Origin of the sequence: Promicromonospora sp. NPDC023987 (assembly GCF_040639055.1) — a bacterium.
GTDB lineage: Bacteria > Actinomycetota > Actinomycetes > Actinomycetales > Cellulomonadaceae > Promicromonospora.
Map to the genome: position 1 here is coordinate 1 of NZ_JBEZZF010000023.1, position 57,671 is coordinate 57,671.

Annotated in this window: 48 protein-coding genes, 1 tRNA gene and 1 riboswitch (1 of these 50 running past the window's edge); of the genes, 20 read left to right on the plus strand and 29 right to left on the minus strand. The window is 69.8% G+C overall.

Going from position 1 to position 57,671, the window contains the following annotated elements:
• Positions 1-85: 85 nt before the first annotated feature.
• Complete coding sequence (locus AB0F40_RS12575; RefSeq protein WP_357467396.1) at positions 86-1,411, minus strand: helix-turn-helix domain-containing protein; 1,326 nt, start codon at positions 1,409-1,411, stop codon at positions 86-88.
• Positions 1,412-1,620: 209 nt separating this feature from the next.
• Between AB0F40_RS12575 and AB0F40_RS12580 the strand changes: the two genes are divergently transcribed.
• On the plus strand, positions 1,621-2,550 hold the full coding sequence (locus AB0F40_RS12580) for a L,D-transpeptidase (protein WP_357467399.1): 930 nt from the start codon (positions 1,621-1,623) through the stop codon (positions 2,548-2,550).
• Here AB0F40_RS12580 and AB0F40_RS12585 read toward each other — a convergent pair.
• The 5 genes from AB0F40_RS12585 to AB0F40_RS12605 form a co-directional block, all read right to left on the minus strand.
• Entirely contained in the window at positions 2,540-3,544 is a 1,005-nt protein-coding gene (locus AB0F40_RS12585; protein ID WP_357467402.1) for an ABC transporter ATP-binding protein, read from the minus strand. The genes AB0F40_RS12580 and AB0F40_RS12585 overlap by 11 nt on opposite strands.
• Positions 3,544-4,494: an ABC transporter ATP-binding protein gene (locus tag AB0F40_RS12590; RefSeq protein WP_357467406.1), complete on the minus strand. Its 951-nt coding sequence runs from the start codon at positions 4,492-4,494 to the stop codon at positions 3,544-3,546. Before AB0F40_RS12590 ends, AB0F40_RS12585 begins: the two co-directional genes overlap by 1 nt.
• Position 4,495: 1 nt before the next feature.
• Complete coding sequence (locus AB0F40_RS12595; protein ID WP_357467409.1) at positions 4,496-5,434, minus strand: ABC transporter permease; 939 nt, start codon at positions 5,432-5,434, stop codon at positions 4,496-4,498.
• A gap of 85 nt (positions 5,435-5,519) precedes the next feature.
• Positions 5,520-6,515: an ABC transporter permease gene (locus AB0F40_RS12600; RefSeq protein WP_357467412.1), complete on the minus strand. Its 996-nt coding sequence runs from the start codon at positions 6,513-6,515 to the stop codon at positions 5,520-5,522.
• Positions 6,516-6,518: 3 nt separating this feature from the next.
• Positions 6,519-8,291 carry an ABC transporter substrate-binding protein gene (locus tag AB0F40_RS12605; RefSeq protein ID WP_357467415.1) on the minus strand — a complete coding sequence of 591 codons (1,773 nt, stop codon included), beginning with the start codon at positions 8,289-8,291 and terminating at the stop codon, positions 6,519-6,521.
• Between the two features lie 244 nt (positions 8,292-8,535).
• Here AB0F40_RS12605 and AB0F40_RS12610 point away from each other — a divergent pair.
• Positions 8,536-8,608, plus strand: a tRNA-Arg gene (locus AB0F40_RS12610).
• 72 nt (positions 8,609-8,680) lie between these two features.
• Here the strand turns inward: AB0F40_RS12610 and ehuA are convergent.
• Genes ehuA through ehuB form a run of 4 tightly spaced genes read right to left on the minus strand, consistent with a single transcriptional unit; the run spans position 8,681 to position 11,840 of the window.
• Complete coding sequence (ehuA, locus tag AB0F40_RS12615) at positions 8,681-9,460, minus strand: ectoine/hydroxyectoine ABC transporter ATP-binding protein EhuA (RefSeq protein ID WP_357467417.1); 780 nt, start codon at positions 9,458-9,460, stop codon at positions 8,681-8,683.
• Positions 9,453-10,100: an ectoine/hydroxyectoine ABC transporter permease subunit EhuD gene (gene ehuD, locus AB0F40_RS12620; RefSeq protein ID WP_357467420.1), complete on the minus strand. Its 648-nt coding sequence runs from the start codon at positions 10,098-10,100 to the stop codon at positions 9,453-9,455. Before ehuD ends, ehuA begins: the two co-directional genes overlap by 8 nt.
• Entirely contained in the window at positions 10,093-10,890 is a 798-nt protein-coding gene (ehuC, locus tag AB0F40_RS12625; RefSeq protein ID WP_357467423.1) for an ectoine/hydroxyectoine ABC transporter permease subunit EhuC, read from the minus strand. The genes ehuD and ehuC overlap by 8 nt, the downstream gene beginning before the upstream one ends.
• 8 nt (positions 10,891-10,898) lie before the next feature.
• Positions 10,899-11,840, minus strand: coding sequence for an ectoine/hydroxyectoine ABC transporter substrate-binding protein EhuB (gene ehuB / locus AB0F40_RS12630; RefSeq protein WP_357467426.1), 942 nt, complete (start codon positions 11,838-11,840; stop codon positions 10,899-10,901).
• 236 nt (positions 11,841-12,076) lie between these two features.
• On the opposite strand from ehuB, the gene AB0F40_RS12635 reads away from it, so the two are divergent.
• Positions 12,077-12,853, plus strand: coding sequence for a GntR family transcriptional regulator (locus tag AB0F40_RS12635; RefSeq protein ID WP_357467429.1), 777 nt, complete (start codon positions 12,077-12,079; stop codon positions 12,851-12,853).
• Here AB0F40_RS12635 and AB0F40_RS12640 read toward each other — a convergent pair.
• On the minus strand, positions 12,807-14,486 hold the full coding sequence (locus AB0F40_RS12640) for a BCCT family transporter (RefSeq protein WP_357467431.1): 1,680 nt from the start codon (positions 14,484-14,486) through the stop codon (positions 12,807-12,809). The genes AB0F40_RS12635 and AB0F40_RS12640 overlap by 47 nt on opposite strands.
• 153 nt (positions 14,487-14,639) lie before the next feature.
• Positions 14,640-15,842 carry an ROK family transcriptional regulator gene (locus AB0F40_RS12645; protein ID WP_357467434.1) on the minus strand — a complete coding sequence of 401 codons (1,203 nt, stop codon included), beginning with the start codon at positions 15,840-15,842 and terminating at the stop codon, positions 14,640-14,642.
• A gap of 90 nt (positions 15,843-15,932) precedes the next feature.
• Between AB0F40_RS12645 and xylA the strand changes: the two genes are divergently transcribed.
• The 5 genes from xylA (at position 15,933) to AB0F40_RS12670 (ending at position 25,994) form a co-directional block, all read left to right on the plus strand.
• Positions 15,933-17,087: a xylose isomerase gene (gene xylA, locus AB0F40_RS12650; protein WP_357467436.1), complete on the plus strand. Its 1,155-nt coding sequence runs from the start codon at positions 15,933-15,935 to the stop codon at positions 17,085-17,087.
• A gap of 162 nt (positions 17,088-17,249) precedes the next feature.
• A complete protein-coding gene (xylB, locus tag AB0F40_RS12655; RefSeq protein ID WP_357467439.1) occupies positions 17,250-18,743 on the plus strand; it encodes a xylulokinase in 1,494 nt (497 codons plus the stop codon).
• A gap of 55 nt (positions 18,744-18,798) precedes the next feature.
• Positions 18,799-20,496: an ATP-binding protein gene (locus tag AB0F40_RS12660; protein WP_357467441.1), complete on the plus strand. Its 1,698-nt coding sequence runs from the start codon at positions 18,799-18,801 to the stop codon at positions 20,494-20,496.
• A gap of 47 nt (positions 20,497-20,543) precedes the next feature.
• Positions 20,544-22,043 (plus strand): serine hydrolase domain-containing protein, encoded by a 1,500-nt coding sequence (locus AB0F40_RS12665; RefSeq protein WP_357467444.1) that lies wholly within the window; start codon positions 20,544-20,546, stop codon positions 22,041-22,043.
• A gap of 153 nt (positions 22,044-22,196) precedes the next feature.
• Complete coding sequence (locus tag AB0F40_RS12670) at positions 22,197-25,994, plus strand: NACHT domain-containing protein (protein WP_357467446.1); 3,798 nt, start codon at positions 22,197-22,199, stop codon at positions 25,992-25,994.
• A 36-nt stretch (positions 25,995-26,030) separates the two neighbouring features.
• Here AB0F40_RS12670 and AB0F40_RS12675 read toward each other — a convergent pair whose 3' ends face one another.
• The 6 genes from AB0F40_RS12675 to AB0F40_RS12700 all read right to left on the minus strand — a co-directional run bounded on the left by AB0F40_RS12675 (position 26,031) and on the right by AB0F40_RS12700 (position 31,982).
• Positions 26,031-26,963, minus strand: a complete 933-nt coding sequence (locus tag AB0F40_RS12675) for a carbohydrate ABC transporter permease (RefSeq protein ID WP_357467449.1) — start codon at positions 26,961-26,963, stop codon at positions 26,031-26,033.
• Positions 26,960-27,430, minus strand: a complete 471-nt coding sequence (locus AB0F40_RS12680; protein WP_357467452.1) for a hypothetical protein — start codon at positions 27,428-27,430, stop codon at positions 26,960-26,962. Before AB0F40_RS12680 ends, AB0F40_RS12675 begins: the two co-directional genes overlap by 4 nt.
• Positions 27,408-28,691, minus strand: a complete 1,284-nt coding sequence (locus tag AB0F40_RS12685; RefSeq protein WP_357467455.1) for a glycoside hydrolase family 28 protein — start codon at positions 28,689-28,691, stop codon at positions 27,408-27,410. Before AB0F40_RS12685 ends, AB0F40_RS12680 begins: the two co-directional genes overlap by 23 nt.
• Before the next feature lie 65 nt (positions 28,692-28,756).
• Entirely contained in the window at positions 28,757-30,265 is a 1,509-nt protein-coding gene (locus AB0F40_RS12690) for an extracellular solute-binding protein (protein ID WP_357467458.1), read from the minus strand.
• A gap of 61 nt (positions 30,266-30,326) precedes the next feature.
• Positions 30,327-30,971, minus strand: coding sequence for a DUF624 domain-containing protein (locus tag AB0F40_RS12695; RefSeq protein ID WP_357467461.1), 645 nt, complete (start codon positions 30,969-30,971; stop codon positions 30,327-30,329).
• Positions 30,972-31,004: 33 nt separating this feature from the next.
• A complete protein-coding gene (locus AB0F40_RS12700) occupies positions 31,005-31,982 on the minus strand; it encodes a sugar ABC transporter permease (RefSeq protein WP_357467464.1) in 978 nt (325 codons plus the stop codon).
• A 260-nt stretch (positions 31,983-32,242) separates the two neighbouring features.
• Here AB0F40_RS12700 and AB0F40_RS12705 point away from each other — a divergent pair, with 260 nt between their 5' ends.
• Both AB0F40_RS12705 and AB0F40_RS12710 read left to right on the plus strand, forming a co-directional pair.
• The gene (locus AB0F40_RS12705) at positions 32,243-33,787 is read left to right on the plus strand and encodes a family 43 glycosylhydrolase (protein ID WP_357467467.1); all 1,545 of its coding nucleotides are present in this window, start codon (positions 32,243-32,245) and stop codon (positions 33,785-33,787) included.
• A complete protein-coding gene (locus AB0F40_RS12710) occupies positions 33,787-35,835 on the plus strand; it encodes a DUF6807 family protein (RefSeq protein WP_357467470.1) in 2,049 nt (682 codons plus the stop codon). The genes AB0F40_RS12705 and AB0F40_RS12710 overlap by 1 nt, the downstream gene beginning before the upstream one ends.
• Here AB0F40_RS12710 and AB0F40_RS12715 read toward each other — a convergent pair.
• Genes AB0F40_RS12715 through AB0F40_RS12725 form a run of 3 tightly spaced genes read right to left on the minus strand, consistent with a single transcriptional unit; the run spans position 35,759 to position 37,730 of the window.
• A complete protein-coding gene (locus tag AB0F40_RS12715; RefSeq protein WP_357467473.1) occupies positions 35,759-36,274 on the minus strand; it encodes a dihydrofolate reductase in 516 nt (171 codons plus the stop codon). The two genes, AB0F40_RS12710 and AB0F40_RS12715, sit on opposite strands and share 77 nt — an antisense overlap.
• Positions 36,274-37,077 (minus strand): thymidylate synthase, encoded by an 804-nt coding sequence (locus tag AB0F40_RS12720; protein ID WP_357467476.1) that lies wholly within the window; start codon positions 37,075-37,077, stop codon positions 36,274-36,276. The genes AB0F40_RS12715 and AB0F40_RS12720 overlap by 1 nt, the downstream gene beginning before the upstream one ends.
• A 50-nt stretch (positions 37,078-37,127) precedes the next feature.
• The gene (locus AB0F40_RS12725; RefSeq protein ID WP_357467479.1) at positions 37,128-37,730 is read right to left on the minus strand and encodes a hypothetical protein; all 603 of its coding nucleotides are present in this window, start codon (positions 37,728-37,730) and stop codon (positions 37,128-37,130) included.
• Between the two features lie 159 nt (positions 37,731-37,889).
• Here AB0F40_RS12725 and AB0F40_RS12730 point away from each other — a divergent pair, with 159 nt between their 5' ends.
• The 4 genes from AB0F40_RS12730 to AB0F40_RS12745 all read left to right on the plus strand — a co-directional run bounded on the left by AB0F40_RS12730 (position 37,890) and on the right by AB0F40_RS12745 (position 41,965).
• A complete protein-coding gene (locus tag AB0F40_RS12730) occupies positions 37,890-38,372 on the plus strand; it encodes an OsmC family protein (RefSeq protein WP_357467481.1) in 483 nt (160 codons plus the stop codon).
• A 1-nt stretch (position 38,373) separates the two neighbouring features.
• Positions 38,374-39,219 (plus strand): hypothetical protein, encoded by an 846-nt coding sequence (locus tag AB0F40_RS12735; RefSeq protein ID WP_357467483.1) that lies wholly within the window; start codon positions 38,374-38,376, stop codon positions 39,217-39,219.
• A 75-nt stretch (positions 39,220-39,294) separates the two neighbouring features.
• Positions 39,295-40,671, plus strand: coding sequence for an ornithine--oxo-acid transaminase (gene rocD, locus AB0F40_RS12740; protein ID WP_357467486.1), 1,377 nt, complete (start codon positions 39,295-39,297; stop codon positions 40,669-40,671).
• 16 nt (positions 40,672-40,687) lie between these two features.
• Positions 40,688-41,965, plus strand: coding sequence for an aminotransferase class I/II-fold pyridoxal phosphate-dependent enzyme (locus AB0F40_RS12745; RefSeq protein ID WP_357467489.1), 1,278 nt, complete (start codon positions 40,688-40,690; stop codon positions 41,963-41,965).
• A 110-nt stretch (positions 41,966-42,075) separates the two neighbouring features.
• Here AB0F40_RS12745 and AB0F40_RS12750 read toward each other — a convergent pair whose 3' ends face one another.
• From AB0F40_RS12750 to AB0F40_RS12760, 3 genes are all read right to left on the minus strand, one after another.
• Positions 42,076-43,056, minus strand: coding sequence for a universal stress protein (locus tag AB0F40_RS12750; protein WP_357467492.1), 981 nt, complete (start codon positions 43,054-43,056; stop codon positions 42,076-42,078).
• A 190-nt stretch (positions 43,057-43,246) separates the two neighbouring features.
• Positions 43,247-43,888: an NlpC/P60 family protein gene (locus AB0F40_RS12755; RefSeq protein ID WP_357467495.1), complete on the minus strand. Its 642-nt coding sequence runs from the start codon at positions 43,886-43,888 to the stop codon at positions 43,247-43,249.
• Positions 43,889-44,040: 152 nt separating this feature from the next.
• Positions 44,041-44,231: riboswitch (cyclic di-AMP (ydaO/yuaA leader) on the minus strand.
• A 127-nt stretch (positions 44,232-44,358) separates the two neighbouring features.
• On the minus strand, positions 44,359-45,075 hold the full coding sequence (locus AB0F40_RS12760; RefSeq protein WP_357467498.1) for an iron dependent repressor, metal binding and dimerization domain protein: 717 nt from the start codon (positions 45,073-45,075) through the stop codon (positions 44,359-44,361).
• 83 nt (positions 45,076-45,158) lie between these two features.
• Here AB0F40_RS12760 and serC point away from each other — a divergent pair, with 83 nt between their 5' ends.
• The 5 genes from serC to AB0F40_RS12785 all read left to right on the plus strand — a co-directional run bounded on the left by serC (position 45,159) and on the right by AB0F40_RS12785 (position 50,309).
• Positions 45,159-46,268 carry a phosphoserine transaminase gene (gene serC / locus AB0F40_RS12765; RefSeq protein WP_357467501.1) on the plus strand — a complete coding sequence of 370 codons (1,110 nt, stop codon included), beginning with the start codon at positions 45,159-45,161 and terminating at the stop codon, positions 46,266-46,268.
• Between the two features lie 119 nt (positions 46,269-46,387).
• Positions 46,388-47,239: an MHYT domain-containing protein gene (locus AB0F40_RS12770; protein WP_357467504.1), complete on the plus strand. Its 852-nt coding sequence runs from the start codon at positions 46,388-46,390 to the stop codon at positions 47,237-47,239.
• A gap of 112 nt (positions 47,240-47,351) precedes the next feature.
• The gene (locus AB0F40_RS12775; protein WP_357467506.1) at positions 47,352-47,795 is read left to right on the plus strand and encodes a MarR family transcriptional regulator; all 444 of its coding nucleotides are present in this window, start codon (positions 47,352-47,354) and stop codon (positions 47,793-47,795) included.
• Entirely contained in the window at positions 47,792-49,096 is a 1,305-nt protein-coding gene (locus tag AB0F40_RS12780) for an MFS transporter (protein ID WP_357467509.1), read from the plus strand. The genes AB0F40_RS12775 and AB0F40_RS12780 overlap by 4 nt, the downstream gene beginning before the upstream one ends.
• Before the next feature lie 193 nt (positions 49,097-49,289).
• Complete coding sequence (locus tag AB0F40_RS12785; RefSeq protein ID WP_357467512.1) at positions 49,290-50,309, plus strand: hypothetical protein; 1,020 nt, start codon at positions 49,290-49,292, stop codon at positions 50,307-50,309.
• 102 nt (positions 50,310-50,411) lie between these two features.
• Here the strand turns inward: AB0F40_RS12785 and AB0F40_RS12790 are convergent, their stop codons facing one another.
• The 4 genes from AB0F40_RS12790 to AB0F40_RS12805 form a co-directional block, all read right to left on the minus strand.
• Positions 50,412-51,875, minus strand: a complete 1,464-nt coding sequence (locus tag AB0F40_RS12790) for an NCS2 family permease (protein WP_357467515.1) — start codon at positions 51,873-51,875, stop codon at positions 50,412-50,414.
• A gap of 19 nt (positions 51,876-51,894) precedes the next feature.
• A complete protein-coding gene (locus AB0F40_RS12795) occupies positions 51,895-53,982 on the minus strand; it encodes an acyltransferase family protein (protein WP_357467518.1) in 2,088 nt (695 codons plus the stop codon).
• A 102-nt stretch (positions 53,983-54,084) separates the two neighbouring features.
• The gene (locus AB0F40_RS12800) at positions 54,085-54,591 is read right to left on the minus strand and encodes a CAP domain-containing protein (RefSeq protein WP_357467520.1); all 507 of its coding nucleotides are present in this window, start codon (positions 54,589-54,591) and stop codon (positions 54,085-54,087) included.
• An 84-nt stretch (positions 54,592-54,675) separates the two neighbouring features.
• Positions 54,676-55,515 carry a CAP domain-containing protein gene (locus tag AB0F40_RS12805; protein ID WP_357467523.1) on the minus strand — a complete coding sequence of 280 codons (840 nt, stop codon included), beginning with the start codon at positions 55,513-55,515 and terminating at the stop codon, positions 54,676-54,678.
• Between the two features lie 212 nt (positions 55,516-55,727).
• On the opposite strand from AB0F40_RS12805, the gene AB0F40_RS12810 reads away from it, so the two are divergent.
• Complete coding sequence (locus AB0F40_RS12810) at positions 55,728-56,684, plus strand: sulfotransferase (RefSeq protein WP_357467526.1); 957 nt, start codon at positions 55,728-55,730, stop codon at positions 56,682-56,684.
• 56 nt (positions 56,685-56,740) lie between these two features.
• On the opposite strand, the gene AB0F40_RS12815 is transcribed toward AB0F40_RS12810, so the two are convergent.
• Positions 56,741-57,671, minus strand: the 3' portion of a protein-coding gene (locus AB0F40_RS12815) for a PH domain-containing protein (protein WP_357467529.1). Its footprint extends 614 nt past the window's final position; only the last 931 of its 1,545 coding nucleotides appear in the window; its start codon lies beyond the right edge, outside the window; its stop codon occupies positions 56,741-56,743.

Consider the following 57,671-nt stretch of genomic DNA (forward strand, 5'->3'; position numbering starts at 1 on the left):
GTGAGATCGGTCGCATGGGATGAGATCGGTCGGTTGACTGACCGATCTCATCCCAACCGACCGAACTCAGCTGACAACAGAGCGATCAGCGGGCCGTGACGATCGGGATCGAGCCCGTCGCCGTGTACTCACGCAGCCGCTTGCGCACCGTCGACTCGCTGACGCCGACCACTTCCGCGACCTCCCGTACCGTGCGGCCCTTGGCGCGCAGGTCGATCATGCGTTCTGCGTCCTGCGTGCCGAGCTGCGTGTTCCGGCGCGGCGGGCGACGACGCGGCATCGCTTCCCGGACGTTCGCCGTGGCCCGGTCGGCGGCCTCCGCCGGCTCGGCCGGGACCGGCTCAGGCCCCGGCGCTCGCTCGCTCACGCTCTGCCGGCGCATGTCGAGAGCGGCGCTACGCCGTGCGGGCCTACGCCCCCTGTCCCTGTCGGCTGCTTCTCCGTCGAACACGCCCCCGTCGAGCCCGTCCCTGTCGAAGCCGTCCCCGTCGAACCCGGCCCCGTCGAGCCCAGCCCTGCCGACCGCGTCCCTCTCGTCCACCCCCGCGTCGCGCCCCGCCACGGTCCGGCCCTCGCCGAACTCCGCCGCGATGGCGTCGGCGGCCCGGCCCTCGTACCTGGGCGCCCCCACGTCGGCCCCGGACCCCAGCTCGCTGGACACCCGCCCGTCCATGGGCTCGGCGTCGACGAGGATGCCGGTCAGCCGCTGCCGGTCGGCGAGGTGCAGGCGGGCGACGTCGGCCGTGCCGTCGCCGACGGCGGCGAGCGCCTCGCACCACGCGGCGACCTGGGCGCGCATCTCCATCGGCGGGACGGTGCGTAGCGCCACGGAGCGTGCCCGACGACGGCCGGCCTCGGCGCGGGCGAGCCGACGGCGGGCTGCCCTGGACCCGTCGCTCAGGCTCTGCGCCCGGAACAGGTCCTCCGTGGAGAGGAAGAGGGCGTGCATGCGCGCCGACTGCCGCATCGCGGACCAGGAGGTGCCGGTGGCGAGGTGCCGGTCACCGATCAGCGCGAGGTGCCACATGAGGGCGGCGAGCAGCGGCACGATGAACCGGAACACGACAGCACCGACCGGGTGGCCGATGTACGCCTCGTGCCACGCGGCGAACACGCCGGACGCCGAGGAGAGGGCCCAGGTCAGGGCGAGCAGGGTGCCGCCGGGCCGGTTGTCCCGGGCGGCCTCGCGGGCCAGGAGCGCGACGGTGACGAGGGACAGCTCGAAGACACCGGCGGTCGCGTACGCGGTGCCCTGGTTCATGGCGAGGACGTCGATGCCGAACTGGACCATCGCCAGGTACGCGGACCCGGTCGAGATGAGGGCGACGGAGATCGCGCCGGTGAGGACCAGTCTGCGGGAACGGCGCGTCGGGACGGTCGATACGGGGAACGTCCGGTCGGCGGGGGCCACGGGTTGACTCCTAGGTCGAGGGCTGGCGGGGCGTCTGCAACAGTTTCTGCAACAGTTCAGGTACCCAGAGATTCGGGCGGACACGAAGATATCGGACAAGAGTGACAACCCGGTATCGTCGGTTGCTCGGCTGCGCCGGGCGGACGACCAGGGCACCATGGACACGCACGGCCACCTGCGCGGGCAGCGCAGGCTCACGGAGGGACACCATGACGGAGCAGCACAGCGAGCCGACGGCGGGGCCGGGGACACGCCGCTCCCCCGCCCGGCACACCTGGGCATGGGTGGGTGGCATCCTCGCCGTCGCGCTCCTCGGGACCGCGCTCTGGGCCGGCACGCGGCCGGCCGACAACGCTGACGCCGCGGCGGTGGTGGTCACGTCGGCGAGCCCGTCGCCGTCGGCCAGCCCTGCCCCGTCGAAGCCGGAGCCGACTCCCGCGACCTACTCCCTGCGGTCCCTCCCCGCGCCGGACATCGACGGGATCCTGCCCCGCGAGCTGCCGCGGGCCGAGGTGAACACGCTGACGGGCCTGCCGGGCTCGGTGGCGGAGCCGAAGGACGCGCGGATCCCGGTCTGGACGGAACCCGACGTGACCACGGCACCGGTCCTCGCCCTCGAGTCCAGCTACTACGACGCCGACGCCCGCTGGCTCGTCCTCGAGCGCCGGTCGGGGTGGGTCAAGGTGCTCGTCCCGTACGGACGCGGCGCCCTACCCTCCGACGATCCCGAGAAGGTCAACGGAACAGCAGGCTGGCTCCGTGCGAGCGACGTGGACCTGAAGCGGGAGAAGCGGTCCGTGGTGGTCGACCTGTCGGACCGCACCGTGACGGTCGAGCACGCCGACGGCACCAGCGACCAGCTCGCTGCCGCCATCGGCGCGTCCGAGACGCCGACGCCGCAGGGGCTCACCCAGGTCTTCACGGTGACGGAGGCGGTGAACACCGGCCTGTCCGTGTTCCTGTCGATGCAGAGCGAGGCCCTGGACGGGTTCTTCGGCAACGACTACGCCGCCACCGCGCTCCACGTGGGCGTCGGCCAGGGCCAGGCGGTGAGCAACGGCTGCGTCCGGCTCACAGCTAAGGACTTCGAGGTGCTCACCGACCTGGATCCTGGCGTCCCGGTGCTGGTCAAGGCTTGACGGCCGGCCCGGCCGGGCAGTCCTCCTCCGCCGCCTTGCGGAAGCACCCCACGAAGTGGCCGGGCGCGTGCTCGACCAGCCCCAGGCCGTTGGGCACGCCGTCCACGGACTCGGCCTCGTCGCCCAGCGACCGGCCCTGCGCCGTGATGTCCTCGTGGTACAGGCACCGCCCCGCGAGGCGACGGGTGCGCTCCGCCTCCTCCGCCTCGACCTCCTCCCACGTCCGGTCCAGGTGCGGCACCGAGGCCAGCAGGTCGCGCGTGTAGGGGTGCAGCGGGTCGTCGAAGACGGCGGTGGTATCGCCCCGTTCCACCACGCGCCCCTTGTAGAGGATGACCACCCGGTCGGAGACGTAGTTGCCGAGCGAGAGGTCGTGCGTGACGAACAGGATGCCCAGGCCGCGCCCCTTGAGCTCGCCCAGCAGGTTGAGCACGTCGATGCGGGTCGAGGCGTCGAGCATGGAGATGATCTCGTCGGCGACCAGCAGCTCGATGTCGAGCAGCAGGGCGCGCGCGATGAGCAGACGCTGGAGCTGCCCGCCCGAGAGCTGGTGGGGGTACTTGCCGAGGATGTCGTCGGGCTCCAGCGTGACCGCGGCGAGCGCGCCGTCCAGCTTCTCCCGCCACTCCCCCGACGCGACCCGCGGAAAGTAGGAGCGCCGCAGGGTCTCGAAGGTCCGGTCCACCTTGTAGATGGGGTTGAACGAGCTGAACGGGTCCTGGAACACGCCCTGGACCTTGCGGTAGTAGTCGCGGCGCGCGCGGAACCCCAGCTTGGTGACGTCGCGCCCGTCGAACGTGATGGTGCCACCCGTCGAGCTGAGCAGGTGGAGCACCATCTTGCCGATGGTCGACTTGCCGCTGCCGGACTCGCCGATGAGCGACACGACCTCGCCGCGCCGCACGTCGAGGCTGACCTGCCGTACGGCGTGCAGGTCGGAGGTGCCGAAGGTGCCGGTCCGGTAGACCTTGTCGAGCTCGTGGAGCGTGAGCATCAGCTCACCGCCCAGCACGCGACGTGATGTCCCTCGGCCACTTCGCGGAAGGGCGGCGCCTCGGCGCACTTGTCGTGCACCAGGGGGCAGCGGTCGCGGAACCGGCAGCCTGCGGGCGGTTCCAGGAGCGACGGCGGCCGCCCCTCGATCCCCTCGAGCTGCTGCTCCTCGTACCGGTCGCCGACCTTGGGCAGCGCCCCGATGAGCATCTTGGTGTACGGGTGCAGCGGAGCGTTGATGATCGTCTTGGCCGGCGCCTTCTCGGCAAGATGCCCCGCGTACATGACGAGGATGGTGTCGGCGACCTGGAACAGCACGGAGATGTCGTGCGTGATGACGATCATCGACTTCACGAAGCCGTGGTCACGGAACTCGACGAGCGCCCGGGCGACGGCCTTCTGGGACGACACGTCGAGCGCGGAGGTCACCTCGTCGCCGATCAGCAGCGACGGGTTCAGGAGCGTCGAAAGCACGAGCACCACGCGCTGCTTCATGCCGCCGGAGAGCTCGATCGGGTAGCGCTTCAGCACGTCGGTCTCCAGCCCGACGAGCTTGAGCCGCCGCTCGAGCTCCGGCAGCACCTCGGCGTACCGGACGTTGTGCGCCGCGAGCAGGTCGCGGATCATCCGGCCGATCTTGCGGGTCGGGTTCATCGCCGACATCGCGTACTGCGGGATGAGCGACACCTCGCGGTAGCGGTAGCGGCGCATGGCGGCGTCGTCGGCCAGCGGCAGCTCGTCGTCGTCCAGGACGACGGTGCCGCCCACGTGCTTCATGCGGGTGTCGAGGCGGATCAGGGCCTTGCCGAGCGTCGTCTTGCCGCAGCCGGACTCGCCGGCGATGCCCATGATCTCTCCGTCGGCCACCTCGAAGGTGACGCCGTCGAGGGCTTTGACGTCGCCACGCAGCGTGCGGTACCAGACCTTGAGGTCGTTCACAGCCAGGGCCATGTCACATCTCCCGCAGCTTGGGGTTGAAGACCTCGTCGAGGCCGACGTTCATGATGTAGAGCGAGCCCACGATGAGCGTGATGCCCAGCCCCGGCGGGATGAACCACCACCACAGCCCCAGATGGAGCGCACTCCACTGCACCGCCTGGTTCATCATCAGACCGAGCGACATCGCGTTGGTGGGGCCGAGCCCGATGAAGTCGAGCGACGCCGCCGTGAGGATGGACCCGCCGAACAGCAGCACGAACGTCATGAAGAGGTAGGAGTACATGTTGGGCGCCACCTCGCGCCGCAGGATCGTGCCCACCCCCACGCCGGACAGCCGCGCCAGGTCGATGAAGTCGCGCGAGCGCAGCGACAGCGTCTGCGAGCGCACCGCGCGCGCCACCCAGGGCCAGCTGAAGATGCCGATGTAGAGCGCCTGCATCGGGACGCTCCGCACGCCCAGGTAGGCGTTGATGATGATGAGCACCACGAAGCCGGGGATCACGAGCACGACGTTGGTGAGCATGTTCAGCAGCTCGTCGATCAGGCCGCCGCGGTAGCCCGCGACGAACCCGATCGTCATGCCGATCACGGCGGCCACCCCACCGCCGAGGAGGCCCACGAGGAACGTGGACCGCAGGCCGGCGACGAACTGCGCGAACACGTCCTGGCCGAACGTCGTGGTGCCGAACGGGAAGTCCGCGGACGGCGGCGCCATGGGCGGCCCCGCGTAGTCCATCGGTGCGTACTTCAGGAACGCGGGCCCGATCAGCCCGAGCAGCAGGAAGGCGACCACCACGACGGCGCCGATCAGCACCTTGGGGTTGCGGAGCGCGAAGTACAGCGTCTCGCGGGTGTCTCCCCCTGCCTTGCGGCCGCCCTTCGGCGACCCGGCCACACCGGGCTGCTCGCTCGCCTCGGCCCCGGGTCCGGCGGTCGGTTGTGTCGCCGTCATACCGTTCTCCTTCCGCATGAGTCTGCGGCTCCGCTACGGGCGCGTGCCTCGTACCTCGGCCCCCACCCTCCACTGCGCCTCCGGCTCATGCGGTGGCCCCCGTCAGTCCGGTCCGCGTGCGGGGATCGACCAGCACGTAGACGATGTCGATCACGAAGTTGGCCACGAGCACGCCGATCACCACGAACAGCAGGGTGCCCTGCAGCAGGAAGAAGTCCTGGTTCTGGATGGCCGAGAGCACGAGCTTGCCCAGCCCCGGGTACGCGAACACGATCTCGGTCACCAGGGCACCGCCCAGGATCGTGCCCAGCTGCAGCGCCAGGCCCGTGATCTGCGGCAGCATCGCGTTGCGGAACGCGTACTGCCGGATGAGCCGTTTCGGGGCACCGAGGGCGGCGAGGTAGTTCGAGTAGTCCGACTCGAGCTCGTAGATGATCAGGTTCCGCATGCCGATCGCCCAGCCGCCGAGCGCGACGAGGAAGAGCGACAGGAACGGCAGCACCCAGTGCTGCAGCAGGTCGAGCGCGAACGACCACGTCCACTGCGGCACCAGGCCGAAGTCGTAGCCGCCCGCCACGGGGAACCAGCCGAGCGCCACGCCGAAGCCCCACGCGAGCAGGATCGCCAGCCACATGTACGGCATCGCCGTGATCAGGTAGCCGACGGGCAGGGCGACGTTGTCGAGCCAGCGGCTGCGCGCCGCCATCGCGCCCACGCTGTTCCCGACCACGAAGCTCAGCAGGATGGCGGGGATCATGATGCCGAGCGTGTACGGGACGGCGGCGAGCACGACCTCGCTCACCGGCGCGGGGAACAGCCACACGCTGGTGCCCAGGTCCCCGCGGAACAGCGCGGCCCAGTAGTTCAGGTACTGCTGCCAGATCGGCAGGTCCAGACCGAACGTCCGCTCGTAGTAGTCGGTCATCGACGCGATCGTCTCGGGGTGCTGGACGGCGGCGCGCGCCACCATCCGCTGGACCGGATCCCCCGGCATGAGCCGGGGGATCAGCCAGTTCAGCGTGACCGCTACGACGAACGTCAGGCCGTAGACCAGCGTCTTGCGGGCGAGATAGCCGCGCATACGTCAGGAGGCCGGCTCGAGGGCGAGCAGCGTGTTGAGACCGCCCATCTGCACGTAGTTGTTCCACATCACGGGGAAGTACGCGTCCTCACGGCCTTCCTTGGGCCAGTTGGTCCACTGCGACTCGTTGTACTGGGCCCATGCGCCGTTGTACCAGAGCGGGATCACCGGCAGCTCGGTCATGAACTGCTCCTGGACCTGGGACAGCGTCTCGGAGAACTCCGGCGTGCCGGTCTCGGTGCGCGAGAGGTCCTCCACCAGGTTCCAGGCCTCCTCGTTCTCGTAGCGACCGAAGTTGCCCGCCAGCATCTGCTCCTGGATGGGCTGGTAGAACGCGTAGTTGTAGTAGGTCCACGGGGTGTTGCTGATGCCGGCGTTGCCGTTGATCAGCAGGTCGAAGTCGCCGGTGGCCCGAGCGTCGTCCACGGCGCCCGCGTCGGGGAAGTCGGCGGTGACCTTGATGCCTGCCGCCGAGGCGTCCTCGGCGATCACGCGCGCCGCCTCCATCCAGTCGGTCCAGCCCGCGGGGACGATCAGCTTGAGGTCGATCGGCTCACCGTCCGGCGTCTCGACGAACCCGTCGCCGTCGGTGTCCTCGTAGCCTGCGTCGGCCAGGATCGACTTGGCCTCCTCCGCGTCGAAGGTGAAGCCGTGCTCCGCGGCGACGTCCTCGTCGTAGTACTCCTCGAACGCCGGCACCAGACCCGAGGGGTGGGCCTTCGACACGAGGCCGCCGTACGCGTTGGTGACGATCTTGTCGACGTCGATCGACCGCGCCAGCGCCTGCCGGAAGTCGACGTCGTCCATCGGCGCCCGCGTCTGGTTCGGGATCAGGTTCGCCGACGCCGCAGCCAGCATGTACGGCTCGCCGTCGTAATAGGTGCTGACCTGGCCGGAGTCGACGAGCGTGTTGACGCCGGGCAGGAAGTTGTTGCTCAGGTCGAGGCTGCCGGACAGCATCAGGCCGAGCGCCACCTCGTTGGAGGTGTTCACGACGTCGACGATGTACTTCATCGGCATCTCGAGACCGAGCTCGCTCTTGGCCCACCAGTCGTCGTTGCGCTCCCAGACCATCCGGTCCTGGCCGACGGCGGAGAACTTGAAGGCGCCCGACCCGATCGGGTCCTCGTTCGGGTTGGACAGCAGCTCCTCCTCGGACCACTCGCCCATGATGTGCTCCGGGAGCACCATGTTGCTGTAGAGCCAGTTGTCCCACTCCTGGTAGCGGGGGTCGGAGAAGGTGAACTCGACAGTCGTGTCGCCGGTGGCCTCGACCTTGTCGAGCCAGGTCCACAGGTTGCTCCACGGCACGGCGTCGACCTTGCCGAGCTCTGCGGTGAAGACCACGTCGTCGGCGTCGAGCGTCTCGCCGTCCTGCCAGGTGAGGCCCTCGCGCAGCGTGAGCTCGTACGTCTTGTCGTCGGTCCACTCCCCGCCCTCGGCGAGCCACGGCGTCAGCTCGAGGGTGATCGGGTCGAACTGGAACAGCGGCTCGTAGAGCAGGCCGCGCGCGCCAGTGGCGTGCCCCGCGCCGGAGATCGGGTTCCAGGACGACGGCGGCCCCCACTGGGTACCACTCGTGAAGAGCGTCTCCTCGCGGGGGTACTCACCCACGAGCTCGGTCGCCGCGTCCATTCCCTCGGCGGACGCGTACGGGTTGGCGGCGGGCGTGGGCGCGCTCCCACCACCGCCGGAGCAGCCGGCGAGCAACAAGCCCGCCACAGCGGCCGTCGCCAGGGCCACTGTGCCCCGGGACCTGGTCTGTCGAAGGAACATCATTGATCCTCTCGTCCACCCCGCACGGCCGTCGTGCGGACCCGGTGCGGCGTCGCGCCAGGTTGCTGAGCATCGTTCTGCCCTTCCACCGGACACGTCAAGGTTTGGGAGGGATGTTGCCAAAACGTGACGTGCTCCTGGCCCAGCACTTCGCGCACCGAGCCGGGCGGACGTTAGGCTGTGTGCGCCGGTCCCGGGTGCTGCCCGGGAGCGGACGCGTCGCTCCCCGCCAGGAGAGGCGTGAGCGCCTGTAGCTCAGTGGATAGAGCACCGCTCTCCTAAAGCGGGTGTCGGCAGTTCGAGTCTGCCCAGGCGCACACCGAGAAACGTGTCAGACCCTCAGACCACGGGTGGCCTGAGGGTCTGACACGTTGTGGAGCAGCTGGACGTCAGAGGATCGCGCGGAGGAACTCCTGGGTCCGCTCGTTCTTCGGAGACGTGAAGATCTCGTCAGGGTGTGCTTCCTCGATGATCTTTCCGCCGTCGAACATCAGCACCCGGTTGGAGACCTCCCGGGCGAACTGCATCTCGTGGGTGACGATCAGCATCGTGATGTCCGTGGTCTCCGCGATGTTGCGGAGCACACCGAGCACGTCGGCCACGAGCTCCGGGTCCAGCGCCGACGTCACCTCGTCGAGCAGCAGGATCTCCGGCTCCATGGCCAGCGCCCGCGCGATCGCGACGCGCTGCTGCTGCCCACCGGACAGCTGCATGGTGCGGGCGTCCCGCTTGTCGGCCAGGCCCACCTTCTCGAGGAGCGCCTCGGCACTGGCGACCGCCTCTGCCTTGGGCTTCCCGAGCACGTGGATGGGCGCCTCGGTGATGTTCTCCAGCACCGTCATGTTGGGGAACAGGTTGAACTGCTGGAACACCATCCCGACCCGGCGCCGCACCAGGCTGCGCCGCTTCTCCGGGATGGCCACGCGCTTGTCGCCACGCATCTCGTGCGTGTAGCAGTCGCCGTCGACGTAGATGAGGCCGTCGTTCGCCTCCTCCAGCGTCATGAGCAGGCGCAGGATGGTCGTCTTGCCGGAGCCGGACGGACCGATCAGGGTGACCCGGTCGCCCTTGGCGACCGCGAAGTCCAGCCCGTCGAGAACGACGTTGTCGCCGAAGCGCTTGCCGACTCCCTGGAACTGGATGGCAGGGGTGGAGTCATTCTCAGGCAAGGCGGTTCTCCAATCGGCGGACGAGCAGCGAGGTCGGGTAGCTCACCAGCAGGAAGAGCAGGCCGGCCATCGTGATCGCCTCCATGTAGCGGAAGGTGTCTGCGCCGTACTGCTGCGCGGCCGTGTACATCTCGACGACGAAGATGGCGAACAGGAACGGCGTCTCCTTGAACATGGAGATCGCATAGTTCCCCAGGCCCGGCAGCGTGTTCCGGATCGCCTGCGGCAGCACGACGGCGCCCCAGGTGCGCGAGCGCGGCAGGTCCAGGGCGATGGCCGCCTCCCACTGCCCCTTCGGCACCGCGTCGATGCCGGCGCGGTACACCTCGGACATGTACGTCGCGTAGTGGATGCCGAGCACCACACAGCCGATGGCCAGCGACGGGAACTGCGCAAACAGCAGGTTCGCGAAGACGAGCTGCACCAGCAGCGGCGTAGACCGGATGAACTCGACCAGGAAGCCGACCGGGAAGGTGACGACGCGCAGCTTCGACCGGCGCACGATGGCGACGAGCAGCCCGAGGACGGACGCGATGACCATGCCGACCACCGTCGCGAGGACGGTGATCTGCAGGCCTTCGAGCAATTGGGGAAGTACAGCCGCGGCATGTTCCCAGTTCCATACGACGTTCTCATTCATGCTGGCCACCCCCCTTCGGCGTCGGCGGCAGTTGGCTGGTCACCATCGGAGCCGGGGTCGCGGCACCGACGTCGGCCTTCGTCTGCACGGGCGCGAGGCGCAGGACCTCGCGCAGCGACGGCCCCGCGCCCAGCCGGCTCTTCGCCCGCACCTCGAAGGCGTTCATCACGAGGGTGAGCAGGTAGGCGAACACGAAGTAGCAGAGCAGCCCGACCGTGTAGGAGAACACCGTGTCCGACGTCCGGTCGCGCAGCTCGTTGGTGAAGAAGTTGAGGTCGTGCAGAGAGATGTACGCCGCCAGGGCGGACCCCTTGACCAGCTGGATCAGCAGGTTGGTGAACATCGGGATCATCAGCGGCCACGCCTGGGGCATGATCACCCGGCGCATGCGGTGCACGGGGCCGAGGTCGAGCGCGATGGCCGCCTCCCACTGCCCTTTGGCGACCGAGTTGATCGAACCGCGCACCACCTCAGCGGCATAGGCTCCGTAATTGAGCCCCAGCGCGAGGATGCCGCACGCCAGCGGGTCGAGCTCGACGTAGAACGGCGGGAGCGGCAGCACGTAGTACAGCCAGAAGATCTGCACCACGAGAGACGTGCCGCGGAAGAACTCCACCACCACCCGGGACGGCACGCGCGCCCACTTCGTGTGGGCGCGCGAGCCGAAGCCCAGCGTGAAAGCGACGAGCAGTGCGAGCACCGCGCCGCCGGCGGTCAGCTGGAGCGTGACAAGTATTCCTTCACCGAGCTGCGGGAGCAGATCGACGAGATGTTGAAGGTTTTCCGACACGTGCCCGCTCAGCCGTCCAGGCCGAGCTCCGGAGCCAGCTCCTTGGCCACCTCGTCGAGGTTACCCTCGCAGAGCTGCTCGGTGGTCAGGCCCTCGACGGGGTACTCAGCCTCCGTGAAGCCGAACGGCTCCACGATCTCCAGCCAGCGCTCCTTGTCGGCGGTGATCTTCGCGAGCTCCTCGTTGTAGGCGTCGCGCAGCTCCTCCTCGCCCTTCGGGAAGACCTCGGCACCCGCGCCGATCTGCGGCACGCCGTCGATCTCCGCGACGAACGCGTCGGTGACCTCGACCGGGGCGTCGCTCTTCTCCGCGAGCGTCCGCAGCGAGATGCCCGTCAGGGCCAGCGCGTCGGCGCGGCCCGAGGTGACGGCGTCCAGCCCGTCCTGAGCGTCGCCGACCTCGATCTTCTCGATCTCGAGGTCGTCGGCGTAGCCGGACTCGATGGCGCCGCTGAGGACGGCGAGCTTGACGCCGGCATCCTTCGCGGACTGCATGTCCGACAGGTTGTCCGGGTTGCCCTCCGGCACCATGAACGCGGTGGTGTACATGATCTCGGGCTCGGAGAACAGAGCCTGCTCGCAGCGCTCGGGCAGGATGGACATCCCCGCGCTGACGGTGTCGTAGCGACCAGCGGTCAGGCCAGGGATGAGCGAGTTCCACTCGGTCTGAGTGCCCTCGATGTTGTCGATGCCGAGCGCACCGAAGATCTCCCGGTCCAGGGCGATGGTGGCGCCGGTGAGATCGCCGCCTTCCTCGTAGCTGTAAGGCTCCTCGCCGTTGAACGCGACGGTGACGGTGCCCTCTTCCTGAAGCTGTTCGAGCGTGCTGGCGGCATCCTCGCCGCCTTCGTTAGGAGCCGTCGACGAGCACGCGGCCAGCGCGACCAGGGTGAGTGCTGACCCTGCCGCGAAGACGGCCCGGCGGAGCGGTCGGACGCTTGATGTAGACATGGTTCCCTTCACGCCACCCGGCGGTCTTGGCAAAGCCTGGGTGGGCTGGAGTTCACGGACGATTTGCAACGGTAGCGCGGTGCTGACGTTCAGACAATCTAGCGTTCGACATTATGATTGTCTACAATCTACAAGTTCACCCGACCGGCGCCGCCCTGGACACCGCCGTCGTCACACAGCTGTCTGCGCACCGGGGATGATGTCGTCATCGACGTGCGCTCACGGAAGGAGCACCGATGTCCCACCCGTCGCGGGCCACGCTGACGACCGCCCCGTCCTTCTCCAGGGTCACGCGCCCGTCGACCGTCGACCTGATCCAGACGGAGCTGCGCAACGCCGTCTACGCGGGGGTGCTCGCCGTCGGCTCGCCGATCCGGGAGGTCGACGTCGCCGCCCAGCTCGGCGTGAGCCGGGGCCCGCTGCGCGAGGCCGCCCAGCGACTGGTCCAGGAGGGCCTGCTCGTCGCGACGCCGGGGCGCGGGATGCGGGTGGCGACGATCAGCCGGGAGCGGCTCCCTGATCTCTACGAGGCGCGCAAGTCGGTGGAGATCTCCGCGGCCCGGCTGCTCGTCCGGTCCGGTGACGACGCGGCGCTCGCCGGTGTGCGGCGCGCGCACGACGAGCTCGTCGCCGCGAACGGCACCGGGGACGCCCGCCGGGTCGGCGGCGCCGACCTCAACCTGCACTGGACCCTCGTCGCCGCGGCGGGCAACCCCTGGCTCACGCGCTGGATGACGACGCTCATCGTGGAGGTGCGGATGGCCACGTTCACGGTGAGCGACGAGTACGTGGTACGCAAGGACACGGCGGACGCGCACGCGCTGATCGTCGAGCGCCTGGAGGCACGGGACGAGGCCGGCCTGGTGGCGGCCATCACCCGGATGCTCGAGGGCGCCGTCGCCCGCCTGCTGGGGCAGGAGGACGAGGGCGTCGAGACGTTCGAGGAGCCGGCAGACGCCCCAGAGATCACTCTTGGCCCGATCGACGCACCGGACGGGGTGTCGATCGGCTGATCCTGGTGCGCACACCTTCGGCCTCCGGCTGCAAGGTCTCCACCTTCGAGCCGGACAGCGGCATGCGGATGGTCACGAACTTCTCCGTGGCGAGCCCTCGCCAGAGCGCGAACATCGCCAGGAACATCAGGATGAAGATCGGTAGGCCGACCACCGTGATCACCTGTTGCAGCGCGACCAGCCCGGTCTCCCCGGCCAGCACGATCAGCGCGATGGCGACGGCGCCCTCGGAGACGCCCCAGAACACGCGCTGACGGACCGGGCCGGAGTCCTCGGTACCGGTGCAGAGCATGTCCACGACCAGCGAGGCTGAGTCGGACGAGGTGGCGAAGAAGATCGCCACGATCACGACGACCAGCCCCGAGATGAACGTGGCCAGGCCACCCGCGCCGAGCAGCTCCTCGAAGAAGGTGAACATCGCCGTCGCCGGGTTCTCCAGCACCGCCGTCGTGATGGGGTGCGGGTCATCCGGGGACGAGCCGATACCGTCCAGCTGCATCGCCGACCAGCCGAAGACGGCGAACCAGACCAGGGTGAAGAGCGAGGGCGCGACCAGCACGCCGCCGACGAACTCACGAATGGTGCGGCCCCGGGAGATGCGCGCCAGGAAGATGCCCATGAACGGCGCCCAGGTGACGGTCCACGCCCAGTAGAAGACCGTCCAGCCGCCCTGCCAGCCCCAGCCCTCGGGTGTCGTGAAGGCCAGCGCGTCGTTCCAGAAGGCGAGCGGCACGATGTTCTGCGCGTAGAGCCCGATGGTCTCGATGATCTCGCGCAGCAGGAAGACGGTGGAGCCGGCGAACAGCACGAAGAGCATCAGCGCGACGGCCATGCCGATATTGATGTTCGACAGGTTCTTCACGCCCTTGTCGAGGCCGGCGACGATCGAGGTCACCGCGACGGCGGTGAGGATGCAGATGATGATCACCTTGGGCAGCAGCGCGTCCGGGATCGCGGTCAGGTCAGCCAGCCCGGTGTTGATCTGCTGCGTGCCCAGCCCGATCGACACGGCGAGGCCGAACAGCGTGCCCAGGATCGCGAAGATGTCGATCGCCTTGCCGATCGGTCCGTGGATGCGGTCCTTCAGGAATGGGTAGAAGACCGAGCTGACCCGGAGCGGCAGCTTGTGCCGGTAGACGAAGTAGCCGAAGGCGAGCCCCGGCAAGGTGAAGATCGCCCAGGTGTGCAGGCCGAGGTGATAGATGGCGATGCTCATCGCGTCGTTCGCGGCCTCGGCGGAGAACGGCACCGCGCCACGTGGCGCGGACGCGAAGTGGTTGATCGGCTCGGCGACTCCCCAGTACATCAGGACCGTGCCGATACCACCGGCGAAAAGCATGGTGAACCACGAGATGTTGGAGTACTTGGGCCGTTCGTGGTCGCCACCGAGTCGCACGTTCCCGTACTTGCTGATGGCCAGGTACACCAGGAACAGCACCCAGACGGAGACGCCAAGGATGAAGAACCATCCGAGCCTGGTCACCACCCAGGTACGGCCCGCGGTGAACAGCTCCCCGATGGGTGTCGGGAAGATGACGAGCAGCAGCAGGATGGTGACCATCAGACCGGCCGCGACGAAGAAGATCACCGGGTCCGTCCTGAGCCCTAGCCGCCGGGCGAGTGAATTCAGCACAGAGAACGCCTCCTCGCGGGGAACTGGCGGATTCCCATTGACCCGGTATCCCCTTTGCACCGAACCAATGGGCAGGCATGCTGCCAACAATTCGGGAGGACGTCTATCCCAGGGGATTATCTTCTCGCGCGGACCGGCAATGTGCGATCCGGTTCAGACCCAGGCGGCAGGGGCCGCCAGCACCGCCCGCAGCACCTCGCGCGCCCCGCCCGTCAGCGCGGCGTGCGGCCCGGCCTGCGCGGCCCGGACGTCCAGGTCGACGAACGGTGCGGCCAGCACGCGGTCGGCCAGCACTGCCTCGACGTCGGCCCGGAGCCACGGCAGCAGCTCGGTGTACGCACCACCGAGCACGATCGTGCCGACGTCGAGCAGGTTCACGAAGTCCGCGAGCGCCGAGCCGAGGGCTCGGCCTGCCGGGAGCAGGACGTCGGCCTGTGCCTGCCGGGTGACGAGTGCGGCCAGCGGGGAGTCCGGCGGCAGTCCCGCCGTGCGCATCATCGCCTCCTTGCCCGCGTACTGCTCCAGGCAGCCGAACGCGCCGCACGAGCAGCGCGGCCCGGCGGGGTCGACCACCACGTGGCCGATCTCGCCGTTCCACCCGCGCTCCCCCAGGAACAGCTCGCGGTCGACGACGACGGCGCCGCCGATGCCGACGTCGCCCGACACGAAGATGAAGGAGTCGGGTGCCGCGACGTCGGAGCCGCCGGCCAGCTCGGCGAGCGCCGCGAGCTTGGCCTCGTTGGCGATGCGCACCGCTACGTCGCCGAGCCCCAGGAGCGGGACCGGGTCGAGCGACGACCAGCCGAGGTTGGGCGCCACCTCGAGGAGGCCCGTACGGGGGTCGACCAGGCCCGGCAGTGCCAGCCGCGCGCCGGCGACCGTCATGCCGGACGCCACGACGCCGTCGGACACCTCGCGGGCGAGCCGCCCGAGCCGACCGAGCACGACCGCCGGATCGCTGTCGTGGAGCGCGCCGGGCACCACCTGCTCCGACACGACGTCGCCGGTCAGGTCGAGCACCCGCACGCCCAGGTAGTCCACGTTCACCTCGAGCCCGAGGCCGACGACGGAGCGTGGCGCGGGGACCAGCGGGACCGCCGGCCGGCCGGCGCGCCCGCCGGTCACGGCGGGCAGCTCGCGAACGAGCCCTGCGGCCACGAGCTGGTCCACCAGCGTCGACACCGTCGCCCTGGCGAGACCGGTCGCAGCGGCCACACCGGCGCGCGAGAGTGGTTCTGGCACCTCGAACACCGCCCGCGCGACCAGCTCGAGGTTGCGTTCGCGCAGGGTGTGCTGGCGGGCCGCACCTGGGCTCGTCCGCGTAGTGGTGTCGCGTGCGGTCCCGGCGGTGGTCACGCCTTGACTGTAGCCGAGACCCGGGCAATAGTTCATCCATACAACAAATGCGGCGCCGGATGCCGGGGCCGCCTCGATGAGGAGACCCCCGTGAGCGACATCAAGTACTCGTTCGGCCTGTGGACCATCGGCTGGAACGCCGTCGACCCGTTCGGCACGGCATCGCGCCCCGAGCTCGACCCGGCGGAGTCCATCCGCAAGCTTGCAGACCTGGGCGCCTGGGGCTTCACGTTCCACGACAACGACGTCTTCCCGTTCGGCTCGGACGACGCCGAGCGCCAGAAGCACATCGACTCCGTCAAGCAGGCCGCCTCGGACACGGGCATGGTCTGCGAGATGGTCACGACCAACACGTTCACGCACCCGGTCTTCAAGGACGGCGCGTTCACCTCCAACAACCGCGACGTGCGCCGTTTCGGCCTGCGCAAGGTGCTGCGCAACGTGGACCTCGCCGCTGACATGGGCGCCGAGACCTTCGTCATGTGGGGCGGCCGCGAGGGCACCGAGTACGACAACTCGAAGGACCTCAACGCCGCGCACGCGCGCTACGCCGAGGGCATCGACACCGTCGCCTCGTACATCAAGGAGAAGGGCTACGGGCTCAAGATCGCCCTGGAGCCCAAGCCGAACGAGCCGCGCGGCGACATCTTCCTGCCGACGATCGGTCACGCCATCGCGCTGATCGACTCGCTCGACAACGCCGAGATGGTGGGCCTCAACCCGGAGACGGGCCACGAGCAGATGGCCGGCCTCAACTACACGCACGGCATCGCGCTCGCCCTGCACGTCGGAAAGCTCTTCCACATCGACCTGAACGGCCAGCACGGCCCGAAGTACGACCAGGATCTCGTGTTCGGTCACGGTGACCTGCTGTCGGCGTTCTTCACCGTCGACCTGCTGGAGAACGGCTTCCCGAACGGCGGCCCGCGCTACGAGGGCCCGCGCCACTTCGACTACAAGCCCTCGCGCACCGAGTACCTCGACGGCGTGTGGGAGTCGGCCAAGGCGAACATGACGACCTACGACATGCTCGCGGCCAAGGCCGCGGCGTACCGGGCCGACCCCGAGGTCCAGGCGGCCTTCGAGCACGCGGGCATCTTCGAGCTGGGGCAGTCGACCCTCGCCGAGGGCGAGACGTTCGACTCGTTCCTAGCCGAGCAGGACCCGGACGTGGACGCCCTGGCCGAGCGGGACTACGGCCTGGTCCGCCTCCACCAGCTGGCCCTGAACCACCTGATCGGCTGACAGCCGCCCTCGTCTCGTCATCCCCCTCTTCGAGGTCTAAGTTTCTTCGCTTTGAGCCCGCTGAAAGCGAAGAAACTTAGGCCTCGAAGAGAGATGCTCGGCCCCGCGACAGTCACGCGGTAGCGTTCGTCGTCTCGTTCCCTTCCCGTCACCGGAGCACCGATGCCCCTCGTCGCCGGCGTGGACACATCCACGCAGTCCTGCAAGATCGTCGTCCGCGACGCCGAGACCGGTGCGCTGGTCCGGACCGGTTCCGCCAAGCACCCGGACGGCACGGAGGTCGATCCGCGGCACTGGTGGGACGCCTTCCAGGAGGCGGCCGCGGCGGCGGGCGGCCTGGCCGACGTCACCGCGCTGGCCGTGGGCGGTCAGCAGCACGGCATGGTCACGCTCGACGCCGACGGCAACGTCATCCGGCCCGCGCTGCTGTGGAACGACAACCGTTCCGCGCCGTCGGCGGAGACCCTGATCACCGAGCTGGGCGACGGCGACCGCGAAGCGGGCGCCCAGGCCTGGGCCGACGCCGTCGGCTCCGTGCTCGTCGCGTCCCTGACGATCACCAAGCTGCGCTGGCTGCGCGACAACGAGCCCGAGAACGCCGCCAAGGTCGCCGCCGTCGCCCTGCCGCACGACTGGCTCTCCTGGCGCATCGCGGGCTACGGCCCCGCAGGCGACCCGACGGCGCCCCTCGGCCCGCAGCTGGACAAGCTCTTCACCGACCGTTCCGACGCGTCCGGCACCGGCTACTACGACGCCTCCGTCGGTGAGTACCGACCGGACCTGCTGGAACGGGCCCTGGGGCGCGCCGACGTCGTGCTGCCGCGCGTGGTCGGCGTGGCCGAGACGGGCGCCGTCGCGCACCCGAGCGTCGCGGGTGGCGCGACCGCCACCTCGATCGCGTCGAACGGATGCCTCATCGGGCCGGGCGCCGGTGACAACGCGGGTGCCTCCCTCGGGCTCGGCATGACGCCGGGCGACATCGCCATCTCGATCGGTACCTCCGGGGTGGTCTCCGCCGTCGCGCCGCAGCGCACCGCGGACGGCTCCGGCGCGATCAACGGCTTCGCCGACGCGACAGGCAACGCCCTCATGCTCGCCGTGACGCTGAACGCGGCACGGGTCCTGGACGCCGCGCGCGAGGTGCTCGACGTCGACTTCGACGGGCTGGCCGAGCTCGCGCTACAGGCCCCGCCCGGCTCCGACGGCCTCGTGCTCGTGCCCTACCTGGAGGGCGAGCGCACACCCAACCGGCCCGACGCCACCGGCACCCTGCACGGCATCCGCCTCGCGACGTCGACCCGCCCCCACCTGGCTCGCGCCTACATCGAGGGCATGCTGTGCGGTCTCGCGGACGGTCTCGACGCCCTGCGCGCGCAGGGTGTCGCCGTGGAGCGCGTGCTGCTGATCGGCGGTGCGGCACAGTCGTCGGCGGTGCAGCAGATCGCCCCGCAGATCTTCGGGCTGCCGATCAGCATCCCCGAGCCCGGCGAGTACGTGGCCGACGGCGCCGCGCGCCAGGCCGCCTGGGCGCTGGCCCGTGCGGCCGACCCCGCCGCCGAGGCACCTGCGTGGTCCACGACGATCGCCACCACGCTGGACGCCGACGCGAAGCCAGTGATCCGCGAGCAGTATGCCCGGGTCAGGGACCTGGCCTGACTGAAATTGACAAACCTACACTCGCCCACACTCGCGAGTGTTGTATATTTGCACTGTGGAAAGTGTCGATTTGAGTGTCGAGGACATCGTCGATCTACTTTGCGCCGAGGGGAGCGACGTCAGCGGGATCGAGGCCAAAGCGGCGCACCAAGGCTATCCACAGGATCTCGCGCCGACGCTCTCGGCATTTGCCAATATGCCCGGTGGCGGTGTCATCGTCCTCGGCTTGAACGAGCGATCGGGCTTCGAAGCGGTCGGCGTCTACGATGTCGCGGATGCACAAGCTCGCCTCGCGTCCCAAGCACGCAAGGCTGTTGCTCCCCCACTTCAGGTGTCGTTCACGACGGGAGACATCGAGGGCAGCACGATCGTTCTGGCTCGGGTGCGCGAGCTGCCCGCCACCGACAAGCCCTGCGAGGTCAGAGCCACCGGGCACGCCTACCTACGCTCGTACGACGGTGACTACACCCTCTCGGAACTTGAGCGACAGGGGTTCGTGGCGAACCGTGGGGTAGCACGCCACGACCAGGCCCCTGCCCAAGGTGCCATGCGTGACGATCTCGACGACGGTCTGGTGGCGACCTACGTCGCGAACTGCCGAGCACGGTCCCCACGGCTTGCCTCGATGCCCGACGACGACGTCCTGCGCGCCACCCGAGTCGTCACCCGAGAAGGCGTCCCGACTCTCGCGGGGATCTACACGCTCGGCAGGTACCCACAGATGCACTTCCCGACGCTCTCGATCACCGCGAACGTTGCCGCTCGTCCGGGAGACCCCATCGGGACACGTAGCGCTGACATCGCCCACTTCGACGGGCCGTTGCCGGAACTCCTCGATCAGGCTGTCGCTTGGGTGCGGCGCAACACCGCGACGCGCGTGCGATTCGGCACCGACGGGCATGGGCGGGACGAACCGGAGTACCCGACCGAGGCAGTGCGCGAGCTTGTCGCCAACGCGCTTGTGCATCGCGACCTGGGTCCGCATGCACTGAGCGCGCGAGTAACCATGACGTTGCGGGACGATCGGCTCGTGATCACGAACCCGGGCGGCTTGCACGGACTCACACTCGAACAGCTCGGCACCGGTACCGGCGGCAGCGCTCGCAATCAAAGCCTCTACGACATCAGCAAGGACGTCCGGACCGTCGATGGACGCCGCGTGATCGAAGGTATCGGATCTGGGATCGCCACCGTTCGACAGGCACTGAGGGAAGCGGGGATGACGCCTCCCCGCTTCATCGATGCCGGCATCCGGTTCACCGCGATCGTGCCAGAGCATGCCTTGCTCGACCCGGACGACCTCGAGTGGCTCGCGACTCTCAGCGCCGCCCGCGGTCTGACCGACACCCAGCGGCATGTTCTCGCGGCGATGCGGCACGGTGAGTCATGGACGAACCGCTCCCTTCGCGACAGGTTCCCGATGGACTCCACCGAGGCGCGCGCGCTCCTGACCGATCTCGTGGAGCGCAAGCTCGCCGTGGCGCTGGGTGACGGGCGAGGACGCGCCTACCGGCTCGGGCCTGCCGCTGGGCCCACGTTCAGTCTCGTGCCGATACCTGAGAAGCGCCCCAAACACAGCGACCTCATCCTGAGTATCCTGACCGACGGCCCACGTTCGATGAGAGACCTCATCGACGCCACCGGGCTAACAGAACGTCAGGTGAGCTACACCCTCAAGCGGCTCCGTGAGATCGGCGATATCGACCTGCTCGGTGGAGCCGGGCAGCGGGGGACGGTCTACCGCCGGACGTGATCACCAACCGGGTGATTCCGCGGCTCGATCCGGTATGGTCGCGGTCCATGGATCGACGGGCCAGCCCGACAGCACCTGCCGACGTCGCCACGGCGGCCATCGGCGCGCTCGCCCGCCGGGCAGTCACGCACGACATCGCCCTGCACACGATCCAGGTGAGCATCCACGGCGAGACCGTCACGCACGCCGTGAGCGACCCGTTCGACCTGGACACGCCGCAGCGGATGTACTCGGTGTCCAAGACCATCACCGGTCTCGCGATCGGGCTGCTCGCGGACGAGGGCAGGCTGAGCCTCGACGACCCCATCGTGAAGCACTTCCCGGAGATGGGCCCGGTGCACCCGTGGCTCGAGGCGACGACGCTCCGGCACATGCTCGCCATGCGCGGACCGCATCGGTCCACCACGTACAAGCGCACCGCCGGGGGCTGGCTGGAGTCGTACTTCCGGGTGCCGCCGACGCATCCGCCGGGCACGGTCTTCACCTACGACACCAGCGCCTCTTACGTGCTCGCCGCCCTCGTGGAACGTCTGTCGGGCACGTCGCTCCCGGACTTCCTGCGTCCGCGCCTGCTCGACCCGCTGGGCGTCAGCCCCGGCCTGCGGTTCCTCACCGGGCCGGAGGGCATCAGCCACGGCGGCTCGGGGCTGATCTGCACCCCGTGCGACCTGCTGCGCCTGGCGCACCTGCTGCTCGACGACGGCGTGCACGACGGCGCCCGGCTGCTGCCTGCCGACTACCTGCGCGACGCCACGAGCCCGCAGGCCGACACCGCACTGCAGACCGAGGCCGCTGCGCTGCGCCGCGGCTACGGCTACCAGCTCTGGCTCCCCCGACCGGGAAGCTGGCTGCTGTTCGGCCTTGGCGGCCAGCTCGTGTACGGCGACCCCGCCCGCGGGCTCGCGGTCGTGGTCACCGCGGACGCCCAGGCATGCGGGAGCGGGGACCGCCTCATCGACGACATGCTCGACCTGCTGGTCGATCCGCTCGTCGAGCGGCTCAGCGCCGACCAGGCTCGCACGGATCAGGAACCCACTGGTCAGGGGCCCGCCCACGCGAGCGGAGACAGCTCAGGCCCGAAGCCCGTCACCGCTCCGGCACCATGCGCGCCCTACGCCGTCGTCGGCCTCGACTGGCCCGCGCCACGGCACGACACCTCAACCGTCCCGGTGTCCGGCGGGACTTACCGGAACGTCGCGGACGGCCCGAGAGTGTCAGAGCTCGTCCTGTCGCTCCGCGACGACGGCGGTCGCCTGCGCGCCGCGTCGGATCGAGCCGGCGACTGGGACATCGAGTTCCGCTTCGACCGCGCCGTTCGGACCTGGATCGCTGGGCAGCCCGCCATCGTCACCGCCGGCCGCTCCGGACCCGACACGGTGGACGTCCGCTGCGCGCTGCACGGCGACGACCTGACCACGTGGCGGATACGGCTCGCGTGGGCGCCGGACGGCTCGCTCGCCGTCCAGTCCCAGGCGTTCGGCGAGTCCGCCGACCCGGCGTGGACGTTCCACTCGCACCTTGACCGACCCGATCGGTGCGCCCCTTGACGAAGAACCGCTGGATGAACAGGCTGGCGATCAGCACCGGCAGGGCCGCCGCAGTCGTCGCCACCCACACCGACTGCGCGGGAGTGACGCAGATCCGGACCTGAGACGGGCGCGTCGCCGAGATGCCCGAATCTCAGGGTGAGCTGCCGACTCTTGGGTACGCTGCTCACGCGTTCGATCAACGGAGTTCGTGTCGGTCCTGATGGAGGCACCGTGGTGGGTTCGAGTGGTCGTCCGTTCCTCGCGCAGTCGTTGAGTGCGGTCGCTATCGCAGCCCTGGACGGCGTCACCCCGGCTCTGGGGACGGCTACCGGCGAGATGGTTCGCCACCTCGTCGCCAGGTACAACACCACCCCGGAGCTACGTGGACTGCACCGCAGGACCACGGACGCCGTGCTCCAGTGGGCCCGGACCGAAGGGCTTCTCGAGGTCGACCAGGGCCTAAGCCTGGCCGCTCGCACGGTCGGGAGGTACGGACTGGCCCACGAGCAGATCGCGCAGGAGAAGTTCGATCCCGAACGTGTGGCAGCGCGGGTCCTGACTGCCGCGCGGAAGACCGACCCGGACTGGGGACGGCGCGGATTCTGGCGTCAGCGTGTACAAGAGGACCGGCAGATCGTCGCCGAACGCGCCATCCAGGAGACCTACGGAGCGCTGATCGGCGATATCAAGGCGAGCGAGCCCGTCGTGCTGCCAGCGCTGACGACGGTGCTCGACGATGTCGGCAGGCTCTGCCTCGACCTGGGCGACGTCGCGCAGGACCTCACCGAGCTTCGGGCCGCCCTGGTGCGTGGCGCGACGGCCGGCGAGGTCATGGCCTACCTGCGCACGCGCATCACCGACTGGGACAGCCCGGTCTGGTCCGGCGTCGTGCCGTCATCGATCGAGCGTCGGTTGACCGTCGGCACCCCCGACGACCGCTCCGGAGCGGAATCGGAGCAGTTCACCGAGCAGGAAGCGCTGGAGCGCCAGGAGATGCTCGTGGTTCTCGGCGGTCCGGGCTCCGGGAAGACCTGGCTGGCACGGCGGTACGCGCGCGACACCGCTCGCGCCGCACTAGACCGGCTCGAAGCCGGCGCGAACCTCGACGAGGTGGAGATCCCACTGTTCACCACCTGGGATCGGTGGGCACAGACGTCCGGACCGGGTACCCGCGAAACGTTGGTGGCGTCCTCCTTCGACCCTGTCCTGGGACACAGCGACATCGCGGGAAGCGACCTTTCCGGTCAGCTTCAGCGGACGCTCATGCTGGCTGAGACACGAGTGCTGCTGATCGTCGACTCACTCGACGAGGCCGCGAGCCGTGAGAACCAGAACGACCAGGGCAACCGCCTGCACACCCTGACCGTCCTCAGCGGTGAACGATGCCGGGTAGTGATGACCAGCCGCCCCTCCGCCTGGGACAGCGTGCGCGGCCGTGCGCCGGGCTCGGGCGGCTCGTTACGGGTGGTCAGCCTCCATGAGCTGCGCACCGATGACGTCGAAGACTTCGTCGAGGCATGGTTCGCGACCGATGCGGGACGTGCCCAAGCCCTGATCGAGCAACTACGGAACCGCCCCGACCTGGTGCGTGCGGTCGTAGTGCCCCTGATCCTGACGTTCTACTGCACCATCGCAGGTGAGGGGCCATCGGCCGACGTGCAGAAGCTACCGGTGCGCAGGCATGCACTCTACGCGCGGATCGTGCGCCGTACGTTCCACCACGTGGATACCGCCAAAGGACCCGGTGCGGCCACACGCGATCCGGCCGAGCGGCAGAAGACCCTTGCTGCATGGGCCTGGCACGCCGTCGGCAACGCCAACACCCCGACCGGGCTCGGCAACTGGGGCGAGACCTTCGCGCAGCCACCCGGCACCTACGACGACCCCGCGCTCGACGCGATCGCACCCAAGGTCCGGGTCGACGGCGAAGGGGTGGTGACACGACGCTTTCAGCACCGCACCCTGCTCGAGCACTTCGTCGCCGAGTACGTCGCCGACCTGCCTACCGACGAGGCCGCCGAGATCCTGCTCCCGCACCTCTGGTACGACTCGGACTGGGCTGTCGCTGCACCAGCAGCCATCGCTGCACACAACCGCCGGCGGCCGGGAGAGCTGCTGGGGCGTATCTGCGACGACTTCGCTGCGAACCATATGCCCCAGGACACTGCGCGGAACCAGATTTCGCGAGAGTTCGACCGTCAGCTCGTTGAGATCGCTGCTGAATCCGATCCTGGCGAATGGGTCGATGGAGATCAGAGTCTGCTGAACGCCGGCCGCGTACGGCACGCGACCACGACGACAGACTCGGGTCCTGCCTGGAAGCCTCGTCTCATCAGTCGTTCGGCGCACTGGGAACGATCGAACAGCGATGTCGTTGCCAAGGTACTAGAACAGCTATCTGACGGGGGCCTCGTGACGACCTTGGCCGCCGCGTTGGTTCTCACGGAGCTAGGTCCCGGCCTCGATGCGCGAACGCAGGCGCGTGTGAGGACTGTTGTGCTAAACCTGCTCCCCGCCGGGACTGCCAACATCGTGTGGGGCCGGGTAGAGGTCTTGGTGTCGATGGGACCGAGCGCCGAGGAGCGAACGCGGGCGCGAGCCGCGCTGTTGTCGACATTGCATGATGCGGACCCCTTCTCCTTACCAAATTTGGTGCAGGCGCTGTCGTTGTTGGGGCTGAGCGCCGAAGAGCAGGCACGTGCGCGGAGCATCGTGCTGGAAGCGCTGATTACGGCGCCTTTGTCCGAGTTGAGCCGGCCTCGGCTGGCGGAAGCACTGTTGCTGTTGACGCCGAGCCGTCAGGATCTGGCGCATGCGCGGGACGCAATGCTGCTGGCGTTGCCCCACGCTGACATCAGGGCGGACCACCTGGCAGAGGCACTGCTGTCGCTTGGACCCAGTGATGAGGAACGCGCACAAGCGTGGGCGGCGATGGCGGAAACGCTCGGCGGCGTGAGCACGAACTCGGCAGATGACCTGGCGGCGGCCCTGTTGTCGCTGACGCCAAGCAGCCAGGAGCTGGCGGATGTGCGGTCCGCCGTCCTGGAGGCTTTGCCCGACGCGGACGCCTATCGCGGCGCGGGTCTGGTGAGGCTGCTGCTGTCGCTGGGACCGAGCAGGGAGGAACGGGCTCGAGCACGGGACGCGGTGCTGCTGACGTTGCCTCACGCTGGCAGCTGGGCGGAGTACACGGCGGAGGCGTTGCTGTCTCTGGGACCGACTGACCATGAGCGCGCGCGGACACGGGCACGGATCGCAGTTCTGTCGGCATTGGGCGACAAGGACACCAGGATTACGGGCGAACCGAGGAGCCTGATGAAGCTGTTGCTGTCGTTGAGGCCGACCAGCGAAGAGCGAGCGCGTATGCGGGCCGTGTTCTTGGCGGAGATCTGTGCAGGTCCGTATGTGGCCGACCAGGTGGGGGCGTTGCTATCGCTAGGACCGCGTGACGAGGAGCGCGCGCAGGCGCGGGCAGCGGTTCTGTCGGCCTTGGCTGACACCGAGGACACCCGGGGAAGGGCCACACTAGTAAAGGACCTAGTGGGGGCGTTGCTATCGCTAGGACCGCGTGACGAGGAGCGCGCGCAGGCGCGGGCAGCGGTTCTGTCGGCCTTGGCTGACACCGAGGACACCCGGGGAAGGGCCACACTAGTAAAGGACCTAGTGGGGGCGTTGGTGTCGTTAAGGCCGACGACCGACGAGTGTGGTCAGGCCTGGACCGCTGTGCTGGAAGCACTACCCGGTGCTGCCGCGTATGAGGACGGCCTGGTGGATGCGCTGCTGTCCTTGAAGTTGGCCGATCCGGACCGGGCCCGAGCCCGTGCACAGACGGTGGAGGCGCTTTCGACAGGAAGCGACGCGTGCGTCGCGACCCTCATAGTCGGCCTCCGCAGGAGCTACCCCCTGCAGGAGTGGCTAGATCTCATCGAAGACGGGCCCGCCCGTCGCCCTCAGCGACCCACCACGTAACTGCATCCGGAATGACTGCCCGGAAGGCGCCCCCACTCACCCCTTGACCGAACCGATGAGCGCCCCCTTCACGAAGTACCGCTGGATGAACGGGTACACGAGCAGCATCGGCAGCGTGGCAACGACGATCACGGCCATCTTGACCGACTGGGCCGGCGGGACGACGTCGACCACCGAGGCGTCGGCGTTCATACCGCTCGCTACGATGACGATCTGCCGCAGCAGCACCTGGATCGGCCACTTCGTGGAGTCGTTGATGTACAGGATCGCGTGCTGGTAGGTGTTCCAGTAGCCGACGGCGTAGAACAGGCCGATGGTCGCGATCGAGGCGAGCGACAGCGGCAGCACGATCCGCAGGAACACCCCGAGGTCGGAGCACCCGTCGATGCGGGCCGCCTCCTCGAGGCTGTCGGGGATCGCCTGGAAGAAGCTGCGCATGATCACGAAGTTGAACGCGTTGATCGCGACCGGCAGGATCAGCGCCCACAGCGAGTCGATGAGGCCGAGCTGCTGGACCACGATGAACGTCGGGATCATCCCGCCGCTGAACAGCATCGTGAAGATCACGAGGAAGTTGATCACCCGGCGTCCGCGCAGGTAGGGCTTCGACAGCGCGTACGCCATGAACGACGTGAGCAGCAGGCTCACGAACGTCCCCATGGCCGTCACGAACACCGAGACCCCGAGCGCCCGGAAGATCGTCGACGTCGACAGGATGTAGCGATACGCGTCGAGCGTGAACGTCTCGGGGATGACTACGAAGCTGCGCGTCGCGAGCTCGCCCGGCGTCGCGAACGAGCTGCCCAGCACGTTGAGGAACGGCAGCACGCAGATCAGCGCGAACCCGCCGAGCACCAGGACGTTGACGACGCGGAAGATCCGCATCCCGGTGGTGGGCCGCCGGTGGCCGCTCGTGCGCTTCGCCAGCCGGTCCAGGGGCACCCGGGGCGCGGCGTCGGTCGTATTCATCGTGTGCTCCCAAGGTCGGGCCGCAGTTCGGGCCGGCGCAGCGCGAACATCCCCGCGCTGACGAAGAACAGAAAGGCAACCGGATAGAGGATCAGCTGGCTGCCCACCAGGCAGACCAGGCCGGTGGTGGCGAAGTACCATCCGGTCGTGCGCCGCCCGGGCCGCCGTCTGGCCACGTAGATCCCCGAGATCCCGAGCAGCAGCACGACCATGAGGGTGAAGCCGAACCAGGCGGCGAGCGTCCGTGCCGCGTCGTACGCGTCAGTCGCGACACCACCGGCCGTCAGGTCCAGGCCGATGCGCTGCATCTCGGGGTACAGCGTGCTGGTGAACTCGGCCTCGTCGAGCCGGTTCAGCACCAGCGTGAACGCGCCGAGGAACAGCGTGGACAGCGCCATGCCCGCCCCGGCCGTCCAGACCTCCGCGGTACGCCGCAGCGCGGGCTCAGTCGCCGTCGTCGATACCATCGCCCCTCACCTCCGCCCGGCGCAGCGTCGGGCTGTTCTCCACGTGGAGCACGGGACCCTCGCCACCGTCGACCCGGACCCGAGCGAGGTCGGAGTCCGCGACGTTGCCGAGGTAGAAGCCCTGCCGCGCCATGAGGTCCACCCCGTCAGCCATGGCCGGTCGCCCCGGGACGGCGTCGGCGGCGAACGAGACCTTGACGTCGTCGAGCGTGAGCTCGGCCAGAGGCCGCTCGGGCAACCCGTAGAGGTGCCCCGCCGCCGCGTGCACCCCGCGGGCGGTGATGTGCGCGAGGTGGATGCGGCGAAAGTCCGGCGTGGCGTCATCGACGGGGTGCGGGCTCCGGTCACCGACATGCGGCTCCTTGCCGTCCGGGCCACAGAAGTAGTGTGGGTTGATCACGATCGGGCACATCACGTCGGTCATCACGACGTTCGTCACCCGGATGTCCTCGACCACTCCCCCACGGCCGCGGCGCGACTTGATGCGGATGCCACGGTCGGTGCCTTGGAACACACAGCCCGTGATGACGACGTTGCGCACCCCGCCGCTCATCTCGCTGCCGATGACCACGCCGCCGTGGCCGTGCACCATCGTGCAGCCCGTGATCGTGACGTTCTCGCACGGGACCCGCTCCGGCGAGGCCTCGGTGCCCGCCTTGATGGCGATGCAGTCATCGCCGACGTCGATGTGACAGTCGCTGATCCGGACGTTCCGGCACGACTCCGGGTTGATGCCGTCGGTGTTGGGCGAGTCGGGCGGGTTCGTGATCCGCACCCCTGAGACGCTGACGTCCTGGCAGAGCAGCGGGTGCACCGTCCAGGCCGGGGAGTCGCGCAGCGACACGTCGCGGATCGTCACCCGCTCGCAGCCGTGCAGCCCGATCAGGGTGGGCCGTGGATGTGCCAGGGCCTCCCTGTCGTCGCGGAACGTGTCCCACCAGCGCCGGCCCTGGCCGTCGATCGTGCCGAGCCCGGTGATCGCGACGTCGGTCTCGCCGCTCGCGTACAGGCACGGGGAGTGCACCAGGCCCGGTGCGCCCTCCCAGCGCGCCTCGACCGGCGGGTACAGGTCCGGGTCCGGGACGAACTCCAGCCGGGCACCTGCCTCGAGGTGCAGCTCGACGTGGCTGCGCAGGCGCAGCGCTCCGGTGCGGTGCACGCCGGACCGGACCACCACGGTGCCGCCACCCGCCTGCGCGGCCGCGTCGATCTCGGCCTGGAACGCTGCCGTCTCCAAGACGTCTGTGTCGCTCGTCTGCATGTGTTGCCTCTCGCCTCGCCGAAGGGCGCCGGCCGGCCGTCTCGGACCAGCCGGCGCCCGGGTGGTCAGCCGTTCACCTTGGCGTACGCCGCGCTGAACTCCTCGATGATCTGGTCGAGGCCCTCGCCGCGGAGGCCCTCGATCGTCGCCTCGAAGTCGGACATCTCGATGGCCCCGGTGATGTACTGGTTGTAGGCGTCGTTGACCTGCTGCTCGATCGCCGACCACCGGCTGTCGTACGTCTCGGACGTCAGGGACTGCGCCGGGTTGGTGATGACGTAGTCCTCGTTCTCCGCCATCAGCTCGTTGCCCTCGTCCACGTACGGGGTCGCGTTCTTGTACGTGACGACCTTCTCGGACGGCCGCGACGAGCTGAACGGCTGGACCTCCTGCTCCCACGCGGTCTGGTCGGTGATCGTCACCACGCCGTCGCCGTCGACCTCGTAGTGGGTGCCCTCGACGCCGTTGGTCATGAGGCCGTACGCCTCCTCGTCCATGAGCTTGTCGATGAAGCCCAGCACCTTGCGCAGATCGTCCTCCGTCTCCACCTCGGACTTGGGGATAGCGAGCCAGCCGCCCATGCCGCCGTTGGTGTCCGAGAGGATGCGACGAGGCACGTCCTCGTAGGTGATGTCGTTGACCAGCGCCCACTCCATCGGCGTCTCCGGGTCGGCGCTCTGGGCGATGGCCATGTAGTTCTTCGCCTCGAACAGGCCGGTGACGACGATGCCGCCCTTGCCCTGCGCGATGCCGTCCTGCTGGTTCTGCTTCTGCACGGTGACGAACTCCTGGTTCACGCCGCCGTCCTCGTACACGCCGCGGTACCACTCCATGGCTTCCTTGAACGCGTCTGTGGTGAAGGTCGGCACCACGTCCCCGTCCTCGGTCGCCTCGAACACGCTGCCCGCGCCGAAGTACCCGGTCAGGGAGCGGAAGCCGACCCGGAAGCTCTCCTCGCGGTCGTAGAACCCCGTGGTGTCGTCCTTGCCGTTGCCGTCCGGGTCATCGTGGGCGAACGCGTGGGCGACCGCTGTGAGGTCCTCGATGGTGTGCGGCACCTCGAGGCCAAGGTTGTCCAGCCAGTCCTGCCGCACGACGACGCCGTAGCGCGCCTTGATCTTCTGGTACGGCACGCCGTACAGCTCGCCGTCGATCCGGGCGGCCTCGAGCGTCTGGGGGTCGATCTTCGACAGGTTGGGAAACTCGGAGAGATATTCCTCGACGTCCCAGAACATGCCCGAGGTCAGGGACGAGCGCACGGTCGTGCTGTCGATCTGGGTGAGCGAGACGATGTCGGCGAGAGTGCCCGAGGCGAGCGCGGCGTTGATCTTCTCCTCCTTGGAGGCGTCGGGCACCCACTGCATCTCGAACTCGGTGCCCGTGTGCTCCTCGAGCGCCGTCTCGATGGCGCCGTTCTTCTCGGGCGTCGTCGGGGTGTGCAGCATCGACATCCAGGTCAGCGGAGCGTCGGCGTCACCCCCGTCGCCGTCGCCCGACCCGCCGCCGCACGCGGCGAGCGTGAGTGCCAGCACCGTCGCCGACGCCACGGCCGTTCCGTTCCTTCTTGAGATCATGAGCCATCCCTTCGTGGTGTGAGGACATCGCCGTCCGCGACGTTGCGGACGGCGGGTAGAGCTACCGAGCCGGCACGGCTCGAGGTACGACCGGTTCCGCCTCCCCGTCAGTCGCCAGGCCGCGGAACACCGCACGGGTGACGAGGCCGACGGCGAACGCCGGGATCCCCACGCCGAACAGGACGAGCAGCGGCAGTGCGAACTGCCACAGCACCCACCAGGTCGCTCCGACGACCGTCGCTCCGAGGACCGTCCAGTGGAGCGACCCGAAGCCGATCAGCAGCGCCCCGCCGAGCTGGCGCGGGATCGTGGTCAGGTCGGTCGCCACGAGGACCGGGTACACGTACGCCGCGGCGATCGCGAGCACGACGAGCGCTCCGACGTTGAGGAGCTGGAGGTACCAGCTCGATGCGAGAAAGACGTTGGTGACGATCACGCCGCCAGCCGCCAGCAGGATCCAGGAGACCAGGATCGATCGCCCCGCCTGCTCCCGCGCGTACTTCCAGAAGACGCGGGCCGGGGGCGGCGTCTCGCCGGCGCGCAGCCACTGGTCGAGGTACTTCGCCAGCGCGTACGACGCCGGTCCGACACCGACAACGACCAGGCCGCCCGCCGTCGTCGCCAACCAGAGGAGGTTGAGGAACGCGACGCGGTACACGCTGGTCAGAAACGTGTTGATCCGTACGAAGCCTTCGAACGAGAACACCGTGCACCACCCTTCACAGCCGGATCGGGCGCATCAGTAGACGCCTTCTTCGCCGAAGCGCTTGGCCAGCCGGTTGGCCATGACCACGAGCAGGAGGCCGACCAGACCCTTGAAGAGCCCGACGGCGGCCGCATAGCTGAGCTGCCCGTTCTGGATTCCCGTCGTGTAGACGTAGGTGTCGAAGATCTCGCCGACCTCGCGGTTCAGCGAGTTCATCACCAGGAACATGTGCTCGAAGCCCAGCTCCAGGAAGTCTCCGATCGCCAGGATGAACATGACGATGATCGTCGGCCGGATCGCGGGCAGCGTGATGTGCCAGGACTGCCGCAGCCGGCCGGCGCCGTCGAGCTCCGCGGCCTCGTAGAGCTGGACGTCCACCGCCGTCATCGCGGCGAGATAGACGATGGTGCCCCAGCCGGCGCCCTTCCAGATCTCCTGGCCGATGTACAGCGGTCGCAACCAGTCGGGGTCGGTGAGGAACGGGACGGGCTCACCGCCGGCGTCCACGATGAGGTTGTTGATGCTGCCGCCGTCGGTGGAGAGCAGCACGTAGAAGATCGAGGCGACGATGACCCAGGACAGGAAGTGGGGCAGGTAGATCACCGACTGCACGCCCCGCTTGAAGTACTTGCCCCGGAGCTCGTTGAGCAGCAGTGCCAGGACGATCGGCACCGGGAAGGCGAAGACCAGCAGCATGAGGGAGATCACGAGCGTGTTGCGCAGCAACATCACGAAGGTGTCCTCGGTGAAGAGCCGCACGAAGTGGTCGAGGCCCACCCACGGGCTGCCGCCGATGCCGAGGAACGGCAGGTAGTCCTGGAACGCGATGACGAGCCCGCCCATGGGCGCGTACTTGAACAGCAGGAAGTACGCGATGCCCGGCAGTGCCATGAGGTAGAGCGTCCGGTGCCGCCAGAACGCGGAGCTCCGCGGCCGGCGACCGCCCTGCGGACGCTCCGTACCCACCCTTGTCGCGGGCGGCCGTGGCCCCGCCGTGGTCGGCGCGCTCATCGCCGCGACCCCGTCATCGTCACTACCACCATTGGTGTGCCCTTCTGCTCGCCGTCGAGCCGGATCCGGTGAAGACCTCAATGTCAGCAACCGGTTTCTGGGACCGTACCCGACGAGTGCAGACGCCGCAAGACCCTATTTTCCGTGACCTTTCGTCAGTTCCGCCTGTGGCTACCGCCAACAGGAAACCGGTTGCTAGAGTGGGCGGGCCGCAGCAGGAGAAACTTTTGGCGAACCGGTTTCTCGCGTTTCACAAGGGTGTGACGGACGAAAGGCAGGCGATGGTGCTCTACTCGAACCCGGTCCTCGACGCCGACTGGCCGGACCCGGACGCGATTCGCGTCGGTGACGACTTCTGGATGATCGCGTCCAGCTTCAACAGGGCGCCCGGGCTCCCGGTTCTGCACTCCCGGGACCTGGTGAGCTGGACCCACGTCACCAACGCGCTGCCGGCGGTCCCGCCCGTCGCCCACTACGCGCTCCCCCGCCACGGCTCGGGCGTCTGGGCGCCCAGCCTGCGCCACCACGACGGGCTCTTCGTCATCGTGTTCCCCGATCCCGACCACGGGATCTACGTGCTCACGGCTCCGGATCCCCGCGGGCCGTGGTCGGAGCCCTGGTGCCTGCTGCCGGGCCGTGGCCTGATCGACCCGTGCCCGCTGTGGGACGACGACGGCCGGGCCTACCTCGTGCACGGCTGGGCCGGCAGCCGTGCCGGTATCAAGAACCGGCTCACCGTCGTCGAGGTCGACCCGGGCCTGCGGCAGGTCGTCGGCGACCCGCGCACCGTCGTCGACGGCGACGAGCTGCCCGGGTTCCGGACCCTCGAAGGCCCGAAGCTGTACAAGCGCGACGGCTGGTACTGGATCTTCGCGCCGGCCGGCGGTGTGGCGACCGGCTGGCAGACCGCCTTCCGGTCCCGCTCCGTGTGGGGCCCGTACGACCACCGCGTCGTGCTCGAGCAGGACTCGACCGCCGTCAACGGTCCGCACCAGGGCGCCTGGGTGGACGCGCCGGACGGGTCGGACTGGTTCCTGCACTTCCAGGACCGCGGCGTCTTCGGGCGCGTCGTGCACCTCCAGCCGATGCGCTGGGTGGACGGGTGGCCGCAGATCGGTGAGCCATTGGGGCAGGGCCGGGGCAGACCCGTGCTCGAGCACCCCCGGCCGGTCCCGGCGGTCGGCGACGGCCAGCAGGAACCGGTCCGGAGCGACGACTTCACGTCTGCGGGGACGGCCGCCCGCTGGCACTGGCAGGCCAACCCCCTCCCCGGCTGGTCGGAGGCGACCGGGGACGGGACACTCCGGCTGCGGGCGCAGGCCGCCACCCGCGACGACCTGCGCGAGCAGGGGGCGGTGCTCTGCCAGCAGCTCCCTGGTCGGCCGAGCACGTGGGCCACGCGTGTGCGCCTCCAGGGCGACGCGCCGGGGACACGGTGCGGGATGGTGCTGCTCGGGCGCGAGTACGCCTGGCTCGGGCTCGTCCGCACGCCGACCGGTGTCGACGTCGCCCTGCGCCGCAGCGGCGGGGGCACCGAGGACACGCTCGCGCAGCTCCCGGCACCGGCCGACACCCTCGACCTCCGGCTCACCGTCGACGACGAAGGTTCGGCCACCTTCGCCTGGCGCACCGATGACACGCGGCCGTGGCACGACCTTCCGACCGCGTGGGCGGCGGTCGAGGGACGATGGATCGGTGCGGAGGTAGGGCTCTTCGCCACCGGCATGCCGGGCACACCCCTCGACGAGCGCGGCGGCGCGGTGTTCGGCCCGGTCCGGGTCACGGTCGCCGGAAAGGAAGCATGATGGCGCGGGTCGCGAAGAACGGCACCACGATCGCCCAGGTGGCAGCTGCCGCAGGAGTGTCGCGGGCGACCGTCTCACGTGTCATGAACGGCCAGTCGACCGTCGCGGCGGACATGGCCGAGCGGGTACGGGCGGCGGCCGCCGACCTGCAGTACCACCCCAGCACGATGGCGCGCGGCCTCTCCCTCGGGCGCACGAACACGGTCGCCCTCGTCGTCCCGGACCTCGGCAACCCGATGTTCCAGCAGATCCTGCGCGGTGCGGTCGCCGCGGCCGAGCCCTTCGGCTTCCGGTTCCTCGTCGCGGAGACCGCCGAGCACGCCGACGCCGAGGCGGAGATAGCCCTGGAGGCGAGACTGCGCTGCGACGCCCTGATCCTCGCCGCGCCGCGCAGCCCCGAGGACGCCCTGCGGGAGCTGCTGCCCCAGGTCGCGCCGGCCGTCCTCATCAACCGCGACGTCCCGGGCCTCGGCGTGCCGACGGTCCGCGTCGACTACGGCGCGGGAGTGCACAGCGTCGTCGACCATCTCGTCGCGCTGGGTCACCGCGAGCTCGCCTACGCGGCCGGGCCACGCGCCAGCGCCTCCCACGCGCAGCGCGCCCGTGCGCTCGAGGAGGCCCGCGAGCGCCACAGCAGCCTGCGGGTCACCACCGTGGCCTGCGGGTCGACGGTCGACGACGGCTACCGCGTCGCCGACGAGGTGCTCGCGAGCGAGGCGACCGGGGTGGTGGCGTTCAACGACCTCGTCGCGTTCGGGCTGCTCGCCCGGCTCAACGAGACCGGTGTCGACGTTCCAGGGGACATCTCGATCGCGGGCTTCGACGACATCGAGCTCGCGCGCTACGGGACTCCTTCCCTGACGACGGCCGCCGTGCCGCAGGCCGAGCTAGGCGGGCGCGCCTGGGGACTCCTGCACCAGCTGATCTCCGACCGCGCGGGCGCCGGGGCGGGCAGCCGGTCGGTCCCCTCGGCGGTCCCGCTCGTCATGCCGGGTCTCGTCGCGCGGTCCAGCACCGGGCCGGTCCCGCCGGCACGGCGCCTTCCGACCCCGTCGTCCGATCGCGCCGGCCGGGCGCGGACCGCCGCACCGGGCGAGCGTGCCACGTGGGCCGCGACGAGCGACGGCTGGGAGCTGATCGCGGGCGAGCTACCGCTGACCCGCTACGCGAGTGGCGACGCCATGCCCGCCGTGCACAGCCCGCGGCCCCACCTGCACCCTCTCCACTCGCTCGGCGGTGTGGCCATGACGCAGACCACGCCGGCCGACCACCGGCACCACTACGGGGTCTCGATGGCGGTGGCCGACGTGAACAGCACCACCTACTGGGGCGGCCGTACGTTCGTGCGCGGCCAGGGTCCGACGCTGCTCTCCAACCAGGGCAGGCAGCACACGAGCTCGGCCGAGGTCGTCGGGGGTGGGGCGACGCTGTCGAGCCAGGTGCGCTGGACGGACGAGCGGGGCCGCGACCAGCTGGCCGAGCGGCGCCGGCTCACCGGCCTGCTGCTCCCGGAGGTCGACGCCTGGGCGCTCGGCTGGTGGAGCCGCCTGCACGCGCCCGACTCGGACGTGGTGATCGGCAGCCCGGCGACGAGCGGCCGGCCCGGGGCCGGCTACGGCGGGCTCTTCTGGCGTCTCCCGTTCGCCGACGAGGCCACCGTGCTCACCACGGACGCCGACTCCGAGGCGCAGGCGCACGGATCGCGCTCACCGTGGATCGCGGTCGTGCGCCGGCACGGTGATGCGTGGACGACTCTCCTGCTCGTCCAGCCCGGCGAGGTCGATCCCTGGTTCGTGCGGGTCGCCGACTACGTCGGGGCCGGTCCGGCGCTCGCCTGGGACGCGACACGACGCATCACCGCCGGGTCGTCGCTCGACGTCGAGCTGGTCGCCGTGGTCGTCGACCGGCGGCTCGATGCTGCCGACGCCGCCGACCTGACCGACTTCGCCGTGGCCCGGGTGCGGACGGCGGCTAGTCCGAGCGCGTATAGCGCAGGTGACGGAACCGCAGGCCCGACGTCGACGTCGTCCACTCGGTCGACGACGTGACCGTCCACTCGGGGCCGATCTCGGGGGCGAACGCGTCGCCCTCGACCTCGGCGTTGATCTCGCAGACCTCGAGGACGTCGGCGATCGGGAGCGTCTCGCTGTAGACCTGCGATCCGCCCATCACCCAGACCTCGTCCCCGCCGGGGGCCCTCGCCGCGGTCTCGAGCGCCTCGCCGATCGAGCCGACGACCACGGCGGCGCCGTCGGCGTCGGGCACGGTCCTCGGGTCCTGCGACGAGACCACGATGTTGGTGCGGCGAGGCAGCGGGCGCCTGGGCAGCGACTCCCAGGTGAGCCGGCCCATCACCACAGGGTGGTCCGCGGTGGTCCGCTTGAAGTGGGCCTGGTCCTCCGGCACGCTCCACGGGATGTCGCCGCCGGCGCCGATCACGGGCCGGCCGCCGGCGTCGCGCGCCTGCCCCCAGATGAGTCCGATCATCAGACGGCGATCGGGGCCTTGATGGCGGGGTGCGAGACGTACCCGAGCACCTCGATGTCCTCGAACTCGTAGTCGAAGATCGACTCCCGCGGGGCGAGGCGCAGCGACGGGTACGGGTACGGGTCGCGCTCGAGCTGCGTGCGCACCTGCTCCAGGTGGTTGTCGTAGATGTGGCAGTCGCCGCCGGTCCACACGAACTCGCCGACGGCGAGCCCGGTCTGCGCCGCGACCATCTGCGTGAGCAGCGCGTAGGAGGCGATGTTGAACGGGACACCGAGGAACAGGTCCGCCGACCGCTGGTAGAGCTGGCAGCTGAGCTTTCCGTCCGCGACGTAGAACTGGAACAGGGCGTGGCACGGCGGCAGCGCCATGTCGTCGACCTCGGCCGGGTTCCACGCCGTCACGATGTGCCGCCGCGAGTCCGGGTTGGTACGGATCTGCTCGATCACTGATCCGATCTGGTCGACATGGCCGCCGTCGGGCGTGGGCCAGGAGCGCCACTGGACCCCGTACACCGGGCCCAGCTCACCGGACTCGTCCGCCCAGTCGTCCCAGATCTTCACGCCGCGTTCCTGCAGCCAGCGCACGTTGGAGTCGCCGCGCAAGAACCACAGCAGCTCGTAGACGACCGACTTGAGGTGCACCTTCTTGGTGGTGACCAGCGGGAAGCCCTTGGCCAGGTCGTACCGGATCTGACGCCCGAACACGCTGCGCGTCCCCGTGCCGGTCCGGTCGCCCTTGAAGGTTCCGTTCGCCAGCACGTCGCGCAGCAGGTCCTCGTACGGGGTGTCGATCTCGGTCATGCGGCAAGCCTACGTCGAGCGCTTCGGTCGCCTCTCGGTGACGCTCCGCCTCAGCGCTGCTTCGACCGGAGCTCCCTGAGCTGGGCGCCGCGACGGCGGTACAGCACGCCCATCGTCACGATCGTCAGGGCCACGACGCCGCCGATCACCGCGCCCCACGCGGTCCCGCCGCGGAACGCCGGCCCGTCGACGTCGAGGATCCGTTCGCCGGCGTGCGCCGCCGCCGACGTGCCCAGCACGATGCCGAGGGTCAGCAGGTTCGGCACGGAGAACACGACGGCCAGTGCCAGGAACCCGCTGCGCACCTGCCAGGACCGCCTGGTCAGGACCGCCTGGGCCAGGAGCAGCACGGGGACCAGCGTGAACGCCGCGCCGGTCAGCAGCCCCCACCAGGCGCCGGCGGCGAACGACCCGTCCACCGCGTTGCCGATCACCTGCGCCCACCAGCGCGGCAGGAACGCGTCGAGGAACAGGTAGACCAGCCAGACGACCACGATCACCACGGCGACGCCGATCAGGCGCTGCACGACGTCACGCCAGCTCGGCCGCCACCGTGCGCCGGCCGGTGTCGGCGTCGGGCCGGTCGGCGTCGGGCGCGGGCCGGCCGGCGCCGGGCCGGTCTCCTCAGGCTTGTCGCTCGGGTTCTGCGCCATGAGCACGATCGTCGCAGCGTGGGGGCCGCCGTGCGCGGCGAACGGGAACGTCCTGGGCCTCGTTCGCGTTGACCACAGGTCCGACCGACCTCCGACCGACAGGGGCGCGCTGGACCTCGCTCCGTGACCGTGTCGGTGACCAGTGGAAGGATGATCCTCATGACGGAGCAGACCACCACCTCGAACAGCACGAGCGCCGAAGGCAGCGCGACACCCTCGCCGACGGACCCGCTCTGGGTGGAGCGGAACGGCACCCGCACCTACACGGGCTTCTCGGCCCGCGGTGCCCGGGTCGAGATCGGCCCCGTCGAGGCCGGTGCCGTGTTCACGCCGGGAGAGCTGCTCAAGGTCGCTCTCGCCGCGTGCGCGGGGATGAGCAGCGACAAGGCGTTCTCGCGCCGGCTGGGCGACGACTACCGGACGACCATCCGGGTCGAGGACCCGAAGAACGTCGCCGAGGACCGGTACCCGGTCCTCACGGAGAAGTTCGAGATCGATCTGTCCACCCTCGACGACGAGGACCGGGCGAAGCTCCTCACGATCGCGCAGCGGTCGATCGACAAGGCATGCACGGTGGGCCGCACGCTCAAGACGGGCGCCCAGATTCCCGACGCGCAGTTCCAGCAGCCGACGGAGGGCTGACATGGCCGACGACAAGCAGAAGCTCACGGCACCCGGGTCCAACGGGCGGTCGTCCCCTGGCGACGCCGTGCTGAGGCCCGACAACTCGGTCGAGGTCACGCCTGCGGACTGGCTCGACTACAAGCCGCAGAGCCCGCTCGACCACCTGGTCGGCCGGGCCGTGACCATCCCGTCGGCGACCATCCACAGGCATGTGGACAAGGTGCGCGAGCGCAACCCTGACGCCGGCCCCGCCGAGGTCATCAAGCTCCTGGAGAAGGAGTATCTGCGGGTCATCCAGACCACGGGCGGCGCCGTCGGCGCGGCCGCTGCGATCCCGGCCGTCGGCACCGCGGCGAGCGTCGCTCTGTCCACGAGCGACGTCGCGACGTTCTTCGCGTCGTCGGCCGCGTTCTCCCTCGCGGTGGCGGACGTGCACGGAATCGACGTCCAGGACGTCCCGCGCCGTCGGGCGCTGCTCCTGGCCACCGTGCTCGGCGACCAGGGCGCACAGGACGTCGAGAACGCCATCGGCGGATCGGGTGTCGCATGGGGCAAGGTGCTGCTCACGAGCATGCCCCGCACCACGCTGCACCGAGTGAACAAGGCCCTCACGCACCGGTTCATCCAGAAGCAGATCGCCAAGCAGGGCAGCCTGATGCTGGGCCGCATCCTGCCGTTCGGCGTGGGCGCCGTGGTGGGCTGGGTCGGCGCGCGTGCGCTCGGCCACACGGTGATCGCCCAGTCCCGCGTCGCGTTCGGCACCCCGCCCGAGCGGTTCCCGCGCGTCATCGAGCAGCGGCAGCCGAAGCAGCCGAAGCAGCCGAAGCAGAAGCGGAAGTGGCTCGGGTCCCGCACCCCGACCTGAGCCCGTCGGAGGCCGAGCAGCCGATATCGCACATCTGCTCGGCGGGATCACGGGACCCGTCCTAGGCTGCACGTCATGGCGGACACGACGCACGGCGCACTCGCCCCGACGTACCACCCACTGCCGCTCACGATCGCACGGGCGCACGGTACGCATGTGTGGGACACGGACGGCAACGAGTTCCTCGACATGCTGTCGGGGTACTCGGCCCTGAACTTCGGGCACCTGCACCAAGGCCTGGTGGCTGCGGCGATGACGCAGCTGCGTCAGGTGACGCTCACGTCCCGCGCGTTCGACCATGACCGGCTGGAGGAGTTCGCGCAGCGACTCGTCGAGGTGGTCGGACCGCTGACCACCGGCGGCGAGGACAGCCTCGTGGTGCCGATGAGCACCGGCGCGGAAGCCGTCGAGACCGCGATCAAGGCAGTCCGTAAGTGGGGTTACGACGTGCGGGGGGTTCCCGAGGACCAGGCGACGGTGATCGTCGCGGGCGGCAACTTCCACGGCCGCACCACCACGCTCGTCGGGCTCTCGGACAGGCCGGCCGCTCGGGACGGGTTCGGTCCCTTCGCACCGGGTTTCCGGCAGGTGCCCTTCGGCGACCTGGACGCGGTCGCCGACGCCGTGGACGACACCACCGTGGCGGTCCTCATGGAACCGGTGCAGGGCGAGGCCGGGGTCCTGGTGCCGCCGGACGAGTTCTGGCCCGGCCTGCGTGAGCTCACCACCACGCAGGACATCGCCCTGGTCGCCGACGAGGTCCAGTCCGGGCTGGGTCGCACCGGCACCACGCTCGCGTGCGAGCTGTGGGACGTCCGGCCGGACCTGGCCTGCCTGGGCAAAGCGCTGGGCGGCGGGATCGTCCCGGTGTCGGCTGTGGTCGGCAGGCCGGAGATCCTCGGTGTCCTGACGCCAGGCACGCACGGCTCGACGTTCGGCGGCAACCCGCTGGCGTGCGCGGTCGCCGTCGCGGCGCTCGACCTGCTCTCCACGGGGCAGTACCAGGCGCGGGCGGCGGAGTCGGGCAAGGTGCTCAAGGAGCGGCTCGACGCGCTCGTGGCTGCGGGCCTGCTGGCCGAGGCCCGCACCGTTGGGCTGTGGGCGGGCATCGACCTGGACCCTGAGCTCGGCACCGGACGCGAGCTGTGCGAGGCGCTGCTGGAGCGCGGCGTGCTCGCCAAGGACACGCGTGACGAGACGATCCACCTGTCGCCGCCCCTGTCGATCGTCCAGCCCGAGCTGGAGATGGCGCTGGACATCCTGGAGGAGTCCCTGGTTGCGCTGCGGGACAACGATCCGGGGACCGCCCCCGCAGAGGTCAGCGACGCCTCCGACGACCACGCGGACGACGCGGAGGCCGATGCGGACCACGACACCGACACCGCGGATGCGCCCGGTGCCGCCGCCGACGGCAAGGACGAACGCTCCGAACTGTCACCGACCGCCGGCTGAGCGTAGGCTCCCAGGGGTGACCACTACGACGTCGTCCCACACCACCGCAACGCTCCCGGCCCTCCACGAGCTGCAGCAGGCCTATGCCGAGCTTCAGGCCAAGGGCCTGAAGCTGGACCTCACGCGCGGCAAGCCGTCGGCCGAGCAGCTCGACCTCGCCGAGCCCATGCTCGCCCTGCCCGGGATCGGCGTGCACGCCGATGACACGGGTACGGACGCACGCAACTACGGCGGGCTCGACGGAGGCCTCGCGGTCCGACGCATCTTCGCCGAGCTGCTCGACGTGCCGGTGGAGCAGCTCCTCGCGGGCGGCAACGCCTCGCTCACCCTCATGCACGACGTCGTCGCGTACGCGGAGCTGTTCGGCTTCCCCCAGTCCCCCAGGCCGTGGGCGCGCGAGGAGAAGGTCCGCTGGATCTGCCCCGTGCCCGGCTACGACCGCCACTTCACGGTCTGCGAGGCCTTCGGCATCGAGATGGTCCCGGTCCCGATGACGCCGGACGGTCCGGACGCCGAGGCCGTGGCAGCGCTCGTCGCGACGGACCCCACGATCAAGGGCATGTGGGTGGTCCCCACCTACTCCAACCCGGACGGCGCGGTCATCGCCGACGACGTCGCCCGGGCGCTGGTCTCGATGCCGACCGCGGCGCCGGACTTCCGCATCCTGTGGGACAACGCGTACGCCGTGCACCACCTGACCGGCGACGAGGTGACCAGCCCGAACGCCATCGCGCTGGCTGCGGAGGCCGGCCACCCGGACCGCGTGGTCCTGTTCGCCTCCACGTCCAAGATCACGTTCGCGGGCTCCGGCGTCGCGTTCCTCGGCAGCTCACCCGCCAACATCGCCTGGTACAAGAAGCACCTGTCGGCGGCCTCCATCGGCCCGGACAAGCTCAACCACCTGCGCCACGCGATGTTCTTCGGCTCGGCCGACGGCGTGCGCGAGCACATGCGCAAGCACCGCTCGATCCTGGCGCCGAAGTTCGAGGCCGTGGTGGAGATCCTGACCGAACGCCTCGGCGGGTACGGCGTCGCGTCGTGGACCGACCCCAAGGGCGGCTACTTCGTGTCGCTCGACGTGGCACCGGGTACGGCATCGCGTGTGGTGCAGCTCGCCAAGGAGGCGGGGATCGCCCTCACGCCGGCGGGTGCCACGTACCCGTACGGCAAGGACCCGGAGAACAAGAACGTCCGCCTCGCACCGTCGATGCCCCCGCTGGACGAGGTCCGCACGGCGATGGACGGCGTGGCGACCTGCGTGCTGCTCGCGGCCGCCGAGGCCGCCGCAAAGTAGACCCGCTCCCGTTGGTCGAGCCTCCACTGGTCGGTCGTCCGCTGGTCGAGCTTGTCGAGACCCGGTTTCGACAAGCTCAACCAGCGGAGGCTCAACCAGCAGCAGGGGCGTCAGTCCGTGCAGTGCTTGTTGACCACGAGCACCGGGCACGCCGAGTGGTGCAGCACGGCCTGGCTCGTGGAGCCCAGCAGCAGCCCGCGGAACCCTCCGCGGCCCCGTGAGCCCACCACCACCAGGTCCGACGCCGTGGAGAACTCCGTCAGCAGCTCCGCGCCCGTACCGTCCAGCACGATCCGCCGGATCCGCAGGCCCGGATTCTCCGCCTCGTACCGGTCGACCAGGACGTCCATGCCGACCGCGATGTCGGCCAGCACCTGCTCGCGGTCGATGGTCGACGGCAGCCACGCCAGCATGCCGGTGTTCCCCACGGGTACGCCGGTGACGGCGGTCAGCTCCGCGCCCCACGCGTTGGCCTGAGTGATCGCGTGCTGCAGCGCCCGCTCGGCCTGCGGGGACCCGTCCACACCGACGACGATGCGGCGCACCTCCCGGATCTCGGCCGCGCCCGGTGCGACCGCGGCGGGCGCGGTCTCGGAACCGGCCGCGCCACCGGACGCGGCGCCCGGCACGCTCCAGGAGACGCCGCGGTTGGCCTCGGCACGCAGCGGAACCACCACGACGGGGCACTGCGCGTGCGCGGGGAGCGCGGACGACACGGTGCCCAGCAGCCGCTCCGTGAACCCGCCCCGGCCGCGCGTCCCGACGACGGCGAGGCCGTAGTCGCCGGACAGCTCCACGAGCACGCCCGCCGCGTCCCCGGTGGCGACCTCGGTGGTAGCACGCACGCCGGCGTCGGCCACGCGGGCCTCCGCCTCGGCGAGGACCGATTTGGCGCCCTCCTGGATGGTCGTGTCGTCGAGAGCGGCGTAGCCGCCGTCGAGCGACGCAGCCGTGAACGACGGCAGGGAATAGCTGCACACGATGTGCAGCGACCAGCCCACACGGTGCGCGTAGGCGGTCGCCCAGTCCAGCGCGTGCAGACTAGCGGCCGATCCGTCCACACCGACCAGTACGACCTCGGATCGCGTCATCGCCAGCCCTTTCTTCGGCAGTGCACCATTGCACTCCAAACCTACCGGCGGCGCGCGCGTTGTGGGTAACCGGTGGCAAAAAGTCTGCAGGAAGAAGGCAAAGCAGAGCGCCTGCCCGGTGTCCGGACAGGCGCTCTGCTCAGTGGTGCTACGTGGCTGGGCTCAGACCCTATGCGTACGAGCCTGCGGCTCAGCCCATGCGGATGAACGTGGGGTTCGACTGCCAGATGGTGCGGAAGTCGACCACGGTGCCCGGCTTGGACGCGTCGATCATGGTGTTGCCACCGGCGTAGATCGAGACATGGCCGGGGGTCCACATCAGGTCGCCCGGCTGCGCCTCGGACGCCGGCACCTGCGTGCCGTAGCCCGGCTGCGCGCCCGACGAGTGCGGCAGGTTGATACCGAGCTGGCCGTAGACGTACGAGGTGAAGCCGGAGCAGTCGAAGCCGCTCGGCGATCCACCACCGGAGACGTACGGCACGCCGACGTAGCGGCTCGCGATGGAGATCACGGAGTTGCCGATCGCCGACGCGGGAACGTCCACCGAGGTGGCGGTGGCGGCGGCGGCCTCTGCGGCTTCCGCAGCCTCTGCGGCGGCCTCCTCTGCGGCCTTCTCGGCCTCTGCGGCGGCGAGCTCTGCCTGGTAGTCCTCGTTCTCGGCGGCGGAGACCACGGAGACCGCGGCCTTCTCGACGGTGAGCTCAGCGTCGGGCGCGACGGTCACGACGGGGGCGTTGGCCAGCGCCTCGCGAGCCTGCGACGTCAGAGCGTTGAGGTCGACCGAGTTCATCTTCGCGTGGCCGGACTCGACGGGCGCGGCCTGTGCGGCCATCGCTCCACCGAAGGTCGAGACGAGAAGTGCGCCACCGGCAGCGGCGACCGCGGTACGGCGGCCGACGGCGGCGTTCTGCGCGAGTTCGCTGAGGGGAGTTACTGGTCGTCGCGCAGCCCGATGACGGGCGCGAGTCGTACGTGCAGTCACGTATTACCTCTCCTTGTACGCCTTCGAGGTCAGCTGTCGGGTTCGGGTGGGAGAAATCACCCGGCCGTGCATCCCGAAGGAATACCCGGCTTCACCCCGAGGACGCACCCTGGCGCCCGTTGGTGGGTCCCCCGCCTCTGTCATGCGGTCGTTTTGGACCCCGGCCGGTGACAGAGTTCGGCGTCCGTCCGAGGACTCCCACGAATAACTCCGTGGGAGCGGTCCGAACGTACCGGACCTCTCCGCCGATGTCACGTTCCGGCAACGAATGCCATGACGTGTCGGACCTGCGGCTTCACGTTTCCGGCAAATCGGACGCTTTAAGCGGTCGCCACGAAGAGGTGGCGGGCCAGGTCTTCCCCGAGCTCGAGCGCAGTTCCCGCGCCGTCGACCGTCACCGTGTAGGTCCCGTCGTTGTGCTCGGCGGTGACGCGGGAGCCGGGCACCAGGCCGGCGTCCGACAGGCGCGCGAGCAGCTCGACGTCCGTCTGCAGTGGCTCCGCGATGCGGGTGAGGGACGCCGCGAGCGGCTCGCCCTTGATGCCCTTCTTCGCCGCAGCCTCGAACGCGGCGGGCAGCGAGATCACGCCGGTCAGGAACGGCACGTCGGTGTACTCCTCGCCCAGCTCCGAGAGGCCGGGGATCGGGTTGCCGTACGGGTCGTGGTGCGGGTGGTCGAGCAGGCCGACGAGGCGCTTCTCCACGAGGTCGCTCATGACGTGCTCCCAGCGGCAGGCCTCGACGTGCACGTGCTCCCAGTCGAGCTTGATGACGTCGGTCAGCAGACGCTCGGCGAGCCGGTGCTTGCGCATCACGCGCATCGCCTTGTCCTGACCCAGCTCGGTGAGCTCGAGGTGCCGGTCGCCCGTCACGATCACCAGACCGTCGCGCTCCATGCGCGCGACGGTCTGGGACACCGTCGGGCCGGAATGCCCCAGGCGTTCCGCGATGCGCGCGCGCAGGGGCGTGATGCCCTCCTCGTCGAGCTCGTAGATCGTCTTGAGGTACATCTCGGTGGTGTCGATCAGATCCGTCACGTCAGCTCCCGTCATGCGCACAGCCGCCCAGTCGCCCTGGACACGTGCGGCCCGGGCGTCGGCCCAGGTTCTAGTCTAGTTCTGTGCCACTGACTATCCCGACACAGCTGCTGCCCACCGACGGCCGTTTCGGCTCCGGCCCTTCCAAGGTGCGCCCGGGCCAGGTCGATCATCTCGTGGCGAACGCGCACGTGCTCGGTACGTCACACCGGCGGGCGCCGGTGAAGGACCTGGTGCACCGCATTCGTGAGGGTGTCACGGAGCTGCTGGGCGCGCCCGACGGATACGAGGTGGTGCTCGGCAACGGCGGCGCGACGGCCTTCTGGGACGTCGCGACGCTGTGCCTCGTCGAGCGCAAGGCCCAGCACGCGGCCTTCGGCGAGTTCGGGGGCAAGTTCGCCACCGCAACGTCGCGTGCGCCCTTCCTCGAGCCCTCCCAGGTGATCTCGGCGGAGCCTGGCTCGGTGGCCTACCTCGAGGCGGCCGACGACGTCGACACCTACGCCACCCCGCACAACGAGACCTCCACCGGAGCGATCGCTCCGGTGCGGCGCCCGACGGGGCCCGACGGCGCCGTCGTGCTCACGGACGCGACGTCCGGTGCGGGCGCCCTGCCCGTGGACCTCAGCCAGACCGACGCGTACTACTTCGCCCCGCAGAAGGCGTTCGCGGCCGACGGCGGCCTGTGGCTCGCCGTCCTGTCCCCCGCCGCCGTGGAGCGGGCCGCACGGATCGAGGGTTCGGGTCGGTGGGTGCCGGAGTTCCTGTCGCTCACGACGGCCGTGACGAACTCGCGCCAGGACCAGACGCTCAACACGCCCGCCGTCGCGACGCTGCTCCTCCTGGCCGACCAGGTCGAGTGGCTGCTGGAGCAGGGCGGGCTGGCGTGGTCGACCAAGCGTTGTGCGACGTCGGCCGAGATCCTCTACTCCTGGGCCGAGTCGAGGGAGTGGGCGACACCGTTCGTCACGCGCCCCGAGGAGCGGTCGACAGTGGTCGGCACCATCGACCTCGCTCCGGAGATCGACGTCGAGCGCGTGCTCGCCGACCTGTCGGCCAACGGTGTGCAGGACGTGTTCGCGTACCGGAAGCTCGGACGCAACCAGCTCCGCGTCGGGATGTACCCTGCGGTCGACCCGGACGACGTCGCGGCGCTCACCGCGTGCGTCGACTACCTCGTCGAAACCGTTTGACCAGCGCGATCACGTCCGCAATACCCCTTCGGCGGCGAGTTCTGGCTATTGTCCGGGGCACAGGGACTCTGTAACGTTTCCGCAACAGAGGGAACCATTCAAGGGGCTGTTCAAACACCATGCCAGTGATCGACCACTTCACCTTCGGGATCGTGACGCCGTTGCTGGCGTACGCGATCTCGTGTACCGGCGCAGCAACGGGCCTCGCGTGCACGTCTCGAGCCCGAGCAGCTTCGGGCGGGACGCGCGCCGCGTGGCTCGTGTTCGGCGCCATCGCCCTCGGTGGCACCGGCATCTGGGTGATGCACTTCGTCGCCATGCTGGGCTTCTCCGCTTCCGGCGTGACCATCAGATATGACATCCCCCAGACCCTCCTGAGCGCGGCGATCGCCATCGTCGTGGTCGGGGCGGGTCTGTTCATCACGGAGCTGGGCAAGCGCAAGCTGCCCGCGATGCTCATCGGCGGTGCCCTCGCGGGCGCCGGCGTCGCGGCCATGCACTACATGGGCATGGAAGCGATGCAGATGTCGGCGGAGGTCGTCTACAACCCGGCCTACGTCGTCGCCTCGATCGTCATCGCGGTCGTCGCGGCCACGGCCGCACTGTGGTGCACCGTGCACATCCGCGGCACGCTCGCCACGATCGTCGCAACTCTGGTGATGGGGTTTGCCGTGACCGGCATGCACTACACCGGCATGGCCGGCGTCTCCGTGATCAACCCGATCGACAGCGTCCCCGCCGGCGCCTCGACGATGCAGCTGCTCGTGCCGCTCGTCATGGCGGTGAGCGTCGTGACGTTCCTGCTCATCCTCGGGATCGGCCTCTGGCCCACCGAGGAAGAGCTGCGCACGCAGGCTGAGTTCGAGAACCGGCTCAAGGCGCACAGCGAGCAGGGTCAGCAGTTCGAGAACATCCGGCAGGAACCGCAGCCAGGTCCTGCGCAGTTCGCGCAGACGCATCGCGCGCACTGACTCGCGCCCGGCAGCGACGACGGAGCGCCCGTCCCCATCGTGGGGCGGGCGCTCCGCTCGTTGTGACCACACCCACGTACCGTTAGCAAGGCTAATGATCTAGACTGGCGTGGTGTCGAGCTCCCGCAGATCCAGTCGCAGCCCGGCCACTGTCGGGGGTGACCTCCGCGTCGCCCTGACCCGAGTCTCTCGCCGCCTGCGTGCCGAGCGCGGCGAGGCCGACCTCCCCGAGGGCCAGTTCGGAATCCTGACGGTGCTCCACAAGCACGGCGAGATGTCCCCCGGTTCCCTCGCCGAGCACGAACGAGTCCGACCGCCCTCGATGACTCGCGCGGTGAACACCCTGACGGAGCTCGGCCTCGTCGAGAAGGTGGAGCACGCGACGGACCGCCGTCAGGTGGTCGTCCGGCTCACCGCCGCGGGTTCGCGCGAGGTCGCCGAGACCCGGCGGCGCCGCGACGCCTGGCTCACCAAACAGCTGTCCACCCTGACCGGAGAGGAGAGAGAGATCCTTGCAGGAGCCAGCGAGCTCCTGATCCGGATCGCCGCTCGATGAGCGCAACTTTCGCCAGCCTGAAGTACCGCAACTATCGCCTCTGGTTCGCCAGCGCTCTCGTCGCCAACATCGGCACCTGGATGCAGCGCGTCGCCCAGGACTGGGTCGTGCTGACCCTTCTCACGAACAACTCCGGCGTCGCCGTGGGTATCGTCACCGCACTCCAGTTCATCCCGCACATCTTCCTGTCCGCCTGGGCAGGTCTCCTCGCTGACCGTGTCGACCGCCGCAAGCTCCTGATGCTCACGCAGGGCGGCATGGGCGTGCTGGGCCTTGGGCTCGGTGTGCTGGTGCTGTCCGGCGCGGCCGAGCTGTGGCACGTCTACGGGTTCGCCACCCTCCTCGGCGTGGTGAGCGCCATCGACGGTCCGGTGCGCCAGACCTTCGTCGCCCAGCTCGTGCCGACAGCGCGGCTCGCGAACGCCGTCGGGCTCAACTCGACCAACTTCAACGCCGCGCGGCTCATCGGTCCCGGTGTGGCGGGCCTGCTCATCGCCGCCGTCGGCACCGGATGGGTGTTCATCATCAACGGCATCGCGTTCGGTGCCGTCATCATCTCGCTCACGCGGATGCGCGACCTGAACGCCCTACCGATAGCCTCGCGCGCCAAGGGTCAGATCCGCGAGGGTCTCGCGTACATCCGCGGCCGCAGCGACATCGTCGTGATCATGGTGGTCATGGGCGTGGTCTCGACGTTCGGCCTGAACTTCCAGCTGACGTCGGCCATGATGGCGCGCGTCGAGTTCGGCCGGGGCGCGAGCGAGTACGGCATCCTCGGATCGGTCCTCGCGATCGGCTCGCTCGCCGGTGCTCTCCTGGCCGCCCGGCGGGAACGACCGCGGGTGCGGCTCGTGCTCGGCGCCGCGTTCGCGTTCGCGATCTCCATGGGGATCCAGGCGGTCATGCCGACCTACCTCGGGTACCTGCTGATGTGTATCCCCGTCGGCTTCGCGTCCCTGACCATGCTGACCTCGGCGAACGCCGCGATCCAGCTCTCCGTGGCCCCGGAGCTGCGCGGACGCGTCATGTCGATCTACGTGATGGTGCTCCTCGGCACCACGCCCCTCGGCTCGCCGGTGGTGGGCTGGATCGGCGAGGAGTTCGGGCCGCGGTACGCCGTGCTGATCGGTGCGGCGGCGACGCTCCTCGTGGCCGTGATCGCGACGGTGTGGGCGTACCGGACCTGGCACGTGCGCGTCCGCGCCCGGCTCTCCCGCTCGCACCGCATCCCGCGCCCGTACCTCCAGGTGACGTACCCCGAGGTGGACCGGAAGCCGGAGAGGCAGGCCTTGGCGGCCTGACCCCGGCCGCGCGCCGCCGCGCCCCGCTACCCAGCGATTGCGCCCGAAATCCGTGCGAGTTCGGGCGCAATCGCTGGGTAGAGGCGCACTTTCCGGTGTCCGAGCGCGACCACAACGGGGGTTCGGCGGCAGTTGTGCACAGGGGGCGCCGGCTGGGCTGCCCGCCCGGCTCGGCGCTGCTGGAGTGGGTCCCATGCCAAAGACCTTCACGATGCCCCGAGCGGCAGAGCCGCTCCTCCGGCGACAGGCCGGGCTCCTGTCCACGCTCCAGTGCGAGGAGCTCGGCATCGGGCGTGAGGTTCGCCGCCGCATGGTCAAGCAGCTTCGCTGGACCAGCCCGGCGCGGAGCGTCTACGACACCGATCCCGTGCCGCTCGGACACAGGGTCAGGGCCGACTGGTTCGATCACGTCGCGCGGTGGCGCACCTGGTTCGCCCTGCTGCTGCACGGCCCGGATGCCATAGCGACCGGTGGCTCAGCGCTCGTGCTGCACGGTGTGTCCGGTCTGCCCCGCGACTTCCCGCTTGAGGTCGCACGTCAGGACCGATCGCCGCGACGACGCCGGCACGGCGTCGCCGTCGTCGACTACTCACCGTTCCCTACGGTGACGATCGGTGACCGCAAGGTCGCCCGGATCGACCACGCCGCGGCGCAAACGATCGCCAAGCTCCCGCGCCAGAACGCCCTCGCCGTGCTCGATGACCTCGCGCGGTGGCACGGGTTCAGCCCGATCGACCTCGTCGCGCTCCACGACCTGGTCCGATGCCGACACGGTGCCGCCATGCTCCATGAGCTGTTCGGCCTGGTCGTCACGCGCTCGGAGTCGCCTGCCGAGTCCTTCGCCCGGTTGTCGTTCCATGACAACGGGGTGCCCCCGGACGATATCCAGGCCCTGATCGTGATGGACGGCAAGGTCGTGGCACGCGTCGACTTCATCTGGCGGCTGCCTGACGGGCGATGGCTCGTCGTCGAGATCGACGGGGTCGGCCCGCACAGCTCGCCGCAGGCGCTCGTCCGCGACGCCCCACGGCAGAACCAGCTCCTGGCGTCCGGGCAGGTGATCATGTTGCGTTTCAAGCCGGCCGACAACGACAAGCCCGGCGGCGTCGGCGCAGAGATCGCCAAGGTGCTGGCCGCCCATCATTGGAAGCCCGGCCAGTACACGGGCGCTGGCACCCGCATCGAGCTGCGCTCTCCCGCGCCTACCCAGTGATTCGGCCCGAACTCGCGCTGAGTTCGGACCAGATCACTGGGTAGAGCGCCGCACCTCGGCACCTCGGCACCTCGGCACCCGCCGCCCGCCGCCCAGGCCCGGCTAGATGCCTACCGCCGCCCGGATCGGGCCGATCAGGAAGTAGACGACGAACAGCGCCGCCGCCACCCACAGCAGCGGGTGGACCTTGCGGGTCTTGCCCACGGCGACCTTGAGCAGCACGAACGAGATCACGCCGGCGCCGATGCCGACGGTGATCGAGTACGCGAACGGCATGAGGATCATCGTGAGGAACGCGGGGATCCCTACCTCGAGGTCCGTCCAGTCGATGCCCGTCACCTGGACGACCATGAGGAACCCGACCACCACGAGCGCGGGGGTGGCCGCCTCGTGCGGCACCACCTCCACGAGCGGCGACAGGAACGTGGTCAGCAAGAACGCCACACCGGTCGTCACGGCGGCGAGCCCGGTCCTGGCGCCGTCGCCCACACCGGACGCCGACTCGACGTACGCGGTGTTCGAGGACACCGATCCTGCGCCACCCGACACCGCGGCCAGCGAGTCGACGACCAGGATCCGGGTGGTGCGCGGCGGGTTGCCCTTCTCGTCGAGCAGCCCGGCCTCACCGCCGATGGCGACCATCGTGCCCATCGTGTCGAAGAAGTCGGCGATGAGGAGCGTGAACACGAGCAGGATCACCGCCACGATGCCGATCTTGTCGATCGACCCGAACAGCGAGAACTGGCCGATGAGCGAGAAGTCGGGCAGGGCGACGACCGAGTCGGGCAGGGCGGGGACGTTGAGCGCCCAGCCGCCGGGGTTGTCCTCACCCCGCGCGCCGATGTTGCCGACGGCCTCGACGACGAGGGCCAGCACCGTCGACGCGATGATCGCGACGAGGATGCCGCCCCGCACCTTGCGCACCATCAGGACGGCGGCGAGCAGCAGGCCGAACGCGAAGACGAACAGCGGCCAGGTGCCGACCGAGCCGCCCATGCCGAGCTCGGTGGGGGTCGCCAGCGACACGGGGATGCGCACGAAGCCGGCGTCGAACACGCCGATGAACGCGATGAACAGGCCGATGCCCACGCTGATGGCGACCTTGAGCTCGCGCGGCACCGCGCGGAACACTGCCTCCCGGAAACCAGTGACGACCAGGATCAGGATGACAAGACCCTCGAGCACGACGATGCCCATGGCATCGGCCCAGGTCATACCGGGCAGCGCGGCCACCGAAAAGGCGACGACGGCGTTCAGGCCGAGCCCTGCCGCGAGCGCCATCGGGAAGTTCGCGACGACCCCCATGAGGATCGACATGATGCCGGCGACGAGGGCGGTCGCCGCGGCGATCGCCGCGAGGTCGCCGACGCCGTCACCGCCCCCGAGGAACTGCCCGGTCCCGTCGGCCACGTTGCCGAGGATGAGCGGGTTCAGCACCACGATGTAGCTCATCGTGAAGAAGGTGACGAGCCCGCCGCGCACCTCCGTCCACACCGTGGATCCGCGTTCGCTGATCTTGAAGAACCGGTCGATGGCGCCACGCGCCTGGGCCTGGTCGTGAGCCATGGTCCGATGTTGCCCTTCGTTACCCGATGTTGCCTGATGTCGTGCTGCCCACCGCGGTCCGGAGCATCTGCTCCACGGCCGGCACCTGGGTCAGCACGTAGCCGGCGCTGAGGTGGTGGTAGTCCCGGTAGACGGGCTGGTCCATGTCCCCGATGGTGCAAACCTGTTCGTCACAGGTCTGCGCCCAGACACCGTCCCAGGTGGTGACACCGTACTTCGTCCACGTCTCAGCGCTGATCCGGGGCAGGTCTCCGTTGGAGGCCTCGGCGTCCGCGCGCGGGATGGTGCAGTCGCCGACCCCGTCCAGGGGGCGGGTGAGGCATTCGAGGGGGTCGATGTCGAGCTGGGGGTTGTCCTCGACCGCCACCACGGTGGGTGTGATGGCGGTGAGGTGCGCGAACAGCTTGTCATTGGCGTTCGCCCAGGTGGTGCGCGCCTCCTCCACGGTCATCCCGGTGCCGTCGGGGTGCTCCATGCGGCCGGCGTAGATGTGCGCCTGGCTGACGACGACGGCGTCGGGCCGCAGGTCCTCGACGACCTCCACCGACTCGGTCTGGAAGCTGGAGCACGGGCCGCGCTCGGCAGGCTGGTAGACGTTGACCTCGGCGACGGGGCAGCCGTGCCGCCAGTGGACGGCGAGGCGCAGTCCCGCCTTGGTCGCCGCGGCGTCGAAGGCGGGGATCCACTGCATGGCGTGCGAGTCGCCGAGGAGCAGCACGGTGGTGTCGGCGGAGACGTCGCCGAGCAGGCAGACGTCGACACCCCTCGTCGTCTCGGTGTGGTCCGTGCATCCGTAGGACTCCGGTTCGCCGCCGACCTCGACCGCGGTGGCGTAGGGCTCGTTCTGCAACACGGCTCCGGTAGCCACACGGGTGCCGACGACCGTCGCGCCGACGGTGAGCCCGATCGCCACGGTGACCGCGGCGGTGCGACGCCACGACCTCATCGCCCCGCTGAACCGGATGGGATTCTCGACCCAGCGGTAGGTGGCGACCGCGGCCCCCAGCGCGGCGAGCGTGGCGAGCACCTTGAGCCAGATCGCGTCGTTCTGTACCGCGGCGGTCGTGAGCACGACGAACGGCCAGTGCCACAGGTACCAGGAGTAGGAGACGTCGCCGATGCGCTGCAGCACCGGCAAGCCGAGCACGCGGTCCACCCAGGTGCCTGACGTCGGGATGCTGCCGGCGGCGAGCACCAGCAGCGCACCGCCGACGGGCAGCAGCGCGATGCTGCCGGGGAACGGGTCGGTCTCGCGGACGAGCGCGAAGGAGAGTGCGAGCAGCACGAACCCCGCGGTGCCGAGCAGCGTCCGGAGCAGGCGGGGCCGCAGCCGGGACCGCTCGGCGAGCCTGCCCCAGGGCAGCGTCGCGACGAGCGCGGCGCCCGCGAACTCCCAGGCGCGGGTCGGCAGCACGTAGAAGGCCCAGTCGGGGGCGGTCGCCGTCAGCCAGACGGACGTCGCCAGCGACACGACGAAGGTTCCGGCGAACAGCGCCTGCAGCATGCGGCGGGCCGGCACGCGGGTGCGCCGGGCCACCGCGACCGCCAGCAGGATCAGCAAGGGCCAGAGGATGTAGAACTGCTCCTCGATGCCGAGCGACCAGGTGTGCAGGTAGGGGCTCGGGGTGACGGAGTCGGAGAAGTAGCTCTGCCCCTGGTACGGGAACAGCAGGTTGGAGACGAACAGCATCGCTGACGCGCCGTGCCAGGCGAGCCGCCCCCACACCAGCGGGGACAGGACCAGGACGCTCGCGAGCATCGTGACCGTCACGACGAGCGCGAGCGCTGGCACGAGGCGCCGCATGCGGCGGGTCCAGAACTCGACGAGGTCGACGGATCCCGCACGGTCCACCTCGCGCAGCAGCAGGGAGCTGATGAGGTAGCCGGAGATCACGTAGAAGACGTCGACGCCCGTGAACCCGCCGGGAACCGAGATCCCCGCGTGGTAGACGACGACGGCGAGGACGGCGATGGCGCGGAGCCCGTTGATGTCCGTCCGGAACGCGTGGCCGGAGCCCGGTGCGGTGGGCGCGTCCGCACCGGTTCCGCGGGGTCCGGTGGACGCTCCGGTAGGTCGCTCGACGGCGGTGGTCGTCGCCTGCGCCAATTTTTCTCCTGCGGTCGTTCCGGACGGGTGCGCGGCTCACACCATAACGGGAGCATCTGGTGGCCTTGACCGGGTATCGAGGAGGGTGTGAGGAGAGTCGGCTCAACCGAGGAACACGTGCGAGCAGATCAGGACGGGGGACGCGGCCGTTCCGCCGTCGCGCACGCACCCGATCGCGCCGCGCAGCAGCTCGGCGTTCACGAGGTTGTCCCGGTGCGACGGCGAGTCGAGCCAGGCCTGCACGACGTCCTGCGGCGGGCGCTCCGTGCGGCTGAGGTTCTCCGCGGCGATCGTGTCGCCGGGGCAGCTCTGCTGGACGGGCGGGAGCGGCGCGTGCACGAGCTCCGGCGCACCGATCAGCGCCTCGGCGCGGTCCACGGCGACGGCCTCGAGGCAGGTGTCGTGCTCCAGCGGCGCGACGTCCAGCCGCGCCCTTGCCTCGTTCACGTCGGCCTCGAGCGCTGCCCCGTACTGCTCCGGGTCCGCCAGGTCCACGGTGCCGGAGACCTCGGGCCCGAGCGGGCCGGCGTCCGGCGCCGCTGAACAGGCCGAGAGCAGCACGGCGACGGTCAGGATCGGGACGGCGAAGCCGGTCGGGGTGCGGCGCACGACGTCGATTCGACACCGCGCACCCGCCGTCCACAACCGGAGGCGGCGCGCTGCCCGCGGCACCCGCCCGCCGGACCGGCGCCGTCAGCCGAGGAACACGTGCGCGCAGATCATGACCGGAGCGGCGGGGTCGCCGCCGTCGGGCACGCAGGCGACCGCACCCCGCGTGAGGTCGCCGTTCAGGATGTTGGCGCGGTGCCCCTCGGAGTCCATCCAGCCCTGCGCCGCCTCCGGCGGCGCCCACGCGCCCTTGGCCAGGTTCTCCGCCACCGCGTTGGTGGGGCAAGCCTCGAAGATCGGGCCGAGCGGTGCGTGCGCCAGCTCCTTCCCGACCAGCGCGGCGGCTCGCTCGAGCGCCACGTCGTACGCGCAGGCGTCGTGGGTCAGGGGCGGCAGGCCGTTCGCCGTGCGGTGCCCGTTGACGGCGTCCTCCAGCGCGGCGGCGTACTGCGCGGCGTCGCTCAGGTCGGCGTCGGCCGACCCCTCGTCCCCGGCCCCGCCCGCCGAACCGCCGCTGCCGCCCTCTGACCCGCCGGTGCCACCGGAGTCTCCGGAACCCGCGTCGTCGCCCTGCTCCGCGTCGTCGCCCGCCCCGGGCGCGGCCTCGCGGTCCCCGCCGCGCGACGCCGAACCGGTGGGTGCCGGCTGCACGTCGACCGCGGCGGACTCCTGGGTGTGCTCTCCCTGGATCGAGCCCACCGAGGTGGGCTGCGGGGAGGGCGCCACCTGCACGGGAGCGGCCGCGCTCACGACCCCTGGGGCCATCCCCGGCGCGGGCATCGGCTCGGCGCCCGGATCGAGGAGCCCTGCGCACGCCGTCAGGCACGCGGCCACCGCGGCGCCCAGGGCTACGCGGGCGACGGCCCTGGGCAGGGCGCGCCGCGGCCGGGACGCGGACGACGTCGTGCAGCGCGCTGGGGACACAAGTCCGGACAATACCGGCGATCTCGGCGGTGGGGAATGGTGCGGACGCATCTGCGACAGGACGCCGCGGCCGACGGCCCGCCGCTGGGGCACCGCGGCGGCCGATCGCAGCCGGTCGCGACTGCGGGGCTCCGGTCGCACGCGGCACATTCATCGCATATTTTTGCGGGGCACCAGCGCCCCTTTCCCGGCCGACCAGCTGAGGTCTTCTGATGTCCGGAACGAGCACGAGCAGCACGCCCTGGCACGACCGTCGAATTACCTTTGTCGGCGGTCTGCAGCGCAGTGGAACCACTCTTGTCGCCCGCATCATCGGCGCGAGCGCCGACGCCTCAGCACTGACCGGAACCGGCGCCGTACTGGACGAGGGCCAGCATATTCAGGACATCTATGCTGGCGGTCTCGGCAATACGTCCGAATGGTCGTTTCACCCGCAGGCGCACCTCACCGAGGAGGACGCGCGGCGCGTGCCCGACGCCGGTGCGCGGCTCTGGCAGAGCTGGTCGCCCTTCTGGGACCTCGACCGCACCGTGCTCGTGGAGAAGTCTCCGCCCAACCTCACGAAGATGCGCTACTTCCAGGAGATCTTCCCGAAGGCACGCTTCATCGTCGTGACACGACACCCCGTGGTGCAGGCGCTGGCGGTCCGGAAGTGGGCCACGCGTAGCCGTGGGCGGTTCACCTACGGCTTCCCGCGGCTCGTCGAGCACTGGGTGCACGCGCACGACGTGTTCGCGGAGGACGCGCTGCACATCGAGAACCTGCTGGTGCTGCGGTACGAGCACCTGATGCGCGATCCCGCGCAGCAGCTCGGCCGGGTCGCGGAATTCCTGGACATCGAGCTCGATGCCGAGGCGGTCGGCGCCGTCGACGTCGGGCGCGGCAACCGCTACGCGGAGCTGTGGCGGACCGGTGGCCGAGGCCAGCTGGCGGGGCGGTTCCGGAGCCACGTCGGGAATCTTGGTTCCCGCAGCGGCACACCGCGGGCCGACCTGCTCCGCGACGTCACCGACGCCGCGCTGCTCCCCCGCTATCGCAACGTGGTCAACGAGCATCTCGGGGACCGGATCCGTGCGCACGGGTACGACCTGAGCACGCTGGACGAGGCCGCCCCGTGGGCCCCGGTGGTCCGCGGTGCACCGGCGGTCCTGGCGGCCGACACCCGATGAGGAGAGATCAACCTGGTGCTCGGGACCCAAGATCGCAGCGTCACCGGCCCGGCGGATCAGCCGGGCCGTCCGCTCCCGCCGGCCACCGCCGTCGTCGCAGGGTCGCCGGACCCGTCGATCAGCACCGCTCTGAGGACGTCAAGGTCCTGCCTGTCGCAGCGGACGGCGGCCAGCCGCCGGGGACGGCCGGTATAGAGATGACAGGTCACGAGCATCGGTGGTCCCGCGTGCCGGCCTGGCCGCTGCCAGGCTGCCACGCCGTGCAACGAGGATGCCGCGACCGTCGTGATGCGCTCGACGGAGAACAGCGTCGTGTGCACCATGACGTCGGCGACCGGATCGAAGTGCAGCTCAGCGGTGAGGAGAGCGCCCACGGCACGAAGCAGTGCGAAGGAGATGAGCGCCCCGACGGCCGACCAGAGGACCGGTGTCGCCGCCATCACCTGCATCAGCCAGAACACCAGGGCCGGAACCGTGACGAGCCCCAGCGTGGACATGCTGCTCCGCACCAACGCTCCGCGTCCCTTGGCGCGGTACGTCCGCTCGGTCAGGAAGCTCCTGAGATGCCTCCGGACCAAGGCGTCCACGACCAGGACCGAGACCGAGGGCACGATGAGGTTCGTCCCGAGCCCGCCGGTCGCGTCCCGGGTGACCACCGAGAGCCGGGCGCGGCCCATCAGCCGCTCGAGGAAGTTCCGCTGGACCGTCACGCCCACGACCGCTCCAGGGTCCACCACACGTTCGCGGGCTTCGATCAACCCGTAGCGGATGGCCAGCCGGCCATCTCGGAGGGCCGTCACCCGGAACCCGTGGAACCGCACGACCGTACCCACGACGCCGACCACCATCGCGCCGAGCGCGGCCACGACCCCCACCCACACGACGCCGAATCGCTCGGTGACCCCGCCGAGACCGGCAGCCAGGTCGAGGGTGTCGATCGCCTCCCACGCGGCCATCAGCACCACCGGCGCCAACAGGAGCGCCTGA

Coding starts and splice junctions, on each gene's coding strand:
- AB0F40_RS12580 (WP_357467399.1), top strand. CDS start 1,621: ATGACGGAGCAGCACAGCGAGCCGACGGCGGGGCCGGGGACACGCCGC.
- AB0F40_RS12585 (WP_357467402.1), bottom strand. CDS start 3,544: ATGCTCACGCTCCACGAGCTCGACAAGGTCTACCGGACCGGCACCTTC.
- AB0F40_RS12590 (WP_357467406.1), bottom strand. CDS start 4,494: ATGGCCCTGGCTGTGAACGACCTCAAGGTCTGGTACCGCACGCTGCGT.
- AB0F40_RS12595 (WP_357467409.1), bottom strand. CDS start 5,434: ATGACGGCGACACAACCGACCGCCGGACCCGGGGCCGAGGCGAGCGAG.
- AB0F40_RS12600 (WP_357467412.1), bottom strand. CDS start 6,515: ATGCGCGGCTATCTCGCCCGCAAGACGCTGGTCTACGGCCTGACGTTC.
- AB0F40_RS12605 (WP_357467415.1), bottom strand. CDS start 8,291: ATGTTCCTTCGACAGACCAGGTCCCGGGGCACAGTGGCCCTGGCGACG.
- ehuD (WP_357467420.1), bottom strand. CDS start 10,100: ATGAATGAGAACGTCGTATGGAACTGGGAACATGCCGCGGCTGTACTT.
- ehuB (WP_357467426.1), bottom strand. CDS start 11,840: ATGTCTACATCAAGCGTCCGACCGCTCCGCCGGGCCGTCTTCGCGGCA.
- AB0F40_RS12635 (WP_357467429.1), top strand. CDS start 12,077: ATGTCCCACCCGTCGCGGGCCACGCTGACGACCGCCCCGTCCTTCTCC.
- xylB (WP_357467439.1), top strand. CDS start 17,250: ATGCCCCTCGTCGCCGGCGTGGACACATCCACGCAGTCCTGCAAGATC.
- AB0F40_RS12665 (WP_357467444.1), top strand. CDS start 20,544: ATGGATCGACGGGCCAGCCCGACAGCACCTGCCGACGTCGCCACGGCG.
- AB0F40_RS12675 (WP_357467449.1), bottom strand. CDS start 26,963: ATGAATACGACCGACGCCGCGCCCCGGGTGCCCCTGGACCGGCTGGCG.
- AB0F40_RS12680 (WP_357467452.1), bottom strand. CDS start 27,430: ATGGTATCGACGACGGCGACTGAGCCCGCGCTGCGGCGTACCGCGGAG.
- AB0F40_RS12685 (WP_357467455.1), bottom strand. CDS start 28,691: ATGCAGACGAGCGACACAGACGTCTTGGAGACGGCAGCGTTCCAGGCC.
- AB0F40_RS12690 (WP_357467458.1), bottom strand. CDS start 30,265: ATGATCTCAAGAAGGAACGGAACGGCCGTGGCGTCGGCGACGGTGCTG.
- AB0F40_RS12700 (WP_357467464.1), bottom strand. CDS start 31,982: ATGAGCGCGCCGACCACGGCGGGGCCACGGCCGCCCGCGACAAGGGTG.
- AB0F40_RS12710 (WP_357467470.1), top strand. CDS start 33,787: ATGGCGCGGGTCGCGAAGAACGGCACCACGATCGCCCAGGTGGCAGCT.
- AB0F40_RS12715 (WP_357467473.1), bottom strand. CDS start 36,274: ATGATCGGACTCATCTGGGGGCAGGCGCGCGACGCCGGCGGCCGGCCC.
- AB0F40_RS12720 (WP_357467476.1), bottom strand. CDS start 37,077: ATGACCGAGATCGACACCCCGTACGAGGACCTGCTGCGCGACGTGCTG.
- AB0F40_RS12725 (WP_357467479.1), bottom strand. CDS start 37,730: ATGGCGCAGAACCCGAGCGACAAGCCTGAGGAGACCGGCCCGGCGCCG.
- AB0F40_RS12730 (WP_357467481.1), top strand. CDS start 37,890: ATGACGGAGCAGACCACCACCTCGAACAGCACGAGCGCCGAAGGCAGC.
- AB0F40_RS12735 (WP_357467483.1), top strand. CDS start 38,374: ATGGCCGACGACAAGCAGAAGCTCACGGCACCCGGGTCCAACGGGCGG.
- rocD (WP_357467486.1), top strand. CDS start 39,295: ATGGCGGACACGACGCACGGCGCACTCGCCCCGACGTACCACCCACTG.
- AB0F40_RS12750 (WP_357467492.1), bottom strand. CDS start 43,056: ATGACGCGATCCGAGGTCGTACTGGTCGGTGTGGACGGATCGGCCGCT.
- AB0F40_RS12755 (WP_357467495.1), bottom strand. CDS start 43,888: ATGGCCGCACAGGCCGCGCCCGTCGAGTCCGGCCACGCGAAGATGAAC.
- AB0F40_RS12770 (WP_357467504.1), top strand. CDS start 46,388: ATGCCAGTGATCGACCACTTCACCTTCGGGATCGTGACGCCGTTGCTG.
- AB0F40_RS12780 (WP_357467509.1), top strand. CDS start 47,792: ATGAGCGCAACTTTCGCCAGCCTGAAGTACCGCAACTATCGCCTCTGG.
- AB0F40_RS12785 (WP_357467512.1), top strand. CDS start 49,290: ATGCCAAAGACCTTCACGATGCCCCGAGCGGCAGAGCCGCTCCTCCGG.
- AB0F40_RS12790 (WP_357467515.1), bottom strand. CDS start 51,875: ATGGCTCACGACCAGGCCCAGGCGCGTGGCGCCATCGACCGGTTCTTC.
- AB0F40_RS12810 (WP_357467526.1), top strand. CDS start 55,728: ATGTCCGGAACGAGCACGAGCAGCACGCCCTGGCACGACCGTCGAATT.